This is a genomic window from Sphingomonas degradans (assembly GCF_053502645.1).
Genome location: NZ_CP177172.1, coordinates 672,437 through 730,107, shown reverse-complemented (window position 1 = coordinate 730,107; position 57,671 = coordinate 672,437). Strand labels below are relative to the sequence as shown.

At 65.9% G+C, this 57,671-nt stretch carries 47 protein-coding genes (2 of these 47 running past the window's edge); 26 read left to right on the top strand and 21 right to left on the bottom strand.

Features of this window, described 5'->3' with window-relative positions:
* The 3 genes from dnaA to mutM all read right to left on the bottom strand — a co-directional run.
* Positions 1-711, bottom strand: partial view of a chromosomal replication initiator protein DnaA gene (gene dnaA, locus ACG3SL_RS03415; protein WP_448663739.1) — the 5' portion only. Its footprint begins 642 nt before the window's first position; 711 of the gene's 1,353 nt are visible here — the first part of the coding sequence; its start codon is at positions 709-711; its stop codon lies beyond the left edge, outside the window.
* 446 nt (positions 712-1,157) lie between these two features.
* Positions 1,158-1,421, bottom strand: coding sequence for a 30S ribosomal protein S20 (gene rpsT / locus ACG3SL_RS03410; protein ID WP_448663738.1), 264 nt, complete (start codon positions 1,419-1,421; stop codon positions 1,158-1,160).
* Positions 1,422-1,613: 192 nt separating this feature from the next.
* Complete coding sequence (gene mutM / locus ACG3SL_RS03405) at positions 1,614-2,423, bottom strand: bifunctional DNA-formamidopyrimidine glycosylase/DNA-(apurinic or apyrimidinic site) lyase (protein ID WP_448663737.1); 810 nt, start codon at positions 2,421-2,423, stop codon at positions 1,614-1,616.
* A 45-nt stretch (positions 2,424-2,468) separates the two neighbouring features.
* Between mutM and ACG3SL_RS03400 the strand changes: the two genes are divergently transcribed.
* From ACG3SL_RS03400 to ACG3SL_RS03355, 10 genes are all read left to right on the top strand, one after another.
* Positions 2,469-3,200, top strand: coding sequence for a class I SAM-dependent methyltransferase (locus ACG3SL_RS03400; RefSeq protein ID WP_448663736.1), 732 nt, complete (start codon positions 2,469-2,471; stop codon positions 3,198-3,200).
* A gap of 160 nt (positions 3,201-3,360) precedes the next feature.
* Positions 3,361-4,896: a 2-polyprenylphenol 6-hydroxylase gene (ubiB, locus tag ACG3SL_RS03395; protein ID WP_448663735.1), complete on the top strand. Its 1,536-nt coding sequence runs from the start codon at positions 3,361-3,363 to the stop codon at positions 4,894-4,896.
* A complete protein-coding gene (locus ACG3SL_RS03390; RefSeq protein ID WP_448663734.1) occupies positions 4,893-6,008 on the top strand; it encodes a hypothetical protein in 1,116 nt (371 codons plus the stop codon). The genes ubiB and ACG3SL_RS03390 overlap by 4 nt, the downstream gene beginning before the upstream one ends.
* Complete coding sequence (coaBC, locus tag ACG3SL_RS03385; RefSeq protein WP_448663733.1) at positions 6,005-7,177, top strand: bifunctional phosphopantothenoylcysteine decarboxylase/phosphopantothenate--cysteine ligase CoaBC; 1,173 nt, start codon at positions 6,005-6,007, stop codon at positions 7,175-7,177. Before ACG3SL_RS03390 ends, coaBC begins: the two co-directional genes overlap by 4 nt.
* Positions 7,167-7,958: an alpha/beta fold hydrolase gene (locus tag ACG3SL_RS03380; RefSeq protein ID WP_448663732.1), complete on the top strand. Its 792-nt coding sequence runs from the start codon at positions 7,167-7,169 to the stop codon at positions 7,956-7,958. The genes coaBC and ACG3SL_RS03380 overlap by 11 nt, the downstream gene beginning before the upstream one ends.
* 1 nt (position 7,959) lies before the next feature.
* On the top strand, positions 7,960-8,406 hold the full coding sequence (gene dut, locus ACG3SL_RS03375; RefSeq protein ID WP_448663731.1) for a dUTP diphosphatase: 447 nt from the start codon (positions 7,960-7,962) through the stop codon (positions 8,404-8,406).
* Positions 8,403-8,804 carry a hypothetical protein gene (locus ACG3SL_RS03370; RefSeq protein WP_448663729.1) on the top strand — a complete coding sequence of 134 codons (402 nt, stop codon included), beginning with the start codon at positions 8,403-8,405 and terminating at the stop codon, positions 8,802-8,804. The genes dut and ACG3SL_RS03370 overlap by 4 nt, the downstream gene beginning before the upstream one ends.
* Positions 8,801-9,610, top strand: a complete 810-nt coding sequence (locus ACG3SL_RS03365; protein WP_448663728.1) for a HesA/MoeB/ThiF family protein — start codon at positions 8,801-8,803, stop codon at positions 9,608-9,610. The genes ACG3SL_RS03370 and ACG3SL_RS03365 overlap by 4 nt, the downstream gene beginning before the upstream one ends.
* The gene (locus ACG3SL_RS03360; RefSeq protein WP_448663727.1) at positions 9,600-10,610 is read left to right on the top strand and encodes an SDR family NAD(P)-dependent oxidoreductase; all 1,011 of its coding nucleotides are present in this window, start codon (positions 9,600-9,602) and stop codon (positions 10,608-10,610) included. The genes ACG3SL_RS03365 and ACG3SL_RS03360 overlap by 11 nt, the downstream gene beginning before the upstream one ends.
* Positions 10,611-10,663: 53 nt before the next feature.
* Positions 10,664-12,010: a nucleotide sugar dehydrogenase gene (locus tag ACG3SL_RS03355; RefSeq protein WP_448663726.1), complete on the top strand. Its 1,347-nt coding sequence runs from the start codon at positions 10,664-10,666 to the stop codon at positions 12,008-12,010.
* On the opposite strand, the gene galU is transcribed toward ACG3SL_RS03355, so the two are convergent.
* Positions 12,007-12,873 carry a UTP--glucose-1-phosphate uridylyltransferase GalU gene (gene galU, locus ACG3SL_RS03350; RefSeq protein ID WP_448663725.1) on the bottom strand — a complete coding sequence of 289 codons (867 nt, stop codon included), beginning with the start codon at positions 12,871-12,873 and terminating at the stop codon, positions 12,007-12,009. The two genes, ACG3SL_RS03355 and galU, sit on opposite strands and share 4 nt — an antisense overlap.
* Positions 12,874-12,978: 105 nt before the next feature.
* Between galU and wecB the strand changes: the two genes are divergently transcribed.
* A complete protein-coding gene (gene wecB / locus ACG3SL_RS03345) occupies positions 12,979-14,115 on the top strand; it encodes a non-hydrolyzing UDP-N-acetylglucosamine 2-epimerase (protein WP_448663724.1) in 1,137 nt (378 codons plus the stop codon).
* Entirely contained in the window at positions 14,099-15,397 is a 1,299-nt protein-coding gene (gene wecC / locus ACG3SL_RS03340) for a UDP-N-acetyl-D-mannosamine dehydrogenase (protein ID WP_448663723.1), read from the top strand. Before wecB ends, wecC begins: the two co-directional genes overlap by 17 nt.
* An 8-nt stretch (positions 15,398-15,405) precedes the next feature.
* Here the strand turns inward: wecC and ACG3SL_RS03335 are convergent, their stop codons facing one another.
* Positions 15,406-16,482 carry a M48 family metalloprotease gene (locus tag ACG3SL_RS03335; protein WP_448663722.1) on the bottom strand — a complete coding sequence of 359 codons (1,077 nt, stop codon included), beginning with the start codon at positions 16,480-16,482 and terminating at the stop codon, positions 15,406-15,408.
* A gap of 359 nt (positions 16,483-16,841) precedes the next feature.
* On the opposite strand from ACG3SL_RS03335, the gene ACG3SL_RS03330 reads away from it, so the two are divergent.
* Positions 16,842-17,063, top strand: coding sequence for a hypothetical protein (locus tag ACG3SL_RS03330; RefSeq protein ID WP_448663721.1), 222 nt, complete (start codon positions 16,842-16,844; stop codon positions 17,061-17,063).
* A gap of 108 nt (positions 17,064-17,171) precedes the next feature.
* A complete protein-coding gene (locus ACG3SL_RS03325; RefSeq protein ID WP_448663720.1) occupies positions 17,172-17,945 on the top strand; it encodes a metallophosphoesterase in 774 nt (257 codons plus the stop codon).
* Between the two features lie 13 nt (positions 17,946-17,958).
* Here the strand turns inward: ACG3SL_RS03325 and cydB are convergent, their stop codons facing one another.
* The 4 genes from cydB to rpsU all read right to left on the bottom strand — a co-directional run bounded on the left by cydB (position 17,959) and on the right by rpsU (position 21,390).
* Positions 17,959-18,963 carry a cytochrome d ubiquinol oxidase subunit II gene (cydB, locus tag ACG3SL_RS03320; protein ID WP_448663719.1) on the bottom strand — a complete coding sequence of 335 codons (1,005 nt, stop codon included), beginning with the start codon at positions 18,961-18,963 and terminating at the stop codon, positions 17,959-17,961.
* Positions 18,960-20,369: a cytochrome ubiquinol oxidase subunit I gene (locus ACG3SL_RS03315; protein WP_448663718.1), complete on the bottom strand. Its 1,410-nt coding sequence runs from the start codon at positions 20,367-20,369 to the stop codon at positions 18,960-18,962. Before ACG3SL_RS03315 ends, cydB begins: the two co-directional genes overlap by 4 nt.
* A gap of 105 nt (positions 20,370-20,474) precedes the next feature.
* Positions 20,475-21,092 (bottom strand): FKBP-type peptidyl-prolyl cis-trans isomerase, encoded by a 618-nt coding sequence (locus tag ACG3SL_RS03310; RefSeq protein WP_448663717.1) that lies wholly within the window; start codon positions 21,090-21,092, stop codon positions 20,475-20,477.
* A 91-nt stretch (positions 21,093-21,183) separates the two neighbouring features.
* Positions 21,184-21,390 (bottom strand): 30S ribosomal protein S21, encoded by a 207-nt coding sequence (rpsU, locus tag ACG3SL_RS03305; protein WP_019368605.1) that lies wholly within the window; start codon positions 21,388-21,390, stop codon positions 21,184-21,186.
* Between the two features lie 230 nt (positions 21,391-21,620).
* Here rpsU and ACG3SL_RS03300 point away from each other — a divergent pair, with 230 nt between their 5' ends.
* From ACG3SL_RS03300 to ACG3SL_RS03285, 4 genes are all read left to right on the top strand, one after another.
* Complete coding sequence (locus tag ACG3SL_RS03300) at positions 21,621-22,361, top strand: response regulator (RefSeq protein ID WP_448663716.1); 741 nt, start codon at positions 21,621-21,623, stop codon at positions 22,359-22,361.
* Entirely contained in the window at positions 22,358-23,635 is a 1,278-nt protein-coding gene (locus ACG3SL_RS03295; RefSeq protein WP_448663715.1) for an ATP-binding protein, read from the top strand. Before ACG3SL_RS03300 ends, ACG3SL_RS03295 begins: the two co-directional genes overlap by 4 nt.
* A gap of 75 nt (positions 23,636-23,710) precedes the next feature.
* On the top strand, positions 23,711-24,610 hold the full coding sequence (locus ACG3SL_RS03290; protein WP_448663714.1) for a dioxygenase family protein: 900 nt from the start codon (positions 23,711-23,713) through the stop codon (positions 24,608-24,610).
* Positions 24,611-24,694: 84 nt separating this feature from the next.
* A complete protein-coding gene (locus tag ACG3SL_RS03285) occupies positions 24,695-25,984 on the top strand; it encodes an MFS transporter (RefSeq protein WP_448663713.1) in 1,290 nt (429 codons plus the stop codon).
* A gap of 15 nt (positions 25,985-25,999) precedes the next feature.
* On the opposite strand, the gene ACG3SL_RS03280 is transcribed toward ACG3SL_RS03285, so the two are convergent.
* The 3 genes from ACG3SL_RS03280 to ACG3SL_RS03270 form a co-directional block, all read right to left on the bottom strand.
* Complete coding sequence (locus ACG3SL_RS03280; protein ID WP_448663712.1) at positions 26,000-26,389, bottom strand: response regulator; 390 nt, start codon at positions 26,387-26,389, stop codon at positions 26,000-26,002.
* Positions 26,390-26,457: 68 nt separating this feature from the next.
* The gene (locus ACG3SL_RS03275) at positions 26,458-28,911 is read right to left on the bottom strand and encodes a tetratricopeptide repeat-containing sensor histidine kinase (RefSeq protein ID WP_448663711.1); all 2,454 of its coding nucleotides are present in this window, start codon (positions 28,909-28,911) and stop codon (positions 26,458-26,460) included.
* Positions 28,908-30,008: a putative bifunctional diguanylate cyclase/phosphodiesterase gene (locus ACG3SL_RS03270; protein WP_448663710.1), complete on the bottom strand. Its 1,101-nt coding sequence runs from the start codon at positions 30,006-30,008 to the stop codon at positions 28,908-28,910. Before ACG3SL_RS03270 ends, ACG3SL_RS03275 begins: the two co-directional genes overlap by 4 nt.
* Before the next feature lie 792 nt (positions 30,009-30,800).
* Between ACG3SL_RS03270 and ACG3SL_RS03265 the strand changes: the two genes are divergently transcribed.
* The 3 genes from ACG3SL_RS03265 to cysN all read left to right on the top strand — a co-directional run bounded on the left by ACG3SL_RS03265 (position 30,801) and on the right by cysN (position 35,072).
* A complete protein-coding gene (locus ACG3SL_RS03265) occupies positions 30,801-32,114 on the top strand; it encodes a UDP-glucose dehydrogenase family protein (RefSeq protein ID WP_448663709.1) in 1,314 nt (437 codons plus the stop codon).
* A gap of 148 nt (positions 32,115-32,262) precedes the next feature.
* Positions 32,263-33,156: a sulfate adenylyltransferase subunit CysD gene (gene cysD / locus ACG3SL_RS03260; RefSeq protein WP_448663708.1), complete on the top strand. Its 894-nt coding sequence runs from the start codon at positions 32,263-32,265 to the stop codon at positions 33,154-33,156.
* Positions 33,156-35,072 (top strand): sulfate adenylyltransferase subunit CysN, encoded by a 1,917-nt coding sequence (gene cysN / locus ACG3SL_RS03255; RefSeq protein WP_448663707.1) that lies wholly within the window; start codon positions 33,156-33,158, stop codon positions 35,070-35,072. The genes cysD and cysN overlap by 1 nt, the downstream gene beginning before the upstream one ends.
* Here the strand turns inward: cysN and ACG3SL_RS03250 are convergent.
* Both ACG3SL_RS03250 and ACG3SL_RS03245 read right to left on the bottom strand, forming a co-directional pair.
* Positions 35,044-35,442 carry a hypothetical protein gene (locus ACG3SL_RS03250; protein WP_448663706.1) on the bottom strand — a complete coding sequence of 133 codons (399 nt, stop codon included), beginning with the start codon at positions 35,440-35,442 and terminating at the stop codon, positions 35,044-35,046. The genes cysN and ACG3SL_RS03250 overlap by 29 nt on opposite strands.
* 53 nt (positions 35,443-35,495) lie before the next feature.
* On the bottom strand, positions 35,496-36,143 hold the full coding sequence (locus tag ACG3SL_RS03245; RefSeq protein ID WP_448663705.1) for a hypothetical protein: 648 nt from the start codon (positions 36,141-36,143) through the stop codon (positions 35,496-35,498).
* Positions 36,144-36,278: 135 nt separating this feature from the next.
* Between ACG3SL_RS03245 and ACG3SL_RS03240 the strand changes: the two genes are divergently transcribed.
* The gene (locus tag ACG3SL_RS03240; RefSeq protein WP_448663704.1) at positions 36,279-37,253 is read left to right on the top strand and encodes a hypothetical protein; all 975 of its coding nucleotides are present in this window, start codon (positions 36,279-36,281) and stop codon (positions 37,251-37,253) included.
* Position 37,254: 1 nt separating this feature from the next.
* Here the strand turns inward: ACG3SL_RS03240 and ACG3SL_RS03235 are convergent, their stop codons facing one another.
* Genes ACG3SL_RS03235 through ACG3SL_RS03225 form a run of 3 tightly spaced genes read right to left on the bottom strand, consistent with a single transcriptional unit; the run spans position 37,255 to position 43,588 of the window.
* Positions 37,255-39,162 (bottom strand): hypothetical protein, encoded by a 1,908-nt coding sequence (locus tag ACG3SL_RS03235; RefSeq protein ID WP_448663703.1) that lies wholly within the window; start codon positions 39,160-39,162, stop codon positions 37,255-37,257.
* Positions 39,163-39,185: 23 nt separating this feature from the next.
* Entirely contained in the window at positions 39,186-40,652 is a 1,467-nt protein-coding gene (locus tag ACG3SL_RS03230) for a tetratricopeptide repeat protein (protein ID WP_448663702.1), read from the bottom strand.
* A gap of 20 nt (positions 40,653-40,672) precedes the next feature.
* Positions 40,673-43,588 carry a glycosyltransferase gene (locus tag ACG3SL_RS03225; RefSeq protein ID WP_448663701.1) on the bottom strand — a complete coding sequence of 972 codons (2,916 nt, stop codon included), beginning with the start codon at positions 43,586-43,588 and terminating at the stop codon, positions 40,673-40,675.
* A 289-nt stretch (positions 43,589-43,877) separates the two neighbouring features.
* Here ACG3SL_RS03225 and ACG3SL_RS03220 point away from each other — a divergent pair, with 289 nt between their 5' ends.
* The 4 genes from ACG3SL_RS03220 (at position 43,878) to ACG3SL_RS03205 (ending at position 49,828) form a co-directional block, all read left to right on the top strand.
* Complete coding sequence (locus ACG3SL_RS03220; RefSeq protein WP_448663700.1) at positions 43,878-44,651, top strand: hypothetical protein; 774 nt, start codon at positions 43,878-43,880, stop codon at positions 44,649-44,651.
* 74 nt (positions 44,652-44,725) lie between these two features.
* Complete coding sequence (locus tag ACG3SL_RS03215; RefSeq protein ID WP_448663699.1) at positions 44,726-47,218, top strand: capsular polysaccharide export protein, LipB/KpsS family; 2,493 nt, start codon at positions 44,726-44,728, stop codon at positions 47,216-47,218.
* 7 nt (positions 47,219-47,225) lie between these two features.
* Positions 47,226-48,383 carry a polysaccharide pyruvyl transferase family protein gene (locus tag ACG3SL_RS03210; protein ID WP_448663698.1) on the top strand — a complete coding sequence of 386 codons (1,158 nt, stop codon included), beginning with the start codon at positions 47,226-47,228 and terminating at the stop codon, positions 48,381-48,383.
* Between the two features lie 481 nt (positions 48,384-48,864).
* Positions 48,865-49,828, top strand: a protein-coding gene (locus ACG3SL_RS03205; protein WP_448663449.1) for an IS630 family transposase whose coding sequence is annotated in 2 segments (ribosomal slippage) — positions 48,865-49,215 and positions 49,217-49,828 — 963 coding nt in all. Because the reading frame shifts where the segments join, the coding sequence is not laid out codon by codon here.
* Positions 49,829-49,976: 148 nt separating this feature from the next.
* On the opposite strand, the gene ACG3SL_RS03200 is transcribed toward ACG3SL_RS03205, so the two are convergent.
* The 4 genes from ACG3SL_RS03200 to ACG3SL_RS03185 form a co-directional block, all read right to left on the bottom strand.
* Positions 49,977-54,881 carry an autotransporter domain-containing protein gene (locus ACG3SL_RS03200; RefSeq protein ID WP_448663697.1) on the bottom strand — a complete coding sequence of 1,635 codons (4,905 nt, stop codon included), beginning with the start codon at positions 54,879-54,881 and terminating at the stop codon, positions 49,977-49,979.
* A gap of 157 nt (positions 54,882-55,038) precedes the next feature.
* Positions 55,039-56,208, bottom strand: coding sequence for an AMP-binding protein (locus ACG3SL_RS03195; protein WP_448663696.1), 1,170 nt, complete (start codon positions 56,206-56,208; stop codon positions 55,039-55,041).
* The gene (locus ACG3SL_RS03190) at positions 56,205-57,098 is read right to left on the bottom strand and encodes a glycosyltransferase family 2 protein (RefSeq protein WP_448663695.1); all 894 of its coding nucleotides are present in this window, start codon (positions 57,096-57,098) and stop codon (positions 56,205-56,207) included. The genes ACG3SL_RS03195 and ACG3SL_RS03190 overlap by 4 nt, the downstream gene beginning before the upstream one ends.
* On the bottom strand, positions 57,095-57,671 hold the 3' portion of the coding sequence (locus ACG3SL_RS03185; RefSeq protein WP_448663694.1) for a hypothetical protein. The gene runs 662 nt beyond the window's last position; 577 of the gene's 1,239 nt are visible here — the last part of the coding sequence; the start codon falls outside the window, past its right edge — the gene reads right to left on this strand; it ends in the stop codon at positions 57,095-57,097. Before ACG3SL_RS03185 ends, ACG3SL_RS03190 begins: the two co-directional genes overlap by 4 nt.

Genomic DNA, 57,671 nt, shown 5'->3' with positions numbered 1-57,671 from the left:
GTTGACCGTGTGGAAGAATTCTTCCTGGGTCGCGTCCTTGCCGCCGATGAACTGGAGATCGTCGATCATCAGCAGGTCGACCGAGCGCAGCCGGGTCTTGAACGCGTGCGTATCGCGGTTGCGCAGCGCCTGGACGAATTCGAACATGAAGCGCTCGGCGGTGACGTAGATCGCCGTCGCGCCCGGATTGGCAGCGAGAAACGCCTGGCCGATCGCGTGCATCAGGTGCGTCTTGCCCTGGCCGGTGCCGGCATGGAGATACAGCGGGCTGAAGCGCGGGGTGCCCGGCTCGGCCACCGCCATCGCCGCGTTGAACGCGACTCGATTGGTCGGTGCAGTCACGAATCGATCGAAGCTGAAGCGCTGGTCGAACGCCGGACGCTCGGCAGCGGGCGCGGCGACCGGTGCGGCCTCGACATCCGCCGTCAGCACGCGCGCCGGCTCTTCGGCGAGCGTCTCCAGCGTGACGCTCTCGACTGCCGGCAGCACGCTGCGGAATTCGAGCAGAAGCCGCTCCGAATAATGGTTGCGCACCCACTGGGTCATGAACGCCGACGGCAGGCCCAGGCGGACGCATTCGTCGGTCGAACCCTCGATCAGCACCACAGGCTTCAGCCACTGGTCAAACAGGCGCTGGCCTGCCGAACGCCGCAGGTTGCCCCGCACATGCGCCCAGGCCTTGGCTACCGCATCCAGATTCTTCCGGTCCAAGGTCTGCACCTGATTCACGACGACACACTTCTCCCTCGCGGGAAACCACAGTTTCCCGCCCACACGTTCGTTCAAACCAACTGACCCCACGCCACTCGGAAACGCCCCCGGGGATGGCACATGGGCTATGCTAATGCCCGGCGGCGAAAGCGGCCGGGAGGTTCGTTGTAGGAACCAGAATCCGAGTCGATCAAGTCCGCTGCACGTAAAGAATCTGAAATAGTTTGATTGACTCGCCCTAACCCGCGCAAATCCGTGGTTTCCGAGTTTCAGTCGTTATATTTCAGATACTTAGTGAGTTTCAGGCCAGAACAGGGAATCCGACTCGTGGTTTTCCGGGGCATTGGCGCGGATAGCTGCGACGTCGCGAAATTGTCATCGCGGTGAAACGCAGAAAGCCCCGCCGGATCACATCCGACGGGGCGAAGTCTTGCGCTAAAACGGGTTTAGGCGAGCGCGACCAGACGCTTGGTCAGGCGCGAGAACTTCCGCGACGCAGTGTTCTTGTGCAGGACGCCCTTGGCGACGCCGCGTGCCAGCTCCGGCTGCACAGCGGCCAGAGCGGCGCTTGCAGCGGCCTTGTCGCCGGCTTCCAGGGCCGATTCGGCCTTCTTCACGAAGGTACGGATGCGGCTGACGCGTGCACCGTTGATCTCCGCGCGGCGGTCGTTCCGCCGGATACGCTTCTTCGCTTGAGGCGTATTCGCCATGCCGTATCGTTCCTGCTCAATAATTGGGAGGGGCGAAAGCAAGCGCCGACGCCCGGAAAGAGGGGCCCCTTAGCGGCTGGTGCGATTCGGGTCAACCATTTCCGCCCTTTGAACCTGCTTGGAAATGCGCCGTTGCGCATTTCGCGGCACCAGCCCTGAAATCCTCTCTTTCGCGGATTTCCAAACGGCCCATCACTTCTGACAGCGCGGACACCAGAATGTCGAACGCCCGCCGTCCACGCGCCGCTCGACCAGCCCGCCGCATTCGCACGGCTCGCCCTCGCGGCCATAGACGCGCCAGTCCTTGGCGAAATAGCCCAGTTGCCCGTCGGGCCGGGCATAATCACGCAGCGTCGATCCGCCCGCCAGAATCGCCGCCTCCAGCACGTCGCGCACCGCCACGACCAGCCTGGCCAGCCGCGCCTTGCTGATCGTCCCCGCCGCGCGAGTCGGAGCGATTCGCGACAGGTACAGCGCCTCGCACACATAGATATTGCCCAGCCCCGCGACGATGCGCTGGTCGAGCAGCAATGCCTTGATCGGGGCGACTCGCCCCTCGAACGCCGCCGCCAGATGCGCGGCGGTGAAATCGGGCCCCAGCGGCTCGGGGCCCAGCGCGGCAAAGGCCGGCCATGCAGCCAGAGCGGCGGTGGGCACCAGATCGAGCGAGCCGAATCGCCGCGCGTCGTTCAGCGCCAGCCGGTGCTGGTCGGTCTCGATCACGACATGGTCGTGCTTGCCGAGTTCCTCGGGATCGATTCGCCACCGCCCCGACATGCCCAGATGGAACACCAGCGTGTCGCCGCGATCGGTATCGATCAGGCCATATTTGGCGCGGCGCCCCATGCCGGTGACGCGCGCGCCGGTCAGCCGCTGGCCCAGGTCCTCCGGGAACGGCCGCCGCAGGTCGCCGCGCCGCAGCGTCACGCGCCGGATCACCTGCCCCTCCAGCACAGGGGCAAGGCCGCGGACCGTGGTTTCGACTTCGGGGAGTTCGGGCATGCCAACCCCCTAGCCGTGCTCCGCGCCCCCCGCTAGAGCAGCCCGATGCCCGACACAGTATCCTTTGGCTATCAAGAGGTAGCCCCGGACGAGAAGACCCGCCGAGTCGGAGAGGTTTTCTCCAACGTCGCTTCGCGATACGACCTGATGAATGACGCCATGTCCGGCGGGCTTCATCGCGTGTGGAAGGACCTGTTCGTCCGCCGGGTAAAGCCGCGCGCGGGCGAGCATATCCTCGACATGGCCGGCGGCACCGGCGACATCGCATTCCGCATGTCCCCGTCGGGAGCGTCGATCACCGTCGCCGACATCAATCCCCAGATGCTCGAAGTGGGCATGGAACGCGCCGCCAAGCGCGGGATCGACGGGATGGTGTGGACCGAGGCCAACGCCGAGACGCTGCAATTCCCCGATCGCTTCTTCGATGCCTATACCATCGCGTTCGGCATCCGGAACGTGACCGACATTCCCAAGGCGCTGCGGGAGGCGCACCGCGTGCTGAAGCGCGGCGGGCGGCTGTATGTGCTGGAGTTTTCCACCACCACCTGGCCCGGCTTCGCTCAGGCTTATGACGCCTATTCGCACCGGCTGGTGCCTAAGCTGGGCAAGCTGCTGGCGAATGACGAGGACAGCTATCGCTATCTCATCGAATCGATCCGCCGCTTCCCCGACATGCCGAAGTTCGAGGGCATGATCCGCGATGCCGGCTTCGCCCAGACCAAGGTCGAGCCGTTGCTCGGCGGACTCGTCGCGATTCATTCGGGCTGGAAGATTTGATGCGAGACTCCGTTCGATCCTCCCCGGCACGGGGAGGGGGACCGCGCGCGCCAGCGCGTGGTGGAGGGGGATCGCCCCATCGGACTCGCGCGGGGATAGCCCCCTCCACCAAGCCGCGTTGCGGCTTGGTCCCCCTCCCCGTGCCAGGGAGGAATAGGGCATGACAGCGCCCGCCGTGCATCTGTGGCGCCTGCTCAAATGGGGTCGCATCCTGGCGCGCCATGGTGCGCTGCGCGGGATCGAACGCGATCCCAATACGCCCCGCCCCGTGCGCCGCATCGCGCGCCTCGCCCGGCTGGGCGCGCGCGTGCCGGCGGTGCCGCGCTATGCCGATGCCTTCCAGGCGATCGGCCCCGCCGCGATCAAGCTGGGCCAGACGCTGGCCACCCGCCCTGACCTGGTCGGGGAGGAGGCCGCCAACGACCTGCTGCGCCTCCAGGACGCGCTGCCGCCGCTGCCCTTCGCCGTGATCCGCCAGCGGATCGAATCGAGCTTCGGCCATCCGCTGGAGACCTATTACGCCCGGATCGACGAAGTGCCGGTCGGCGCCGCGTCGATCGCGCAGGTTCACCGCGCGCTGACCATCGATGGCCGCGACGTCGCCGTAAAGGTGCTGCGCCCCGGCATCGAGGCCGAGTTCGCCCGCGCGATCGACACCTATCAATGGGCGGCGGCGCAGATCGAGGGCATGGGCGGCGAGGCCGCGCGGCTGCGCCCCCGCCTCATCATCGAGCATTTCAAGCGCTGGACCGCGCGCGAGCTGGATTTCCGCCGCGAGGCCGCCTCCGCCTCGGAACTGGCCGAGGGCATGACCGCCGAGCCCGATTTCATGGTGCCCCAGATCGACTGGCAGCGCACCACGGGCAAGGTGCTGACGCTGGAATGGATCGACGGGATCAAGCTGTCGGACCGTGACGCGCTGCTCCGCGCCGGGCACGACACCAGCGCACTCGCGACCAACCTGATCCGCGCCTTCCTGCGCCAGGCGATCGCGGAGGGGTTCTTCCACGCCGACATGCACCAGGGTAACCTGTTCGCGCTGCCGGACGGGCGAATCGCCGCCATTGATTTCGGCATCATGGGCCGGATCGATCGCCGCGCGCGGGTGTGGCTGGCCGAGATTCTGTACGGCCTCATCACCGGCAACTACAAGCGCGTCGCCGAAATCCATTTCGAGGCGGGCTACGTCCCCGCGCACCACAATGTCGCCGAATTCGCGACGGCGCTGCGCGCGGTGGGCGAGCCGATGCGCGGGCTGCCGGTCAAGGAAATGTCGGTCGGCTCGATGCTCGACGGGCTGTTCAACATCACCCGCGATTTCGACATGCAGACCCAGCCGCATTTGCTGCTGCTGCAGAAAACGATGGTGATGGTCGAGGGAGTCGCGCGCTCGCTCGATCCCGACATCAACCTGTGGGAAACCTCCGCCCCGTTCGTGCGCGAATGGATCCGCACCGAACTGGGTCCCGAAGCGGCGATCGCCGATCGGCTCATCACCGATCTGCGCACCTTCGCGCGGCTGCCCGAGCTGATCCGCAACATCGAACTGCGCTACCCGACGCCGGGCGGCGCGCCCCCGCCGCTGCCGCTCAAGGAAATCCAGGTGGTGCGGGTCGGCGGCGGCTGGCGCTATGCGCTGGTGGCGATTCTTTCCGGAGCGGTCAGCGCCGCAGTGGCGGTGGCGCTGCTGTCGTGAAGCCGCGGCCAACGCTCTGGCTGGCGGTTCCCTCGCGCTTTGCCGGGCTGTCGCGGCGCCGGGCCCGGATCGCCATGGTGCTGCTGGCGCTGGTGCTGCTGGCCTCGCTCACGGCACTGGTCGCAGTGGTCCAGCCGCCCGCAAGCGGCGACCCGGCCCGACACGGCGGCGAGCAGAGCGACCTGATCCTGTACGAAACGATCGTCTCGGGGGTGCAGCACGGCGGCGACTATTACACGGTGGCGAGCCAGGCGCTGCGTGCCGGCGATTATCCGCTGCGTCCGTTTTTCACGATGCGGATGCCCGCACTGGCGATGGTGCAGGCACGCCTGCCCCATGCAGTCGTGCTGCTCACGCTGTATCTGCTCGCGTTCTGCGTCATGGCCGCCTGGTCGATCCGGCTGCGCGAGGCGCTGCGCCGGTGGCAGCCGGTGGCGATCGGCCTGGTGCTGCTCGCCGGCGGCATGTTGGCATTCATCCAGGCCGATCTGTGGGCGTTCCACGAAATCTGGGCGGGGCTGCTGATCGCCCTGTCGCTGGCGGTGCGGCGCCCCGGACGCTGGCTTGAGGCTGTCGCGCTCGGGCTCGCGGCCACGCTGATCCGCGAGACGGCGGCGCTGTACGTCGTCCTCATGGGCGTGATGGCGTGGCGCGAAGGCGAACGACGCGAAGCGCGCGGCTGGGCAGCGGCGTTGCTGCTGTTCGCCCTGGCCGTCGGCGCCCATGCCTATGCCGTGTCGGCGGTCACGACCGTTACCGATCCCGCCTCCCCCGGCTGGGCGGGCCTCCACGGTGCCGGCTTCTTCGTGAAGGCAGTGGTGCTGTCGACCGCGCTCCAGCTGTTTCCGCTATGGATCGCCGCCCCGCTCTTCGGCCTTTCCCTGTTCGGCTGGGCCAGCTGGCGCGATCCGCTGGCGGCGCGGCTGGTGGCGATGCTGCTCGGCTATGGCGTGCTGATGGCGGTGTTCGCGCGGGCCGATACGTTCTACTGGGCGCTGCTCGTCGCGCCGCTTTCGCTCGTCGGGCTGGTGTTTGCCCCGGACGGGCTGCACGATCTGGCGCGCCAGGCGCTCGACAAGCGGCGCATAACGGTGACAAGAGTATCGCGATGAAACGCATTCTGCTGATCGTCGGCGGCGGCATCGCTGCCTACAAGGCGTGTGAGCTGGTCCGGCTGTGCCGCAAGGCCGGGATCGCCGTGAAATGCGTGCTGACCGAAGGGGGGCAGCATTTCGTCACCCCGATGACGCTGGCCGCGCTGTCCGAAAACCAGGTGTACACCACGCTGTGGGACCTGAAGGACGAGGCCGAGATGGGCCATATCCAGCTCAGCCGCGAAGCAGATCTGGTCGTGATCGCCCCCGCCACCGCCGATCTGTTGGCCCGGATGGCGGCGGGCATCGCCGACGATCTGGCGACCACGCTGCTGCTCGCCACGGACAAGCCCGTACTCGCCGCGCCCGCGATGAACGTGCGGATGTGGGGCCACGCCGCCACCCGCCGCAACGTGGCGCAGCTGCGCGCGGACGGCGTGACGGTGCTGGAACCCGACGAGGGCGCGATGGCGTGCGGCGAATTCGGCCCTGGCCGCCTGCCCGAGCCCGAGGCGATCCTGGCGGCGATCCACCGTGCGCTGGGCGACGGCGGCGGACGGCTGGCGGGGCGGCATGTGCTGGTCACCGCCGGGCCCACGCATGAACCGATCGACCCGGTACGCTATATTGCCAACCGCTCGTCGGGAAAGCAGGGCTATGCCATTGCCGGCGCGCTGGCGGGCATGGGCGCGCGCGTGACGCTGGTGTCCGGCCCGGTCAGCCTCGCCACGCCGGCGGGAGTCACGCGTGTCGATGTCGAGACCGCGCAGGAAATGGCCAACGCCGTCGCCGCCGCACTGCCCGCCGACGCCGCCGTGATGGTCGCCGCCGTAGGCGACTGGCGCGCCGACCGGGCGGACCAGAAGATCAAGAAGGGCGACGCCCCGCCCACCCTCCAGCTTTCCGAGAACCCCGACATCCTCGCCCTGCTCGGCCACAGCCCGCATCGCCCCGCCCTGGTCGTCGGCTTCGCCGCCGAAACGCAGGACGTCGTTGCCCATGCCACCGCCAAGCGCGCGCGCAAGGGCGCCGACTGGATCGTCGCCAACGACGTGTCGGGCGACGTGATGGGCGGCAGCGACAACAGCGTGCATCTGGTTACCGCGCAGGGCGTCGAGTCCTGGCCCCGTATGCCCAAGGAGGACGTGGCAGTGCGCCTGGCCGAACGGATCGCCGATGCGCTGTAACCCCGCTCTCCTCCCCCTGCTGCTGCTGGCAGGCTGCGCCACTACCACGCAGCAGGCCGGGCCCCCATCGGCGCCGCAACTGCACGTCGAGCGCTATGGGTCGGCGCGCCCGGCATCGGTGCGCACGCTGATCGTGGTGCTGCACGGCGATGGCCGAGTCGACCATTACGGCTTTGCCGAGGCGGCAGCCCGCGCGATTCCCGGCAGCGTCGCGGTCGCGCTGCTGCGCCCCGGCTATAGCGATGCCGGCGGCCATCACTCGCCCGGCACGCATGGCACCGACACCGGCGACAATTACACCCCCGATCACATCGCGATCGTCGGCGACTCGATCGCCGCGCTGCGCCGCCGCTATCCGCAGGCGCACGTCGTGGTCGTCGGCGATGAAGGCGGCGCGGTGATCGCCGCCAATCTGGCGGGGATGCGCCCGACGCTGTTCGACGGCATGGTGCTGGTCGGCTGTCCCTGTACCCTACCCGAATGGCGGCGCTACATGGCGCGCAAGTCGCCCGGCAGCGCATGGTCCGCACAGGTGACCAGCCTCGATCCGCTCAAGACCGCCGGCGGCATCCTGCCGTCGATGCGCGTCGCGGTGCTGGTCGGCGCCGATGACAAGATCACGCCGATCCCGTTCTCGCGCGCCTATGCCGAGGCGCTCACGCTGCGCGGCATCGCCACCGATTATCGCATCGTGCCGGGCAAGGGCCACGACCTGCTGGGCGATCCCGAAGTGCTCGCCGCGACTCAGCGGCTTGCCGCCGCGTTACCGAAAAGGGGCTGACATGCCTTCGCCGATCCGCATCGCCCTCCAGCGCCTGCCCCATGGGCAAGACCTGCCCCTGCCCGCCTATGCCACCGCTGGCGCGGCGGGCATGGACGTGGTCTCGGCCGAGGATCTCGTGCTCGCCCCCGGCGGGCGCCACGCGGTCGCGACCGGCTTCGCCATGGCGATTCCGCAAGGGTACGAGGTCCAGGTCCGGCCCCGCTCGGGGCTCGCGCTGAAATACGGCATCACCTGCCTCAACACCCCCGGCACGATCGACAGCGATTATCGCGGCGAAGTAAAGGTGATCCTCGCCAATCTCGGCAGCGAACCCTTTGCCATCGCGCGCGGCGAGCGTATCGCCCAGCTGGTGCCTGCCCCCGTCCAGCGCGCGACGCTGGAGGAAGTCGACACGCTGGATGAGACCGCGCGCGGCAGCGGGGGATTCGGGTCGACCGGGCGATGATCGTCGCGCTGTCCCTTGCCCTCGCGGCCCAGACCGCGCCTCCGATCCAGACAGCACAGGCGCCCCAGGCAGCGCCGATCGACTGGAACGGCCTGGCGCCGCTGCCGCTGCGCGCGCCGCCGATCGTCACGCCCGAGATGCACCGCTTCGTCCAGCGCGAGGCAGTGGGCCGGCAATGCCCCGTCCCCGGCGGCACGAGCATGACCGTCAACGTCGCGGTGCTGATCGACGAGAATAACGGCGTGCGCGTCACTGTGCCGCAATCGGTCCAGTGCCCCACGGTCGAGCAATATGCCGCCGCGCTGGTCGCCGGCTTTGCACGGGGCAATTTGTTGCCGCGCATGGGCGGCGGCGATGTGTGGTATCGCACCAGCATCACCTTCACCTGGTCCAAATGACGCTCAGCGACGACGAGCTGGACCGCTATGCCCGCCACATCGTCCTGCGCGAAGTCGGCGGTGCCGGGCAGGCGCGGCTGAAGGCAAGCCGGGTGCTGCTGATCGGCGCGGGCGGCATCGGCTCCCCGGCCATCCAGTATCTCGCCGCCGCCGGTATCGGCTGGATCGGCGTGATCGACGACGATCATGTCGCGCTGTCCAACCTCCAGCGCCAGACGCTGTACTCGACCGACGACATCGGGCGGGACAAGGTCGCCGCCGCATCGGATCGCGTCGCCGGCCTGAACCCGCACGTCCAGTTTGCGCCCCTGCGCCACCGGATCGGTGCCGACAACGCCGCCGCGCTGCTGGCAGACCTGCGCCCCCACGTGGTGGTCGATGGCTCCGACAATTTCGCCACGCGCCTCGCGGTCGCCGACGCCGCGCTCGACCTGCGCATCCCGCTGGTCGCCTCCGCCGTCGCCGAGTTCGAGGGGCAGCTGGGCGTGTTTCGCGGCTGGGAAGCGGACAAGCCCTGTTACCGCTGCTTCGTCGGCCATGATCCCGAACGGCCCGAGGCGACCTGTGCCGAACAGGGCGTGCTGGGCGCGCTGACCGGCATCATGGGCAGCCTCGCCGCGCTTGAGGCAATCCGCGCCTGCACCCCCTTTGGCGAGGACAGCGCGGGCAAGCTGTTGCTGGTCGATGCGCTGGCGCTGCGGTTCCGCACGCTGGCGCTGCCCAAGGACCCCGGCTGTCCCGGCTGCGGACAGCGGACACTGGACGCAGACGTTACGATTCGCCACGAAGCGCCGCATGACCACTGAGCCAAAGCGCGTATTGGTGACCGGCTCGGCCGGCTTCATCGGCTTCCACACCTGCAGCCTCCTGCTCCAGCAGGGGGCAACGGTGCTCGGCGTCGACAGCTTTTCCGATTACTATGACGTCGGGCTGAAAGAGGCCCGCACCGACATTCTGCGCAACCACCCGCAATTCTCGCTGGCGCGGGTGTCGATCGAAGACGCGCAGGCGTTCGGCGATGCCTGGCGCGCGTTCCGCCCCGATGTGGTGATCCATCTCGCGGCCCAGGCAGGCGTGCGCTTCTCGATCGATCAGCCCGCCAGCTATGTCGCCACCAACCTGGTCGGCACGTTCAACGTGCTGGAACTGGCGCGGCACCATCCGGTCCGCCACCTGCTCGCCGCCTCGACCAGCTCGGTCTATGGCGCGAACACCCAGATGCCGTTCACCGAGACCCAGCGGACCCAGACCCCGCTCAGCCTCTATGCCGCGACCAAGGGCGCGACCGAGCTGATGGCGCACAGCTATGCCCATCTGTTCGGCACGCCAATGACCTTCTTCCGCTTCTTCACCGTCTATGGCCCGTGGGGCCGCCCCGACATGGCGCTGTTTAAATTCGCCCGCGCGATCCTGGCGGACGAACCGATACCGGTGTTCAACAACGGCAACATGGTGCGCGACTTCACCTATATCGACGATCTCGCCGAATCGATCGTGCGGCTGACCGATGCGATTCCGGGGACCGTGGCGGTGGAGGGCGACAGCCTGTCCCCGGTCGCGCCGTTCCGCACCGTCAATATCGGCGCAGGCACCCCGACGCCGCTGATGGACTATATCGGCGAACTCGAGCGCGCGCTGGGCCGCACTGCGAAAAAGGATTTCCTGCCGATGCAGCAGGGCGACGTCCCCGCGACCGAGGCTTCTGCCGCATTGCTCCGCACACTGACCGGCTATGCCCCCTCCACGCCGCCCAGCGTCGGCGTGCCGGCATTCGTGCGCTGGTATCTGGAGCATTATCAAAGCTGAAACCCGTTGTGGTGGATATGCCGATCAAGTCATTGATCGGATACGGGGTCTGCATGCACAACGAACGGTCGAACCTCGGCCCTGAACTTCAGGGGCGGATCGAAACGGGCGCCGCCACGATCGGCGTGATCGGCATGGGCTATGTCGGCCTGCCACTCGCGATGGCCTTTGCCACGGCGGGCTGCCCGATCCTCGCCTTCGACCTCGATCCGGACAAGATCGACGCACTGAAGGCGGGGCGGAGCTATATCAAGCACATCGACGGCAGCGCGATCGCGCCGTTGGTGGCCGCCGGCACGCTGGACGCGACTGCCGACCTGACGCGCCTTGGCGAGCCCGACGTGCTCCTGATCTGCGTGCCGACGCCCCTGTCGCGGCATCTGGAGCCCGACCTCAAATATGTCGAGGACACGACCCGCGCCATCGCGGCGACGCTGCGCGCGGGGCAACTCGTCATCCTCGAATCCACCACCTATCCCGGCACCACGCGCGACGTGATGCAGCCGATCCTGGAAGCGGGCGGCATGGCCGCGGGCCACGATTTCTTCCTCGCCTATTCGCCCGAGCGCGAGGACCCAGGCAACCCGACCTATTCGACCACCAAGATTCCGAAAGTGGTCGGCGCCGACGATCCCGTCTCCGCCGCGCTGGCGTCCGCGCTGTACCGCCACATCGTCCCACAAGTGATCGCAGTATCGTCCGCCGCCACGGCAGAGGCGGTCAAGATCACCGAGAACGTCTTCCGCGCCGTCAACATCGCGCTGGTCAACGAGCTGAAGCTGATCTTCACTGCGATGGACATCGATGTGTGGGAAGTGATCGACGCGGCCAAGTCGAAGCCGTTCGGCTTCATGCCCTTCTATCCCGGGCCGGGGCTGGGCGGGCATTGCATCCCGATCGACCCCTTCTACCTCACCTGGAAGGCACGCGAGTACAACCAGCACACCCGTTTCATCGAATTGGCCGGCCAGATCAACGCCGACATGCCGCAGCATGTGATCCGGGTGCTGGCGGACACGCTCGACGCGCGCTTCGGACGCGGGCTGCGCGGCGCGCGCATCCTTGTGCTGGGCGCCGCCTACAAGAAGAATGTCGACGACATCCGCGAAAGCCCGTCGCTGCGGCTGATGGAACTGATCGAGGCGCGCGGCGCCACCGCCGATTTCCATGACCCGCATGTCGCGCAGATCAACAACACGCGCGAGCATCCCACGCTCAATTTCCGCCACGGCATAGCCTGGGACACGGGCGCGATTGCCAGTTACGACGCCGTGCTAATCGCGACCGATCACGACGCAGTCGATTATGCCGCGCTGGTCGAGGCAGCCTCTCTTGTCGTCGATACCCGCAACGCCTGCGCGCGCGCGGGTATCGTCAGCGACAAGGTCGTCCGGGCTTAATCCAGCGTCGCCATGAACGCGCGGACGGCGGGTGCGATGTCCGGGCGGCTCAGTGCCACGGCCAGATTGGCCTGGATGAACCCGGCCTTGTCACCGCAATCATAGCGCGTGCCCTGGAACGTCACGCCGTGGAACGCCTGGCCGCCGATCATCCGGGCCATCGCGTCGGTCAGCTGGATCTCGCCCCCAGCACCGGTCTGCTGCCCCTCCAGGATGCGCATCACTTCGGGCTGGAGGATATAGCGGCCGATCACCGACAGGTTCGACGGCGCAGTGCCGGGCGCCGGCTTCTCCACCAGCCCCTTCACTTCGGTCAGCGCACCGTCCTGCGCGCCGGGCGTGATGATGCCATAGCGGTGCGTCTGGTCGTCCGGCACCACTTCGGCGCAGATCAGATTGCCGCCGACCTTGTTATAGGCGTCGACCATCTGCTTGAGACAGCCCGGCGCTCCCGCCATGAAATCGTCCGCCAGCAGCACCGCGAACGGCTCATCGCCCACGATGTCGCGCGCGCACCACACCGCATGCCCCAGCCCCATCGGCTCCTGCTGGCGCACATAGGCGACGGCGCCGGGCTTGAGCCGGGTTGCGTCGAGCACCTCCAGCGACTTGCCGCGCGTGGTCATCGTGTTCTCAAGCTCATAGGCGATGTCGAAATGATCCTCGATCGCCGATTTGCCGCGCCCGGTGACAAAGATCATCTGTTCGATGCCCGCCTCGATCGCCTCATCGACGGCGTACTGGATCAGGGGACGGTCGACGATCGGCAGCATTTCCTTGGGCATCGCCTTGGTCGCCGGAAGGAACCGCGTACCGAGCCCGCCCACCGGAAACACTGCCTTGCGAAGCGGCTTGATCGTCATGCAAAAATCCCCTGTGAAACTCGCGGCTCAATATCGAGGGGCAAGCGCTTAGGCAATTGGCGCGAACGTAACCACTCGGTGACCGGAATGCGCTATGCTCGCCCCATGATGGCAGACAGCAAACGCATTCTGATCGTTTTCGGCACCCGGCCAGAGGCGATCAAGCTCTTCCCGGTCGTCGGGGCCCTGGCGGCGGTTCCGGGCCTTCAGGTCCGCACCTGCGTCACCGCGCAGCATCGCGGCCTGCTCGATCAGGTGCTCGACATCGCTGGTATCACCGCCGACATCGACCTGGACGTAATGACGCCAGGCCAGTCGCTTGAGGAACTGACCGCACGGCTGCTCACCGGTCTGGGCCGCGTGATGGAGTCCGAACGGCCCGATCGCGTGATCGTGCAGGGGGACACCGCGACTGCGATGGTCGGTGCGCTGACGGCCTATTACCACAAGGTGCCGGTAAGCCATGTCGAGGCGGGGCTGCGCTCGGGCGACATCTACCAGCCCTGGCCCGAGGAAGTGAACCGCCGCATCGTCGCGCCGATCGCCGACCAGCATTTCGCGCCGACCGAAACGGCGGCGGCGGCGCTGCGCCGAGAGAATATCGATCCGGCGACGATCCATGTAACCGGGAACACCGTAATCGACGCGCTCCACGCCACGCGGGCGCGGATCGAGGCCGATCCCGCCCTCGCCGCCGGGCTCGACGCCATCGCCGCGCGGTTTGCCGGCAAGCGCATCGTGCTGGTAACGACGCACCGGCGCGAGAATTTCGGCGACGGGATGACCGGCATCGCCACTGCGATCGGGCGCATCGCCGATCGGCCCGACACTGCCATCCTCTTCCCGATGCACCCCAATCCCAATGTCGTGACGGTCATGGAAACGATGCTCGGCGATCGCCCCAACATCGCCCGCATCGACCCGCTCGATTATCCGCATTTCATCCGCGCGCTGGGGATGGCCGAACTGGTGCTAAGCGATTCGGGCGGCGTCCAGGAGGAAGCGCCCGCGCTCGGCAAGCCGGTGCTGGTAATGCGCGAAACCACCGAGCGCCCCGAAGGCGTCGTCGCGGGCACCGCAAAGCTGGTCGGCACCGATCCGGCCCGGATCGTTTCCGAAATCTCAACCCTATTGGACGTACCCACGGCCTATTCCGCCATGGCGCGCGCCCACAATCCGTTCGGCGACGGCCATGCTGCGGCACGGATTGCGGGGATCGTCGCACATGGTTTCGGACTCTGAGCTCAAGGTCGCGGTACTCGGCCTCGGCTATATCGGCCTGCCCACGGCGGCGGTGATCGCGCGCACCGGCGCGCGGGTGCTGGGCGTCGATGTCCACGAGCATGTCGTCGACACGATCAATTCGGGCAAGGTCCATATCGAGGAAATCGACCTGGACGGCCTGGTATCGGGCGTCGTCGCGCGCGGCAGCCTGCGCGCCTCGCTCCAGATCGAGCCGAGCGACGTGTTCGTCATCGCCGTGCCGACACCCTTTGGCGAAAACCACGCGCCCGATATCGGCTATGTCCTCCAGGCGGCGACCACGCTTGCGACCGTGCTGAAGACGGGCGACGTGGTGATCCTAGAATCCACCTCGCCGGTCGGCACCACCGAAAAGGTCGCGGCGCTGCTGGCGGAGCTGCGCCCCGACTTGCGCATTCCCGGCCATTGCAGCGGCAGCGCCGACGTGGCGATCGCCTATTGCCCCGAACGCGTGCTGCCGGGGCGCATCCTGGTCGAGCTGATCGACAATGATCGCGTGATCGGCGGCATCACGCCCCGCTGCGCGCGCAAGGCTTTGCAATTCTATCGGCGCTTCGTCCGCGGCGCCTGCGTCACCACCACGGCCAAGGCGGCCGAGATGACCAAGCTGTCGGAAAACGCCTTCCGCGACGTCAACATCGCCTTCGCCAACGAATTGTCGCTGGTCGCCGACCGGATGGGCGTCGACGTGTGGGAAGTCATCCGGCTCGCCAACCGCCATCCGCGCGTCAACATCCTGTCGCCCGGCCCGGGCGTCGGCGGGCATTGCATCGCGGTCGACCCGTGGTTCCTGGTCAGCGCCGCGCCCGAGCAGACCCCGCTGATCCGCACTGCACGCGAAGTCAACGACGGCAAGGTCGCGCATGTCGTCGCCCGCGCGATCGAGATGGTCGCGGCACACCCGCGCAGCCGCGTCGCGTGCCTGGGCCTGGCGTTCAAGGCCAATATCGACGATTTCCGCGAGAGCCCCGCGCTCAAGGTCGCGACCGCGCTGGCCGAGCGCTTCGGCGATCGGATCGCCATCGTCGAGCCCTATGCCAGCGCCCTGCCCCCCGCGCTCGCCGCCACCGGGGCAGTGCTGATCGACGTCGATACCGCGCTGGAGGAATGCGACGCGATGATCGTGCTGGTCGACCACGATATCTTCCGATCGATCCCGCTCGACGAGCGCGCGGGCAAGCAGGTCTATGACACGCGCGGCATCTGGCCGGACCAGCCCCGCCCCGCCCCGTTGACCGAGGGGCTGCGACTCGCTAGCTGAGAGAGCCGCTACTTGGTGATCAGGATCGATTGCCAGTCGCCGTCGAGCGGCTTGTCGCGGTCGGCCAGCAGCGCGGGCATCGCCGGGCGCGCCGGATTGGCCGCGATCCGGGCAATTTCGGCCTCCATCGTCCGCACCCGATCGCGCCAGTGCGGGTGCGAACGGCTGCGCAGGAATCCGCCTGCCTTGCTCGGCCCGAACTGGTTCCAGAAGGCCGTCGCCCCGCGCGGATCATAGCCCGCATTGGTCAGCAGATAGAGCGACAGCAGATCCGCCTGAATCTCGGTCTGGCGGAAATACTTCACGTTCGCGCCCAGCCCCGACAAGAGTCCCCAATTGACGCCGCGCGCCTCGAGCCGGTCGCGGTGGTGCAGGATATTGTGGGAGAATTCATGCGCTACCACAGCGGCAAGCTGATCGGCCGGATAATCCAGGAATCGCGCCCCGATCTGGACCATCGTTCCGTCCGCGGAAGCATTGTAGCCGCGCCCCAACAACAACTCGAACCGCGATTTACAGGCGGCAACAGGCGTGACCGTTACTTGGACGGGCGCCCCGCCTCTAAGTATCTCCACCGTCACTGGCGCGCCTGCCGGCAATGCTGCAAGTGCGAGTTGCGTCGCCACGAGGCGCTTTGTCGTGCCGGGTTCGCCTGGCAGCGCCGCAATATCGACGGGTCCGAACCGCACCAGCGAATCGTCCGCGCGCAGCCCGGCGCGGTCCGCCGGGCTGCCGGGGATCACGCCCTCGATCGCTGTCGGCGTGGCAAAATGGAAATGAGCGCGCGCAGCCTCGCGATCGCCGGTATCGAACTGGTCGAGCGTATGGATCTGAAGCCCGGTCCCCGCCTCCAGCCGGTCGCAAAGTCCCACGTTGGCCGATGCCAGTCGCCACCCAACCATCGCCAACTGCATGTCCGCCGCACGGATTTCCTCGAAAACACGGGCACTTGCGGAATCCTCGGCCGGCACCGCCACGGCCGGCGGCACGCCCACTAGCGCGCAGGTGAACAGGGCGATGACGACGCGGATACGCGGGGATGTTACCATGCCGCCTGCATAGATCGCCCGTGTACGATTTGCCATCGTCGATCCCGGACCCGCATCCTTGCTAAAACCGATGCCGCTCAACACGATGGATCATGGGCCGTGACAGAATGTGCCGTGCACAGAATCTTTTGACGTTGGTCGTGATTCATGCAGCTTCCGACTGCATCAATCGTTAACCCCCTTGGCGATAATGCTGCGGCGCGCTATATATTGTTTCGCTTGCAGCACGGGTCGGCGGTTGTGAGTGTGAGTTCGGATCAACCGAACCAGTGTTGCGTTCAGGCCACTACAGTAAACTTGTATTGGTCTGAAATTGAAGTGGTGTTGCGGCCAACCGGCTCCTATGCCATAGGGCGGTTGGACGAGAGCACCGGAGCTCGAAGAGGGAGTATAATATGTTTTCCAAGCTTCTGACGGCAGCTGCCGTTGTTACGATGGCGGCGACGCCGGTCATGGCGGCTCCGGCCTCCAAGCTGTCGCTGTCGCGCGCTTCGACGGCAAGCAAGAAGGGCAATGAGCTGGCTCCGGCCATCATCATCGGCCTGATTGCTACTGCCGCAATCGTCGGCGGCGCAGTCGCGATCGCAAACAACGACGACAAGCCCGACAGCAACTAAGCTGAACGGTTAGTCCAGTTACGAAGTGGCGGCCATTGGCCGCCACTTTTGTTTCCGGTCAAGTCCGCCGGAACCTATCATCGGTTCATCCGATCGGCACGTTTGTACATGCTCTCAAAATTTCTCGGTGGCCGCTCCAGGCAGAAGCTGACCGGATCGATTCCGCCAGCCCAGCGCATCTACGCCATCGGCGATATCCATGGTCGCCTGGACCTGCTCGACGCCCTGCTCGCACAGATCGCCCAGGACGAATCGTCCCGTGGCCCGGCGGAAACGAGCATCATCTTTCTCGGCGATCTGGTCGATCGCGGCCCCGCCTCCGCCCAGGTGATCGATCGTGCCATCCAGGTGACGCGCGAGCGCCCCACGACGCGCTGCCTGCTGGGCAATCACGAAGAAGTATTTCTGAAATCGATTCGCGGCGACTTGAAAGCGTTGGCGTTCTTCTGCCGAATCGGCGGACGCGAAACGATTCTCAGCTACGGCCTGTCCGAACAGACCTATCAGAATTGCGACTATCCCGAGTTGCTCGACATGCTGCAGGCAGCGATCCCGCCCGCGCACGTCGCGTTTCTGGAGCAGTGCGAGGACCTGATCGTCGTGGGCGACTATGCGTTCGTCCATGCCGGCGTGCACCCCGGCGAATCGCTGGCGCTGCAAAAGCCGCAGCAGCTGCGCTGGATTCGCGACGAGTTCCTCAACCATCGCCGCCCGCTGGAAAAGATCATCGTCCACGGCCACACGATCTCGGAAAGCGTGGAGATCGGCCCGCACCGCATCGGGCTGGACACCGGCGCCTATGTCAGCGGCAAGCTGACCGCGATGGGGTTCGAGGGGCAGGAACGCTGGGTCCTCGACACCGCGGAGTATGCAGGCGCCTGACGCGCCGCCGCACTCAGTGATACCCCGCTTCGCCCACCTTGCCGCGAAACACCCAATAGGCCCATCCGGTATAGCCCAGGATCACCGGGATCAGCACCACCGCCCCCACCAGCATGAATCCCTGGCTGATCGCCGGCGCGGCTGCATCCAGGATGGTCACGCCGGGCGGGATCATGTTCGGGAACAGGCTGATACCCAGTCCCAGAAAACTGAGCAGGAACATCCCCAGCGCGAGTAGCAGCGGCGTCACCTCGGCGTTGCGCGCCAGTGCCCGCCAGAACAGCACCGCCAGGATCGCGACCAGCAGCGGCACCTGCGCCGTCAGCAGCACCCCCGGAAACGCAAGCCACCGCGCGACATAATCGCCGCTCAGCGTCAGCGTCGCCAGGCTCACCAGCGCGATCGCCACCAGCAGCACGATGCCAAACCGACCCGCCAGCCGCCGTGCATGCGCCTGCCCCTCGCCCTCGGTACGCCAGATCAGCCAACAGGCGCCGAGCAGGCAATAGCCCGCGACCAGGCTCAGCCCCGTCAGCAGGCTGAACGGCGAAAGCCAGTCGAGCCAGCCCCCGGCATAGGCGCGGCCGGACACCTTGATCCCCTGCAGGATCGCGCCCAGCGCGATTCCCTGCGCCAGCGCGGCGGTGAGCGATCCCAGCGTAAAGCCGACGTCCCACCACCGCCGATGCGCCGGATCGCGCCACCGGAACTCGAACGCCACGCCGCGAAACACCAGCCCGAGCAGCATCGCGATGATGAGCGGGTACAGCGCCGGCATCAGGATCGCATAGGCCAGCGGGAACGCGGCGAACAATCCGCCCCCGCCCAGCACCAGCCACGTCTCGTTCCCGTCCCACAGCGGCGCGATCGAGTTCATCGCGCGGTCGCGTTCCGTGCCTTTCAGCGTGGGGAACAGGATGCCGATTCCCAGGTCGAACCCGTCCATCACGACATAGGCGAACACGGCAAACGCGATCAGAAATGCCCAGATCGTGGCCAGCATGGGGTCCGGGTTCATGGCTGCTGCTCGCTGTTCGGCTGCGCGGGACCGGGGACGATGCCTGCGGTGCGGATCGGGGCATCGCGCGGGGTATCGGGCTCGTGCACCTGCACGCCCTTCGCGATCAGCTTGAGAATGTAGAAGATGCCGAAGCCGAAGACGATGCAGTACACCAGGATGAATGCGACCAGCGATGCGCCCACCGCCGGCGCCGCCAGCGGCGACGCGCTGTCGGCAGTGCGCAGCAGGCCATAGACGGTGAAGGGCTGTCGCCCGCTCTCAGTAGTCACCCACCCCGCCAGCACCGCGACGAACCCCGATGGTCCCATCACGAGCGCGAACCGGTGCAGCCAGGGCCAGTCGTACAGCTTGCCCCGCCACCGCGCGATCAGGCTCCATAGCCCCAACAACAGCATCAGCATGCCGATGCCGACCATGATCCGGAATGCCCAGAACACGATCGCCACCGGCGGCTGCCGATCGCGCGGCACTACATCCAGCCCCGCCAGCGGGGCGTTGGGATCATGTTTGAGGATCAGCGACGACAGCTTCGGTATCGACACCGCATAGTCGACGCGCTGCGCCCGCTGGTCGGGCAGCCCGAACAGGATCAGCGGCGCACCGTCCGGGTGGCTTTGAAAATGCCCCTCCATCGCCGCGACCTTGGCGGGCTGATGCTCCAGCGTGTTGATCCCGTGCTGGTCGCCCGCGAGGATCTGTACCGGCGTGACCAGCGCCGCCATCCACATCGCCATCGAGAACATGATGCGCGCACGCGCATTCTTCGGATCGCGCAGCAGGTGCCACGCCGCCGAGGCGCCCACGGCGAAGGCAGTGGTCAGGTACGCGGCAATCACCGTATGGACCAGCCGATAGGGAAAGCTGGGGTTGAAGATCACCGTCAGCCAGTCACTGGGCACGAACTGGCCCCGCGCATTGACCACATAGCCTACGGGCGTGTGCATCCAGCTGTTCGCCGACAAGATCCAGAACGCGGAAATGAAGGTGCCCAGCGCCACCATCGCCGTCGCCGCAAGGTGGAGCCGGGGACCCACTTTCTCCATCCCGAACAGCATCACGCCTAGGAACCCGGCCTCGAGGAAGAAGGCGGTCAGCACTTCATACGCCATCAGCGGGCCGATCACCGGCCCGGTCTTGTCGGCAAAGACCGACCAGTTGGTGCCGAACTGGTAGGAAAGGACGATGCCCGACACCACGCCCATCGCGAACACGACGGCGAAGATCTTCACCCAGAAGCGGAACAGGTCGAGGAACTCCTCGCGCCCCGTGCGCAGCCACAGGGCCTCCAGGACGAGCAGATAGCTCGCCAGTCCGATCGTGAAGGCGGGAAAAAAGAAGTGGAAGCTCACCGTGAAGGCGAACTGGATGCGGGCCAGCAGGACGGGATCGAATGCGTCGAACATGGGCGGCTCCCTCTGGACCAGAGGTGCGCCCCACGCGCCTACAACGCAATAGGGGCCGGCGATGCCGACCCCTATACTTTAGTCTACATAGCTTGTCTCAGACGCTTATTGCCCGCCGGGCTGCGGAGCGCCCTGCGGCGGGGCGCCGGCGCCACCCTGTTGCTGCTGCTGCATCATCTGCTGCATCATCATCTGCTGGACGACGGCGGCCGGCAGGATGCGCTCGACGCTGACGTCGAACACCAGCACTGCATTGGCCGGGATGGGCGCGCCCGGCGGCGGATTTTCGCCATAGGCCTGGGCAGCGGGAAGCCAGAAGCGATACTTGCCCTGCGTCTGGACATGCTTCAGCGATTCCAGGAAGCCCGGAATTGCCGAACCCGGCTGCAGCGGGAACGGCATCGGGCGCTCGCTGCGATCGAAGACCGTGCCGTCGCGGAGCTTGCCGACATAGCTGGCGACGACATAATCGCCGTCCGAAGGATTGGGGCCCGTGCCGGGCTTGAGCACCAGATACTCGACGCCCGACGGCAGAGTCACGACGCCCGGCTGGCCCTTGTTCCAGGCAAGGAACTGTTCGTTCGTGCCCTTCGCGGCGACCTGCGCGCGCGTCCCGTGCCAGGCGAGCGCAAGCGCCAGCGCGGCTGCAGCGACGACACCGACGCCAAGCCACACCTTATATGCACGCTTGACGGGCTGAAGCGGAACGGCAGTCACGGACATCGATAATGCTCCAGCACGGATGGCGCGCCATCCGACAAGTCACAAAACACACGCCCCGCCGGTGCTCCGGCGGGGTCCGTGGCCTTATTTATTACCGGGCGCTGTCGCGCTCGACGCGCTTGCGCTCCAGCTTGCGCGCGCGGCGAACCGCAGCGGCACGCTCGCGGGCGCGCTTCTCGCTGGGCTTCTCGTAGTGGCGGCGCAGCTTCATCTCACGATACACGCCTTCACGCTGCAGCTTCTTCTTGAGTGCGCGCAGTGCCTGATCGACGTTGTTGTCGCGAACGATGATTTGCATAAGGCCGTACAGCTCCGATCTTGATTCAATAGAACAGGGTTCGCCGAGACACGAGGTCGCGATCGTTGAGGGGCGCCCTATCAGGCGAAACCCCGCTTTTCAAGCCAAAGAGTCACAACCGCCCCGCATCAGGACCCGACCGGATGTGGCAAACGGGCCACAGCTGCGAACATTACACAGCGTTGCAGCGCCGCAACCTGCCCGATAGGTTACGCGTCCACCCCCATCGGATGACCCAGCTTGCACACGCCGTGGACCTAGAGACTCGCCTGCTCATCGTCGATGACGATCCCGGCATACGGGAACTGACTGCCGGCTTCCTGTCGCAGCATGGCTATATCGTCGATACCGCGTCGGGCGGAGCCGAGATGCGCGCGGCGCTCGACAAACATGACTATGCCCTTGTCGTGCTCGACGTGATGATGCCGGGCGAGGACGGGCTGTCGATCCTGCGCGGGATGGATCGCGACTCCGGGCCGCCCGTCGTGATGATGTCAGCGATCGGCCAGGACATCGACCGGATCGTCGGGCTGGAAATGGGTGCCGACGATTATCTGGTAAAGCCGGTGAACCCGCGCGAGCTGCTCGCCCGCATCCGCGCAGTGATGCGGCGCAGTACGCAGCGCGGCGCCGTCACGCGCGGCGTACCCGATCGCCACTATATGCGATTCGCCGGCTGGCGGCTCGATGCCGTCGGGCGACAACTGTACGATCCGGAAGACGTCGTCATCAACCTGTCCGACGGCGAGTTCCGCCTGCTGCTCGCGCTGGTCGAGCGGCCCCGCCGGGTGCTGACGCGCGACGCGCTGCTCGATCTGTCGCGCGGGCCGATGGCGGAGCATTTCGACCGCGCGATCGACGTCCAGATGAGCCGGCTGCGCAAGAAACTGGCCCGCCCCGGCGCCGAAGACCTGATCCGCACGATCCGCAACGAAGGCTATATGTTCGTAGCCGAAGTGACGCAGAAGTGAGGCGCGCCCGGTCGATCGTCGTCCCGATCGTGTTGCTGGTGATCGCGGCAGCGCTGGCGGGAACCGCGTTCCAGTTCATGATCATGTTCAATGGCCCCCCGCCCGGCGTCGGCCCGGTGCCGCTGGAGCGCGTCGCGCAGGCGCTGCGCACAGGGCATCTGGACGAGCGCACGGCACAGCGCATGACGCTGACGACCGTCGCAGGCGATGCCTTTGGCCGCCCGGACGAACAGCCGTCCAGCGCCCGCGACGCGGCGATCGCGGACCGGATCGGCGTGCCCGCCGATCGCGTGCGCGGCTTCTATCTCTTTCCCGCGCGCGATCCGAGCGAGGATCTGCGCGGCAGCTTCACCGTGGCATTGCAGACCGGCAAGGGCTGGGTGGTCGCCGCCAGCCAGCCGCGTCCGGTCTTCACCGCCTGGCATGTGCGGCGCCTGTCGATCATGCTCGCCACGATCGCGCTGTTGTCGCTCTTCGCCTGGGCCGTCGCGCGCCGCATCTCACGGCCGATCCGCAACCTCGCCGAAGCTGCGACGCAGGCGCGGATCGGGTCACGCTCGGTCATCCCGCTGGATGGCCCGCGCGAAGTCCGCGAACTGGCCGGCGCGCTGGAGGCGATGCAGGAGCGCATCCTGCAACAGGCCGAAGGCCGTTCGGCGATGCTCGCCGCAATCACCCATGATCTGGGCACCCCGCTGTCGCGCATCGCCTTCTGGGTCGAGCAATTGCCCGATGCCGCGCGCGAACGGGCGAACGCCGATATTGCCGAGATGCGCGAGATGCTGGGCGCCGCGCTGCGGTTTACCCGCGAAGACAGCAACATCGTGCCGCACGGCCGGCTCGACCTGGGCAGCCTGATCGAAAGCCTCGCCGACGACCAGGCCGCCGCCGGCCGCCCGGTAGAGACCGCCGGCGGCCCCCGCGTGGTGATGCGCGGCGATTCGGCGGCGCTACGGCGGTTGTTCGGCAATCTGATCGAAAATGCCGTGCGCTATGGCGACCATGCCTGCCTGTCCTGGACTCTGAACGGGACCGTCGCCGAAGTGCTGGTCGATGACGAAGGGCCGGGGTTCCCGACCGAAACCGAAGCGCTGTTCGCCCCCTTTGTGCGCGGCGAGGCATCACGCAACCGCGCGACCGGCGGCACCGGGCTGGGCCTCGCCATCGTGCGCGCGATCGCCAGCGGGCATGGCGGCACGGTCCAGCTGGAAAACCGGCCGGCGGGCGGCGGACGGGTGCGCGTGGCGCTGCCGACGGAATTTGCCACGCAGTGAAACATTACGGCACACGGCGAAATCCGCCGGTGTGCAAAGGTGCCGAAACGGGACTCCGCCGCCAAGGAGACCCGGATGCCGCAACACGACGACCATGATGAGGGCTTGTCCCATGACCTGATGGCCATGACGGCGCTTTCCAATCGTCGTCATGCGCTGCGCTGGTTTGCCGGAGCCGGCACGGGCATGTTGCTGAGCGCGTGCGACAGCGGCGGCTCGGCGGGCAGCGTGGTCACCGCGACCCCCACGCCCAGCACGACGGCAACGCCTACGCCCGGCGCCACCGCCACGCCGACGCCGAGCGCGACCAGCACGGCCTGTGTCGTCGATCCGACCGAAACCAACGGCCCCTATCCGGCGGACGGCACCAACACGTCGAGCGGCCTCACCTCGAACGCGCTGACCGCATCCAACGTCGTGCGCAGCGACATCCGGTCCAGCTTCATTGGATCGTCGACCACCACCGCCGCCGGGGTCACGCTCACCCTCACGCTGACGCTCGTGGACGTAAACACGGCCTGCGCGCCGCTCGCTGGCTATGCGATCTACATCTGGCATTGCGACCGGGCGGGCAAATACTCGCTCTACGATCTGCCGGCGGAAAGCTATCTGCGCGGAGTCGGCGTGACCGACGCCAATGGCCAGGTGACGTTCACTACCATCTTCCCCGGCTGCTACGCCGGGCGCTGGCCCCACATCCATTTCGAAGTGTTCTCCAGCCTCGCCAACGCGACCAGCGGGCGCTACGCCACGCTGATCTCGCAGCTGGCAATGCCCAGCGCCGCCTGCTCGACGGTGTATAACGGCGCCAGCGGGTACACGAGCAGCATCGCCAATTTCGCCGGCGTGTCGATCAACAGCGACAATGTGTTCGGTGACAACACCAGCGCCCAGATTGCGCAGCAGACCCCGAATGTGAACGGCAGCGTGGCCAATGGCTACACCGGCACCGCCACGATCGGGATTGCGCGCTAACCCTCCACCCGCGGTGGGCGCCCCGCGTGCCGAGGTGACGGGAGGGTCACTTCCCGGCGCGCGGGGCGTTGCTATAGTCGTGCGATGCAGACGCCCGCCCCCACCGCCCCCCGCCACCGCCTGCGCTCGATCCTGGGCGGTTCGGCGGGCAATCTGGTCGAATGGTATGACTGGTACGCCTATTCGGCGTTCACGCTGTACTTCGCGCCGCATTTCTTTCCCAAGGGCGACCAGACCGCGCAGTTGCTGAACGCCGCGGCGGTGTTCGCCGTCGGCTTCCTGATGCGGCCGGTGGGCGGCTGGTTGATGGGCATCTATGCCGATCGCCAGGGGCGCAAGGCCGGGCTGACCCTCTCAGTCTCGCTGATGTGCGCGGGATCGCTCATCATTGCGCTGACGCCGGGGTATGAGACGATCGGCACCGCCGCGCCGGTGCTGCTCGTCCTCGCCCGGCTGATGCAGGGGTTGTCGGTCGGCGGCGAATATGGCGCCAGCGCGACCTATCTGTCCGAAATGGCCGGCAAGCGGCACCGGGGATTCTTCTCCAGCTTCCAATATGTCACGCTGATCTCGGGCCAGCTCGTAGCGCTGCTCGTGCTGCTGGTGCTTCAGGCGACGCTGAGCGAGGCCGCGCTCGATGCCTGGGGCTGGCGCATCCCGTTCGCGATCGGCGGCGTGCTTGCGGTTTTCGTGTTCTGGCTGCGGCGGCGGCTGGCGGAGACGCAGAGCTTCGAGAATGCGCGCGATTCCACCAAGAAATCAGGCTTCTGGGAATTGCTGCGCAGCCACCCGCGCGAGGCCGCCGTGGTGATGCTGCTCACTGCCGGCGGCACGCTCGCCTTCTATGCCTATTCGATCTACCTCCAGAAATTCCTGGTCAACACCGCCGGGTTCGACCGCGCCACGGCGTCGCAGATCAATGCCGCCGCGCTGTTCGGATTCATGCTGATCCAGCCGCTGGCGGGCGCGCTGTCCGACCGGATCGGGCGCAAGCCGCTGATGGTCGCATTCGGCGTGCTGGGCGTCGCCCTCACCTACCCCATCTTCGCCGCGCTGGAGGGCGTGCGCTCGCCGTTCGTGGCGTTCCTGCTAATGTTCGGGGCGCTGGTAATCGTCACCGGCTACACCTCGATCAACGCGGTGGTGAAGGCAGAGATGTTCCCCGCCCACATCCGCGCGCTGGGCGTCGCGCTGCCCTATGCGCTGGCCAATGCGCTGTTCGGCGGCACCGCCGAATATGTCGCCTTGTGGTTCAAGGATGCGGGGTGGGAGCGCGGCTTCTACTGGTATGTGACCGCGATGATCGGCGTGTCGCTGATCACCTATCTGCGGATGCGCGACACCCGCGACCACAGCCGGATCGAGGAGGACTGAGGCCTCGCCCGCCCGTCAGACGATGATCCCGCCCCCGCCGCGAATCGCCAGCACCCGCCCGATCGCATCGAACAGCGCGTCCATCGCCACCGGCTTGAACAGCACGTCGTCGGCGCCGGTCGCCAGGCACCGTTCGCGCAGATCAACCGCAGTATCCGCCGTGACGACGATGATCGGCAACTCGCCCTTTGCATCGTCGCGGGCGCGAATCTGGCGAATTGTTTCGAATCCGTCGGTTCCCGGCATCCGAAGATCGACGAGGATGACATCGAATGTCTCGGCGTCGATACGCGCCAGACCTTCCTCGGCCCAGCTCGCTTCCGCCATCGTCGCGCCGGCGACGTCCAGCATGTCTTTCACGACCCGACGATTCATCGGATCGTCTTCGATGAAAAGGATGTTCATCGGCTGTCGCCGATAGAGGAATAGGGCATGTGCGCGACCGTTTTTTTCATGTTGCGTGTGCTATCGCCCTAAGCCGCCTGCGAAACAAGCGGCTCTGCGCCGTCAGCTTTGGAAATTTCCGCTTCCGGCGGTGCGAGTGCCGCGACCAGCGCAGCCCCCGCCACCGGCTTGTCGATAACCTGGCGGATGCCGGTTTCCAGAAGGCGCGTGTGCTCCTCCGTATCCGGGCGCATCCACAACACCGCGCTGGTCGCCCCCTCCGCCGCCAGCGCCAGCGCGCGCAACGCTTCCAGCGGATCGCCCTCGCCCGCCTTCAGCGTCGCTTCGTCCACCAGCAATCGCGTAATCCCGCCCTCGCCCAGAACCGCCAGCCCCGCCTCCGCGCTCGGCACGAAATGGAGCGTCTCCACGCGCGGCTCGAACAGCGTCCGCAGCATCGAACGCGCGATCGGGTTGCGATCGACGATCAGCATCCCGCCCGCCGCCCGCCCGCTGGCCCGCGCATCCACCGGCGCCTCGGCCGGAACGAGCGGCAGGTTCACGGTGAAGCGCGATCCCTGGCCCTCGCCACTCTCCACGGCGATTTCCCCGCCCAATGCGCGGGCAAGGTTGCGACAGATGGCAAGGCCCAGCCCGGTGCCGCCAAAGCGGCGCGTGGTGCTGGTGTCCACCTGGCGGAACGATTCGAAGATTTCCTCGAACTTCTCCGGCGGGATGCCGATCCCCGAATCGCTTACGGTCAGGCAGATGCGGCGCATATCCCCCTCCCCTTGCGCAACCACCCGCAGGCTGACGCTGCCCTTTTCAGTAAACTTCACGGCATTGGACAGGAGGTTGAACACGATCTGGCGCAGCCGCGCCGCGTCGCTGAGGATCCATTGCGGCGCGTGGCTGAGTTGCAGGTCGAAGCCGAGCCCCTTTGCCCGCGCCTGCTCCTCCCACATCCGCGTCACATCGGTCAGCATCGCGCACAGGTCCATCGGCGCCGCTTCGACCGTCAGGTTTCCGGTCTCCATCTTGGCCACGTCGAGGATGTCGTCGACCAGGCTGCGCATCGTGACGCCGGCGTCGTGGACGATGCCGATCCGGTCGCGCATCTGCGGGGTAAGCGTCGAATCCGCCAGCATCACTTGAGTCATGCCCAATATGCCGTTCAGCGGCGTGCGGATCTCGTGGCTGGTCGTCGCCAGGAACTCGGTCTTGGCGCGCAATGCCTTTTCCAGCGCGACATTGGTTTCGTTCAGCACGACGTTGGCGGCGCGCACCTGATTGCGGCTGCGGCGCAGCGTGACGAGGCCGAAGCTGAGCAGCGCGATGATGACCAGCGTGGCACCGCCGATACTGAGGAACAGCGTGCGTTGGAACCGGGCAGTGCGAACCGCCTCTTCGCGTTGCAGGTTCGCGATCTGCGCTTCCTGGCGGGCGTAGTCGAACCGGGCGGACATCAGCCCGGCGCTGGTCGTCGTCGCAACCTTTGCCGCCTCTTCGTTCAGCCGACGCAGCGCCTCCAGATGCGCCAGCGCGAGCGGCAGATCGCCAGTCTCTCGGAAAATCCGATAGGCATAGAGATGCTCGGTCCGGAACTCGATGCTGGTCTTGGCAAGATCCACACCATCGAACGCGCGCCGGATATAGCTTGCTGCCTTTGCATAGTCCCCGCGATCGGCGGCAAGCCGCGCCGCCGTTGCGAGCAGCGAGCGCCGCATGCCGATCGCGCTGGCATCGCCGGTCAGCGCAAAGCCGCGGCGGATCGTGCGATCGGCGGCATCCAGCTCGCGCGCCTCGACCTGATTCCGCGCCAGATTGGCGAGAACCCGTGCCTCCAGCGTCGGCCGGCCCATCTGCCGCGCGATGCGCAGCGCTTCCAGATACTCCGCCTCGGAAGCGGAATAGCGCTCCAGCGCAAGCAACACGTTGCCGCGACTATTGTGGATCGAAAGCGACAGCATCTGGTCGCGGCCCGACAGCTCGGACGCCTGCTGATAATAGCGCTCGGCGCGGACATCGTCGTTCGCCGCGCTGTACAGCGCGCCCAGATTCTGGAGCGCCAGTGCCTGGCTGCGCGCATCCTTGATCTGGCCATAGATGCGATAGGCCTGCTGAAACGCATTCAGCGCCGCCGCCGCCTTGTCCTCCAGCATGTACAGGTTGCCCTGCGACATCAGCAGGTCGCCGCGCACCTTGATCGGCTCCGGGATCGAGGCGATCAACGTCAGCCCTTCGGCAAGAACCGGCACCGCGCGTTTGGACTGGTTGGTGCGAAGCATCGCTTCGGCGGTCAGTCGCTTTGCCGTGGCGAGCGCGATGTTCCGCTGCCGCGCATCCGGCAATTGCCGCGCCAGGGCCTCCGCCTCTGCGGCAGCGACCAATGCTTCGGCGGGGTCCGAGACCATCGCGTCGAGAACGCGCGCAAACGCGGCCTCAAGCGGCTTGGGGAAGGACGGATCGGCCGCAAAAGAGGGGCTGGCGCCAAATCCCAGTAACAGTGCCAGCAGCGCAAGGCATATCCGCGCGCGGATCACGCCCGTTTCCAGAAACTCTCGGGACGCGCAAAGGGGGAATGCCCGGCGGCACCGGCGACAAGATGGCCGTCCTCCGCCACGAACTTGCGAAACGCGTCGAACCCCAGCGGGCGGGAAATCAGGAATCCCTGCACCATGTCGCAGCCCATCACGCTGAGCAGCGCCAGCGCAGACGGCGTCTCGACGCCTTCCGCCGTGACTTCCATTTCCAGCGCATGGGCAAGGTCGATGGTCGAGCGCACGATCAGCGGATCGCGATTGCTGCTGGTGAGCTGGAGCACGAACATCTTGTCGATCTTCAGCTCGCGCGCCGGCAATTGCTTGAGATAGGCGAGCGAGGAAAGCCCCGCGCCATAATCATCGATCGCCAGCTCGACGCCGATGTCGGCGAATTTCTGCAAGTGGCGAATCGCGCTGTCCGGATCGCGGATAACCGCCGTCTCGGTGATCTCGAACCCCAGCTTGGCGTCGGTGGACGAAACGATGTCGCACGCCTCGGCCACGAAACCGGCATCGGCCAGGAGCACGCCGGAGATGTTGATGAACAGCCGCAGGTCGAAGCCGTCGGCGGCCAGCCGCTTCTGGTCGGTGATAACCTGCCGCAGCGTCCACAGCGTCAGCGACGCGATCTCGCCGGCCTCTTCGGCAACGGCAATGAAGTCGCCGGGCAGGATGAGCCCGCGGACCGGGTGCTGCCACCGCACCAGCGCCTCCGCGCTGGCGATCTTCTGCCGCCGCACATGCACCTTGGGCTGATACTGCAGGAACATCTCGCCTTCGGCGATCGCGCGGGGCAGTTCGCGCATCAGCGTGAGCTTGTCGAACGCCAGGTCGGCGCGCGACAGATCGAGCATCACGACGCGGCCTTCGTCCCGCGCCTGGTTGAGCGCCGACTCCGCCGCCTCGATCAGCCGCACCTCGTCGCAATCGATCGACGGGGCCGCCGCGACGCCGAACTGCATCTGCAACGGATACCGCTCGCCGTCGATATCGATCATCCGCAGGAACGCCGTGCGCAGGCTGTCGACCACGGCGGCGGCAGCCTTGGGCGTGTCCGCCTCGAACGCGATCTCGATCGTCGCGCGCGCCGCGTTCACGATTCGCACGTCAGGGCATAACGCAGTGATTCGCGACGAAACGTCCAAAACGAGCGAATCTGCACGCGGGCGACCCAGATGGCGGCGCAAGGTGGCAAAATTCGCGATCTCGCATACGCACAGGATTCGCCAATAGCCGGGCTCGTGCCGGCGCACGCTCTGCGCGCCCATTGCCGTTTCCCCCTCCCGGCCCCCGCGCACGGGATGGCCCGCTTCGCCTTCGGGCAAAACACCTTCCTCGCCAACGGCTTGCGTTACGTCGTTTGCTGCCTCCGGCATGGCCATGGCCCCGCCAGAAGCGGCTCGGGAGAAGGGCGACTTGGGCGGTTTTTGTGCCGACATGCCTCCGCAAATGCCCTGAGAGGCTTGAAGGAAGCGTTAATCACGGCGCCCGCGGCGCCAGCTCGGCAGGAATTGCCGGCAAACCACGGTTGATTCATCGTTAACGCCCCGGTAACCATTCGATTCGCGCACCGATGCGCACGAAGGGAGACCAACCATGTTCGCGTTCAACCTGTTCTTTCGCGACGGCGCCACGGGCAACGAGATTCGCCCGATCTGAACCCGTTCGTTTCTTCCGGGCCGGCAGGGGAGTGTCTTCCGGCGAAGACATGCTGACCGGCCCGGACGACCATGCAAAAGGCGGCCCGCTGCGGCCGCCTTTTGCATGGTCGGAACGCTGCAATGCCGGGTACCGGCTACAAGGCTTGCGGTATCGGCGTTCCCTGAGCCCCTTGTTCGGGGGGCAGGCTGCGCTAAGGCGCCCGTAAAGCTAACTCGAAGGGACTTTCTGTGCGTATTGCGATGATCGGCACGGGCTATGTGGGCCTGGTTTCCGGCGCCTGCTTTTCCGATTTCGGCCATGAGGTGGTCTGCGTCGACAAGGACGCGCGCAAGATTGAGCTGCTGCATCAGAACGTCATGCCGATCTATGAGCCGGGGCTCGCCGATCTGGTCGCCTCCAATGTGCGCGCGGGCCGGCTGTCGTTCACGACCGACCTGCCCTCGGCGGTGCGCGATGCCGATGCGATCTTCATCGCCGTGGGCACGCCCAGCCGCAGGGGCGATGGCCATGCCGACCTGTCCTATGTCTTCGCCGCCGCGCGCGAGATCGCCGAGAACCTGACCAAGGCGAGCGTGATCGTCACCAAATCGACCGTGCCCGTGGGCACCGGCGACGAAGTGGAGCGCATCATCGCCGAAGTCGCACCCGACAGCGGGGCGATGGTCGTCTCCAATCCCGAGTTCCTGCGCGAAGGCGCCGCGATCGAGGATTTCAAGCGCCCCGACCGCGTCGTCGTGGGCACCGATAACGAAGCTGCGCGCGACGTGATGCGCGCGATCTATCGCCCGCTGTCGCTCAACCAGTCGGCGCCGGTGCTGTTCGTCGGGCGCCGCACGTCGGAACTGATCAAATATGCCGCGAACGCATTCCTCGCGGTCAAGATCACCTTCATCAACGAAATCGCCGACCTGTGCGAGCAGGTGGGTGCCGATGTCCAGGAAGTGGCGCGCGGCATCGGGCTGGACAACCGCATCGGGGCGAAGTTCCTGCACGCAGGGCCCGGCTATGGCGGATCGTGCTTCCCCAAGGATACGCTCGCGCTGATGAAGACGGCAGCGGACAACGAAACCCCGCTGCGCATCGTCGAGGCGACCGTACAAGTCAACGACGCCCGCAAGCGCGCGATGGGACGCAAGGTCATCAAGGCGATGGGCGGCGACGTGCGCGGCAAGACCGTCGCGATCCTGGGCCTGACCTTCAAGCCCAACACCGACGACATGCGCGACGCGCCCAGCCTGTCGATCATCGCCGCGCTACAGGATGGCGGCGCCACCATCCGCGCCTATGATCCCGAGGGTGTCGAGCAGGCCCGGCCGCTGCTCAACGACGTCGTGTTCGCCTCGAGCCCCTATGACGCCGCCGAGAGCGCCGATGCGCTGGTGATCGTCACCGAATGGGATGAATTCCGCGCGCTCGACCTTGCCCGGCTGCGCGCGACGATGAAGGCGCCGCTGCTGGTCGATCTGCGCAACATCTATCCGCCCGCCGATGCGGCAAAGGCAGGCCTGACGCTGGTGGGCGTCGGCAAGCCGCGCGACTGATCGATGTATGCGCCCGTGCGGACCGGTGGACCGCACGGGCGCATCCGCGATTGGATAGCCTAAACAATATCTAGATCGTAGCGTCGGCACCGAACCTCTAGGTCGAGCCGCAATGACGTCCCATGCCCCCCTCCCGCCTGCGCAGCCCATGCTGACGCACCTCCAGCGGCTAGAAGCCGAAAGCATCCACATCCTGCGCGAAGTGGTGGCCGAGGCAGAGCGCCCGGTGATGCTCTATTCGGTGGGCAAGGACAGCGCGGTGATGCTGCACCTCGCGAAAAAGGCGTTCTATCCGGCGCCCCCGCCCTTCCCGCTGCTGCACGTCGATACGACGTGGAAGTTCCGCGCGATGTACGCACTGCGCGACAAGGCGGCGCGCGACGCCGGCATGGACCTGATCGTCCACAAGAACCCGGAGGCCGAGGCACAGGGGATCAACCCCTTCGACCATGGTGGCCGCCACACCGATATGTGGAAGACCGAAGGGCTGAAGCAGGCGCTCGACAAATACCGCTTCGACGCGGCCTTCGGTGGCGCCCGGCGCGACGAGGAAAAGAGCCGCGCCAAGGAGCGCATCTTCAGCTTCCGCACCGCGACCCATCGCTGGGACCCCAAGCAGCAGCGCCCCGAGTTGTGGCACCTTTACAATGCGCGCAAGGCGAAGGGCGAGAGCATGCGCGTGTTCCCGCTCTCCAACTGGACCGAGCTGGACATCTGGCAATATATCCTCGCCGAGGGGATCGAGATCGTGCCCCTCTATTTCGCCGCCCCCCGCCCCACCGTGGAGCGCGACGGGATGCTGCTGATGGTCGATGACGAACGCTTCCGCCTGCATCCGGGCGAAGTCCCGGTCCAACGCTCGATCCGCTTCCGCACGCTGGGATGCTATCCGCTCACCGGCGCGGTGGAGAGCGAAGCGGCGACGCTGGAAGCCGTGATCCAGGAAATGCTGCTCACCACTACCAGCGAGCGCCAGGGCCGCGCGATCGACCATGACCAGGCGGCGAGCATGGAGAAGAAGAAGCAGGAGGGCTATTTCTGATGGCATCCTCCTATCGCCCCGACGCACTGATCGCGTCCGACATCTCCGCCTATCTGGCCCAGCACCAGAACAAGTCGCTGCTGCGCTTCATCACCTGCGGGTCTGTGGATGACGGCAAATCCACGTTGATCGGGCGGCTGCTATACGATGCGAAGCAGGTCTTCGAGGACCAGCTCTCCGCGCTGGAAAGCGATTCCCGGCGGGTCGGCACCCAAGGGCAGGAAATCGACTTCGCGCTGCTGGTCGATGGCCTCGCCGCCGAGCGCGAACAGGGCATCACGATCGACGTCGCCTATCGCTTCTTCGCGACCGAGAAGCGCAAGTTCATCGTCGCCGACACGCCGGGGCACGAACAATATACCCGCAACATGGTGACCGGCGCCTCCACCGCCGACCTCGCCGTGATCCTGATCGACGCGCGCAAGGGCGTGCTGACGCAGACGCGGCGGCACAGCTTCCTCGCCCAGCTTATCGGCATCCGCCATATCGTGCTGGCGGTGAACAAGATGGACCTGGTCGACTATGACCAGGCGACCTTCGACGCGATCGTCGCCGATTATCGCGCCTTTGCCGACGAGATCGGGATCGGCGCCTTCACTGCGATTCCCCTATCGGGCTTTCGCGGCGACAACGTCACGACGCCGTCGCCCCATACGCCCTGGTATGCCGGCCCGACCCTGATCGCGCATCTGGAAAGCGTGCAGGTCGACAGCGATGCCGACCGGGCAAAGCCTTTCCGCCTGCCGGTGCAGTGGGTCAATCGCCCCAATCTCGACTTTCGCGGCTTTGCCGGGCTGATCGCCGGCGGCAGCGTGAAGCCGGGCGACGCAGTCCGCATCCTGCCCTCGGGCCGCACCACCACGGTCGAGCGCATCGTCGCGATGGGCGACGACCTGGCGGAGGCGGGCGCGGGCCAGTCGGTCACGCTGACGCTGGCGGACGAAGTCGATTGCTCGCGCGGGGACGTGATCGCCGCCGCCGATTCCCCGCCCCAGGCCGCCGACCAGTTCCAGGCGACGATCGTGTGGATGGACGCGCAGGACCTGCTGCCCGGCCGCGCCTATTGGCTCAAGCTGGGCACCCAGACGGTGAGCGCCGTGGTGCGCGAGCCCGAGCATACGATCGACGTCAACACGCTGGCCAAGACATCCGCCAAGACGCTGCGGCTCAACGACATCGGCGTCGCCGAAGTCGCCACCGATCGCGCGCTGGTGTTCGAGCCCTATGCCGACAGCCACGACCTGGGCGGGTTCATCCTGATCGACAAGGCGACCAACGCCACCGTCGCGGCGGGGATGCTCCGCTTCGCACTGCGCCGGGCGCAGAACGTCCATTGGCAGGCGATCGAGATCACGCGCGAGGCCCATGCCGCGCAAAAGGGGCAGCAGCCCCGCCTGCTCTGGTTCACTGGCCTGTCGGGGTCGGGCAAGTCGACCATCGCCAATCTGGTCGAGAAGAAGCTCCACGCGCTGGGCAAGCACAGCTTCCTGCTCGACGGCGACAATGTCCGCCACGGGCTGAACCGCGACCTGGGCTTTACCGATGCCGACCGGGTCGAGAATATCCGCCGCGTCGGCGAAGTCGCCAAGCTGATGACCGACGCCGGGCTGATCGTACTTACTGCCTTCATCTCGCCCTTCCGGGCCGAGCGCGATCTGGTGCGCGGCATGCTGCCCAAGGGCGAGTTCTTCGAGATCTTCATCGACACGCCGCTGGAAGAGGCCGAGCGCCGCGACGTGAAGGGCCTGTATAAAAAGGCGCGCGCCGGCCAGATCGCCAACTTCACCGGCATCACCAGTCCCTATGAGCCGCCGGCCAACCCGGAAATCCGCATCGACACCACCCGCACGACGCCCGAAGCGGCGGCGGAGCGGATCGTCGAGGAGATTATCGGCGTTTGGTCCCCCGTCGTTTAGCCGGGCGCGGCTTGCCCGAACGGAAGAAGGCGACGGCAAGCAGCACGACCAGTGCGGGCAACAGGAACGCGACCCCCTCGCGCATGAACACCTGCGGCGTGTTGCACCGGATCGATGCGTAATAGCCCGGGGCGCCCGGCACCGGCTCGACCTTGTCGTCCGATGCCCAGCGCAGGCAAGCATGGCCCTCGCCCGCCTCGAACCCGCTGAGCCAGCGCTGCGCCGCCTGCTGCGTCGGAAGGACCGGGCCCAGCCGCGTGATGACGTGGTGGTGCCAGATGGGATAGGCGCACAGCATCGCGAACCATGCGCCGACAAAGGCGGCGAGCTTGATCTGATGTGCGGTGAAGGGCAGGCGCAGCTTCGACATGGCGCGCGCTATGCCATCGCCGCGTGCCGCAGAAAAGACAGTGCTGCGGTGCTTCAGCTGAACAGCTTGAGCAACCGCGGATCGGTGACGCGCCCGTCAAAGCCGTGGGCGAGCCGCGCGTGGAAAAGCGCGCGGTCGTCGGCATCCACAGACGCGCTGTCCTTCTCCCAATCGACTTCCACCACCATCGCCAGCGGATCGAAGCGCAGCACGCCCTGCTGCATGGCGATCAGCGTCAGTTCGACATCGGCGAAGTGCCGCTTATACCCTGCGAAAAACAGGTCGCCGTCATAATTGCCCCGCGCCCAGTCGGCAGTGGCCATGCCGAAGCCCGCCAGCGCGCCCGCCCATTTACCGTCGTTGAACGCGAGCAGCCCGCCGCCCCGCCCACGCAGTCCGCGCAGCCCGACCGCGAGCCAGTTCCGGCTGGAAAAGGCGTCCTGCGCGACATAGGCGATTTCGGCGGCATGGCTGCGGCGAAAGACCGTGTTCGCCACCTGGATGAAGCCGATGCGCGCATCGTCATGCACGCACAGCAGCTTGCCCGCGCTGCCCGCCCGGCGCGCCAGCTGCTGCGCAGAGCGATTCGCCATCGCGCCGTCGATGAAGGGCATGACGACCAGCGGCTGCCCGGGCGTCCCGACATGGTCGGGCAAGCCGTCGACCGTGGTGATCTGCACCGAGAGCGTGGCACCTGCCATGGCTCAGACCCCGCGCGGCCGGCGAGGAAGATCGATTTTTAGCATCACGGCCCCCCGGCGATCCAGAATTCCTGTTCTGGTGCCCATGATTGCCGTGCTAGGTCAATGCCGGGCCAACGATAAAGCGTGCGATACATGACCGAAACGACGGGCAGGAACAAAGACAGCGAGACTGGGCCCGACTATTCCGGCATCGTAAATTCTGCCGGCAGCCTGTTTCTCAACGGCTGGGCCGTTACGCGTAGCGGCGACCCGTGCCAGGTCCGGGTGTTCGTGAACGGCGAAGAGGCGTTCGACATTCTCAGCGAAGAGGCGAGGCCGCATCTTAAGCGCCAGGGCGTGTCCAACGGTCTGGGCGGTTGGAGCGTCGATCTGCGAAAGGTCCTGAAACCCGGCCCCAATCGGGTCGATGTCCGGTTCCCCGATGGCACTTCGCTTCGCAAGAGCCCGTATATCCACCATGCGCCGTCCAAGATTCGCGCGCTCAAACCCGGCGAGACCCGGCTGTATCAGGGTGACGCGGCGCTGATCGACGATGTGCGGATCGACGGATGGGTGATGGGAACGGGTGGCGACACCGCTGTTGTGACCATCCATGTCAACGGACGCGAGCCCGTGAGCTTCCTGCCCGACCAGCCGCGCATCGCCGTGGTGGACGGCGTATCCCGCACGGTGTTCGGGTGGTCGATGGATCTTGGCGACGTGTTGATGCGCGGCATGAACCTGATCCATGTCCGCGACGCCGAAGGACAGCCGCTGGGCGAAAGCCCCTTCCGCGTACGCGTCGCGGCACCGGCAAAGGCGGCTCCGGCTGTCCCCGAACCAGCCCCCGCCCCTGCGCCGGTGCCTGCTGAGCCCGTTGCGCCACCGGCACCCCCGGTTGCGGAACCGCCGGTCGCGCAGGCGCATGGCATGCCCTCGGCTGCCGATCTCGATGAAATGTCGCTCGACGACATCAGCCTCGCCATGGCCGCTGGCATGGTCGAGGTGGAGCCCCCCGTCGCGCCACCGGTGCCAGAGGTCGTCGCCCGGCCAGCGCCCGAGCCGGTTGCGCCGCGCTTCAACAACGCACCGGGATTTTTCGAGCGGCTGTTGCGCCGACTGCCCTGAGTTAGCAGGCGCGATCGGCGAGCAGCTTTTCCCATTGCTCGCCGGCGCGCTCCGCGGTCCGCGCATGGTCGATGAGCAGACGGGCCAGGTCGGCCCGCCGCCACAGCCCGGCATGGACCGGCGGTGCGCCGGCAGCGGATAACGCGCGCACGCCCTCGGCATAGAAATCGGCGGGAGGCGAAACGATTCCCCGCACGATATGGACATAGTCGGCGTCGGACGCGCGCACGCGACGTTGCAGGCCCGCCACGTCCAGCGGCTCCAGGATCGCGCCAAGGCGTGACGCGTCGGGCGGCGTACCGCGCGCGACCGCGATCGTGCGCGCCGGCATGCTCTGCTGCGCAATCGGGGACACCCGGCCGTCCAGCACGAAGGCGTCGATGCTCGGCGCGCGCAGCGCCTGCGCCAGCACCGCGCGCCCATAGGCATGGCGATTGGCGAGCGGGGCCATGCTGCGCCGCCGCTCCGCTCGCGCATCGCCCATGGCAACGTCGCGCAGCGCCGATAGGATTGCCTGCCGATCCGATCGCACGGCCACGGCGCCCAGCACGGGGTTCGCCAGGATCGCATCCGCAACCTCGACATGGTCCGGCGTGGTGACAACGCCGGCGCCGTGCGCCCAGGCGGCCACCGCCCCTGCCCAGCCATCCCCATCGCCCAACAGCAGCATCGCGTCCGCATCGCTGGCCTCCACGTCAGGCCCGACCGTCAGCGCCAGCCCCTCTGTCTTCGCCAGCCGCGACAGCGCGGTGCACCAATCGGCGCCTCTAGCAGCCGCGTCGATCAGTCCCAGCCGAAGGCCATCGCCGGCGGCATGCTGATCGGGCGCAATCGCCGCCGGGCTGTGCGGCACCAGCGCGACACAGGCCGGCGGCAACCCGCCGCGCACGAGCATCGCCGCCAGGGTCCGGCTGTGCACCACCAGCCGGATCGAACCGTGCGCGGCCTGGAACCGGCGGGCGCCCAGCATCGCCATCACCGAAAAATCGACGCGATCGAGCAGCAGCGTGACGGTCATCCCCGCCTCCGCGAGCGGCACCGCCGCCCGCACGGCATCCACGCCCTGCACGATCGCCGCGCCGCGCCCGGCTTCGGGCGCAGCCTCTGCATCGGCCAGCGTCACTGGCTGTCGCTGGCCATCGGCGAACAATCGCGCCAGCGCCGCCACCTGCGGATCGCCGTCCCGGCCGACGATCCGAACCGGGCCGCGCTGAAGATAGGGCGCCGGCGGCACCGCGAGCGGGTGGGGCGCGACGCTGCGGGCGGCATGGAGCAGCGCGAACACCGCACGGGCGCTCTCCGGCGTCGGGCCCCTGCCGCTCCAGTCGAGCACAAGCCGGCGATACGCGTCCGCCCCGCCCCGTGCCATCGGGTAATGGCGCCGCATCCACGCCCAGTCGAATCCGACCAGCGGGACGCGCTCCTGCTCAGCCCCCACTCGAATGAAATGCGCATAGCCATCCATGCCTTCCGCGCACGCATCGGGATAGGCGCACAGATAATCGCCATAATCGAAGAACGGGTTGGGATTGAGAACGCGACCGTCGTCACGCGCGCGCAGAAACCCAGCGAGCGTTGGCACCTTCGAATCCGGCAACTGGCGCCCGACATGGGCGATGTCGAAACCCGCCAGCGGCTGGCGGCGGGCGGCATCGCCCTCCAGCAGATAATGGACCAGCGCGCCCATCGGCATCGGCGTGTCGCCCAGTTGCTCGGTGTACCAGGCCGGATCGAACAGCGGGTGCGGCGACAAACCCCGCGCCTCGCCTTCGCGGACATAGTGCGCAAGCGGATCGTCCAGCGCCGCATCGCCCGGATGTTGCATCCGGTAATAGCGCGCGTCGAACAGCCCGGATGCGCGGATCACGCGCCAGGCCTGGCGTTGCGGCGGAGTAAGCGGAACGGTCATGGCTGGCCTCGCATCGCGATTCGTTAGGCTTCAACAATCGCGCGCAGCTGCGCGGCGAGTGCGGGATTTCGGCCGCTGGTGCGGGCGTGGGACAGTTGGTGCCGTGCCGCGAACACCGGGCTCAGCGTGGGGCCCGCCAGCACGCGCACCCCCATCGCCATCGCCTCGACTGCGGTCAGCCCGGCGGCATAGGGCTGGGTGTTGACGATTGCCTCGCACCGGGCGAGTTCGCGCAAATAGGCGTGGTGCCCGACGGGCGCCTCCACCCGCTCGACCGCAACGCCCCGCCCCGCCAGCAACGCCTCCACCCGCTCGCGCGTGCGGGCATGGGCATAACGGCGATCGATCAACGCGACGCGGTCCACCCCCTCCGGCCATGCCAGCATCGCCGCCGCCGCGATCTTGGCCGGGTTCCCGACCAGCGCGACGCCGCGCTTGCGCGTCCCGTGCAGCGCGGTCACCGCCGCCGGCGGGTCATAGTCGCAATAGCCGCCCGCAATCGCGACCAGCGGTTCGGCATAGAGCGGCTGGAGAGTGTCGGGCGACTGCCACGCATCGCCGATCCAGCCATCGAACGCGTCGATGCCGGTCGTCGCCGACTGGCCGCCGACCCATTTGTACATCCGCGCCGCCGGCTTTGCGGACAGCGCCTTCAGCCCAGCGACATCGGCCCAGCCGCCCAGATCGAACAGAATGTCGATCTCCGCTGCGGCGATCCGCTCCGCCAGCTGGTCCGGCGGGAGATGGGCAACGTCGTGCCACGCGGTCGCGATCCCGCGAAACGCCGCCGTCCCCTCGTCCTGCTTGGTCCCCCGCGCGAAGCAGTGGAGGTCATGATACGCGGCCAGCGTGGCAAAAGCGGGGAAGGTCAGGTGATAGACCGGCGAATTGGTGAACAGCGGCGACACCAGCCCGATGCGCCGCCGCCCCGCGCGCGGGGTACGCGCTGCCCTGCGCGGCAACCGCAGATGCGCTTGCGAAAACGCCGTCAGCCGCGCGCTCAGCGCCGCGCCATCGGCATCCAGATACAGCGCCGCCATCAGGCTGGTCAGTTCCGCATCGACGCCATGCGCGGGATCGCCGAGCAAGGGCGCCACCAGCGCGCGCGCACCCTCTGCGTCGCCGAACGCATTCATCGCCAGATTGGCGAGGCCGAGCCGCGCAGTGCCGTTCGCCGGGTCGATCGCCAGCACGGCCTGCAGCGCCGCCTCGGCCCGCACCGGATCGCCCAGCGCCTGATGCACCCGCGCAAGCAGCGCCGGCGCCTGCCACAGCCGGGGGGACAGTGCCGTGGCGGCCTCCGCCAGCGGCCGCGCAGTGGCAAGGTCGCCGCGCGCAAAGGCGATCATCGCCAGGTTGTGCTTGATCTCCCCCGCCGCCGGCGCCAGCGCCTCGGCCTGGCGAAACAGGCGCGCAGCATCATCCCACTGCGCGGCATCGCGCGCGGACTGGGCCTGGCGCAGCAGCGTGTCGAGCGTTGCCTGTTTCATTGCCCCCAGCCCGCCGCCGCTCAGGCGACGCGCTTCACGCGGGCGCGGCGCGCCGGCTTGTCGGCAACCGGCAGCGACGGCACGTCGAACAGGCGCGCCTGCTCGCGCATCGATCGCCGCTGGACCAGCGCCGCTTCCGACATATTCTCAGGCGCGATCGCATGGGGCAGCCCCACCGAGGCAAGGATGGTGGCCAGTGCGCGCTGCGCGTGCGCTTCGGAGAAATGGCGCTCGACAAAGTCCAGCGATCGCTGCGCCATGTCCCGGCGCCGCGCTTCCGACGCCAGCAGCGCCGTCACCTGCTCCACCCAGTCGGCAGGGGTATCGGCAATCGTCGCCACGCCATCCTCCAGCCGCATCCCCTCTGCGGCGATCCCGCTGAGCACACAGGGCGTGCCGACGCGCAGCGCATCGATCACCTTGCCCTTCATCCCCGCCCCGATCCGCAGCGGCGCGACCATGATCGCCCGCGCCGCGAGAAACGCCGCCGCATCTTCCACCCAGCCCTCGATCACGACGCGATCGTCGGCGATCTCCTGCGCCATCGCGTCGAACCCGCTGCCGGCGATGTGGAACGTGACGCCGGGGTTGCGCGCGCGGATTTCGGGCCAGCATTCCGCGAGGAAGAATTCCACGGCGTCGCGATTGGGCTGGTGGTCATAGCTGCCCAGGAACGCGATCCCTTCGCGCGGGCGCTCCAGCACGCCGGTATCCACGGGCTCCGCGATCCAGGGAAGGATGCGGACATTGGCCTGCAGCCCCAGATAGCTTTCGATCACGCCGCGCTCGACATCGCTATAGGTCAGCACCGCATCGCATTGGCGGAACACCGCGACTTCGGCATCGCGCGTCTTGAGCGCCTTGGCAAAGGACGCGCTCGATTCCGCCAGCCGTGCCGCGCGCAGCTCGCGCAGGAAATGCACGTCCGCGCAGTTCAGCACGATCTTCGCCTTGGGCGCGCGCTGGCGGATGCGCGGGATCAGCCCGGCCGCCGTGCCGAACCGATGGATATAGACCAGGTCGAATTCCGCGCCGCGCCGGTCGATCACGTCCGCCAGACTGGTGTAGAAAGGCGCATACAGATGTTCGATGCCCGCGCGTTCATAGGCATCGGTGTACATACCCAGATGCGCGCAGTTCAACGGCGCGATCGTCACCTTGTACCCCAGCGCCTGGAACATCCGCATTTCCTGGCTGATGGCAAAGCTGCCCGCGTCGCGATCGAAACGGGGCGACTGGTAATCGAGCACCAGCACGCGACCGATAATCCCACGGTCCTTTTCCAGATCGGGCGAGACACCCTCGACGCCATGCTGGGCAAAGGCGCGGCGCCAACGCTCTTCGAACTTGGGCCGGTTGATGTCCTGGAACCGCTTCATGCCGCCCTGGCGATCGGTGCCCGACGTGACGCCCTCGTGGTGGATCACCGTCGCCTTTGCCGCGTACACACAGCGCATCCCCTTGGCGCGCACGGCAAAGGCTAGGTCGGTGTCCTCGTAATAGCCCGGCGCATAGCGTTCGGGGAAACCGCCCAGCGCTTCCCACACGTCGCGCGCGATCATGATCGCCGCGCCCGACACATAATCCGCCTGGCGCGTATAGTTGAACCGGGGCTCCGCCGGATTGCCGCCCCGGCCATAATTCCACGGCTTGCCATTGCCCCACACGATCCCGCCCGCTTCCTGCAAGCGGCCATCGGGATAGATCAGCCGCGCGCCGGTGACGGCGACCGCGTCGAATGCCGTGAACGGAAACCGCAGCTCTTCCAGCCACCGGCCAAGCGGTTCGGTGTCGTTGTTGAGCAGGACGATGTGCTTGCCGGTCGCGACTGCGGCGCCGGCATTGCAGGCGTCGACGAACCCCCGCGCCGCCTCGTGCCGGACCACGCGGATGCCAGGAAAGATCGCGGCGGCATCCAGCGTCCGGTCGCTCGACCCGTCATCGACCAGGATCAGCTCGTACGACAGCCCCGCCGCCGTGTAGAGTACTGCGTTGATCGCGAAATAGGTGAAGTAGAATTTGTCGTGTACCGGGATCACGATCGAGAAATCCGGCTGCGCGGCGGCATGCACGCGGCGCGGCTCGAACCGCCGCTGGTTGGGCTGCGGGCCGCGCAGCACATATTGGTGACACGCGCTGACCACCGCCAGCCAATCCGGCGCGGCATCCGGCAGCGCGGCCAGCCGCCCGAGTGCCGCAACCAGCCCCTGATAGCGCAGCTCGGCAAAGGGCACGAGCCCGGGCCGCTCGATCGCATTGGTATGCGTCTGCAACGCGGCGCCGGGCGTCGCGATCGCGTCGAAGACATGCTCGCCCGCGTGCAGTGTCTCGCCCAGCACGCCGTCGCGCACTTCGATCCAGTGCCGTTCGCCGTCGAGCAACTCCGCCGGCAGCGTCACCAGCACACCGCGATCGCCGTCGCGGCACGACAACATCGCACAGGCGTGGATGCGCCCGTCGATGACGATATAGATGGGCCCGCTGTCCTCGCCACGCGGTCGGCGTCGGGTCGCCGCGACCAGCAGGTACCCCCCGCTCGCACTGACCGAAACCCCCGCCGTCGCCGCCGGCGCGGGGAGTGCGGACTCACTTTGGACCAACGGAGCAAGTGCCACGCCGTCAAACACGGCGTAGGGCGGCGCGAATTGCGTCGTCAGCGCGCCCAGCGGCACAAGGCCCCACGCGTAACCGTCCGCATCGTCGGCGATCGTCGAGGCCCCGCCGCGCAGCAGCCCCAGGATCGAAAGCGCGGGCCATGTATCCTCGCCCTGCGGCGGCAGCGCGGGCAGCGCGCCCAGGTCGAGCGGCAGGATCGCCTCGCGCAGCACATGCGCTGCGCCGCTGAACAGGTCGGCATGGCGCGGCGCCCCATCGGCGCGCAGCCACCGGATGAGCGCACCGCCCACCCCGATCTGCCTGACCTCAAACCCGCTCATTCGCCGAAGCCTCCCTGGCGCGTGGAACCGTCGAGACTCCAACCTGATGTCGTCGCCCTCGCTGCCGGAACTAGCCGGATCGAAGCCCTAACCCGCCCGCCCCCCGCATTCAATCGGGATAACCCGGCGTTCGGGCGCGCAATTGTCGACAGTGTGCGTCCCGCAGCGACACATCGTGCGCCGCAACATTGACGCGGCAACCGCGCCTTATTACGGGGTTATAGCCTGTTCCAGAGAGCCTGAGCGGCGTCGCTCATTGCTGGATTGCCTCGAAAGACCGTCCCGCCGCATGCGCAAGCTGATCGTTCACTACCATCTGTTCAAGAATGCCGGGACGTCGATCGACGCGCTGCTTAAGCGCAGCTTTGGCGACAATTGGCTGACGGTCGAGTTTCCGGAGAACCTCCGACGCAACGTGAAGGACCTAGAAGCCTTTATCCGCGCGAACCCGCACGCGCAGGCGATCTCGTCGCACACGGCGCAACTGCCGCTGCCCCGGATCCCCGATGTCGAGATCCTGCCGATCCTCTTCGTGCGCCACCCCCTGCTCCGCCTGAAATCGGCCTACAGCTTCGAACGCAAACAGACCCACGAAGGTGTCGGTCCCAATCTGGCACGCGTCCTGAGCTTCGTCGGCTACACCCGCGCGCTGATCGCGATCCGCAATCGCCAGGCGTTCAATTTCCAGACCGAACGTTTCGCCGCGGCGTTTCCGCGCGACAGCGGCGACGAACTGACCCGCGCGCTGCGCACTGCCGACACGCTTCCGTTCGTGGGGGTAGTAGAAGACTTCGCACACTCCGTAGCGCGGCTCGAGCAATTCCTGGCGCCGCATTTCCCGATGTTCAAGGGCGAGCCCGTTCGGCTGAACGTGACCAATCCCACGACCGCGGAAATTGATGCCCAGCTCGCGGCTCTGAAAATAGAAATGGGACCGCGCGACTACGAGCGCCTTCTCGACAAAAATGCAAATGATATAATATTATACAATAAAGTCGCGTCGGCACGCAGCACAGGTACAGCCCCCACATTTGCCCCAATAACGCGACCCAATAATAGGTAATCGCAATATACATCACGGCATTAGCATTAAGCTATCCAAAATAAAATTAAATCGAATCAAGGATTGTAACCGCCATGCCAAACCCAACCCTCGAAGGCTTTAGAGTTTTTGCACTGGGCGTTCCGCTTGAAATCCGCCCGGCAATTGAAGCGCAGTTTTCGAAAGCTGTGATCAATTTCATTACCGTGCAAAGGCCTATTTCTGATTTTCACGCCAGAATATCCGCGAACCAAAAGCGCGCGATAATAACCTGGGACGAGCCAACCGCGCCGATATTAGAGTACGCGAAAAACACCGATACCCCAATTTATCGGGCCAATGAAAATAGGAGCAAGAGGTCTAACAACATTGTGGGCCTCGATCTTCTTGACCCAGACCTTGCGCTAATGGCGTTTGCCAAACCAGAGCCAGCTCTCCCAACTGAAGATGCCGATTTTTCGGACATCGTGGATAGAATAAAGCTCGTCAATAACGCCCATCCAACGGCAAATTTGCCTTTCCGCGGAAGCGATGCCGTAACACCTGAAGACATCACTGTTGTTTTTGGGGTGAGGCTACACGCGCTCAACCCTTGGATCGTAGACCGAATCGAGTTCTTTTCAAATTACTACAACCCCCTCCCGAAGGTCGTTGTAGTAGATTTTGGTTCTGAGCTAGAGTACAGCGAAAAAATTGAGGCTGCATGTCAAAAAGGCGGATTCGTCTATCATTACGTGGATGACCGAGGGATTTTTTCGCTATCCTCTGCGCGAAACGCTGGATTCGAGGTAAGCGACACCCCGCTCGTGTTTTTTAACGATCCAGACTTCTTTTTCCCGTCGGATTTTTTTGCTGACCTTTCGAAGAAGGCATCAGAACTATCCGCTGTAACAAATATAGACGTTGTGTTGATGTGCCCGGCCTATCACTTGACTGAAAAATCTACACAGACTTTTTCAGCTATGCCCGACAACAGGGAGAAGTCTTCGTTCCTGAGGCAGATAGCATATACTTCGATATACAGTGAGTTCGGAAACGATTTTGAGTTCATCGCACCGTATTCCAACGTATTTCTTATCAACCGTACCCTATACTCGCTTTGCGGAGGATACGATTCCCGCTTCAGGGGCCATGGATCAGAGGATTTCGAGTTCTTTTGCCGGCTATCGGCCTTTGCCGGCGGCATTCCGACTCCGCCCAAAGTCATGAGCGATATGGGCGGCCCACTCAAAGCAGAGTTCTTTAACGTAAAAAAATATGAGGGGTTCCGCGCCCTCAACACGGTAATATGTCTGCCAGCCGAAATGGAAGGGCTGAAGGCTTTCCATCTTTATCACCCGACACCCAAGAATGACAGTTGGCGCGAAAACAACGACTGGAAGAGAGATAGACTTCGCGAGACAATGGGCGCTTATGAAACTGAAAAGCACAAGGTTCTTAACGTTGACAGCCTGAGTCGGACCAAGCGCGTTCTTTGCGTTTGCCTGCACAAGGACCACTGGGGATACTTTGCGCCGCTTAGAATCCTTGGCTACGAACTTGTACCCATGTTTGACGACTCTGTTGCTGAGATCGAAGAGGCAACCCGCAAGATTCAGTTTGGTGAAGTTGATGCGTTCGCCATCTTTAACCCGTACATGACTAGCTACATGAAGGTTAGAGGCCTTTACTATCTCGCTCGGAAAACCGTTAAAATGATAATTGTCGAGAGAGGCGCATTGCCTAACACAATTTATTATGCAGGCGACGTTGCATACGCCGAAACGGAATATACTTCGCGTGAGTTCGAGGCGTTTCTACCGTCCGAGAACGATCTAGCGCGTGCTGGCCATTACATGAATGATCTCACTGCCGGGTCATCTACCCTTGAGCGCAACCACTCATATGCCTTCACCTCCAGAAAATACTCACCCCTCAGGAGCAGCGATCGTCAAATTTGCTTCGTCCCACTCCAGCTCGACGATGACATGGCGGTTACGATGTTCGTCCGGGATGCGCAGCGCTATCCGGATTTTGTCATGTCGATCGAACGGGTCGCGGCAGAAAATCCGGACATTATTTTCCTTGTAAAGCCACACCCACTGTCAAAGCTGAATACAGCTTTTAAGTCACCTAATATAATATTGGCAGAACGAGAAGACAATATTCACTGCTTGATTGATCTTTCGACCTTCGTGGTGTGCTATAATTCGGGCGTGGGCCTGCTTGCACTTGCCCATGGCAAGACAGTTATTAGCGTTGGAAACGCGTATTTCTTTCATGGTGACACGGGCAGGTTCAGCGATTCATTTGAGGCTGCCATTTCGGACTACATCTCAGGCAAAGCCAAACCGCCGGAGCCCAGCCATACGAGACGTCTATTTTCGTGGCTTCTAGATAAAAAATACTCGTTCTTCAGCGCGGAAGATGATGTCCGCGAGTTCGACACGAGGAAGGCACATTCATACAAGAACATTATTGTGAGCAAAATTCGACTTGACGACGAAAGTGCTAACTTGGGCCGCCTGAGCGCCTCAAATCGCTTTTCTCCAAAGAGCTTCGGCTTCGCGCTTTTGAATTACGGCGCCACCGCCGAACAGAAAAAGTAACCTGGACGTGATCTATTTAATAACGGGTTGCGGCGAGCCCAATTTCGGCGATGAATTGCTTACAAAATATTGGATAGATTTTTACAGGACTCAGGGGTACACAGGCGAAATATTTGTAGATTGCAAGTCCGATCGGGGCGCACGCGCGCTGCATGGCAACATTGAAGGGGTACATTTTGGCCGATACCTTAAAGCTCTCGCAGTCGGCCGAGATGGCGCAATCCATGAGTACGTTCAGGCTGCTAGAGATTTTATCGACGCTGCCCTCGATAGTGGGATCGAGAGTGCTCAGCCACGCTCCGCGGGCGCCCGAAAGATTTCAGTAGCCAGCAGGCCTGGGTCATTTTCTGACCTTAAGTTGGTTCATTTAATTGGGGGCGGCTACATAAACGGCTCTTGGGAGAACTCGTTCTCGCTACTGGGGGGAGCGAGTCAGCTTGCCCGGAGGACGGGCTGCCCAATCGTAGCAAGCGGCTTGGGAATTGCGCCGCTGTCCCTCTCACAGGTGGATGCTTCAGCGGTGGCGGATGCATTCGGTGATTTTCATTTATTTGAAGTCCGTGACGAGCGATCGAAGAAGCTGCTCAAACGGCTGAATGTCGGAACCGCGAAGTCGGGACTTGACGATGCTTTCTTGGAAGCACCACGAAGAACAGAACGGTTTCAGGGCACTACGCTGCATGTTTGCCTGTTCTCCAAACACCTGGAAGGTCCTGCCGGCGAGTCCTTGCTACGCTCGATTGTGAGCGAGGCAGTCAATTTTGATAGAGTGCTTTGCTGGCAGTGCAATGAGGCAGATAGCCAAGCGTGCAAGGTAATTGAGAATGCGTTGGAGGGCAGAGCAAAGCGCATTTATAACAAGCTTCTGCTCAACGCCGGCCTGCCGATAAATCCGTCTGATGCGATGGTGACGAGTAGGTTTCATCCTCATCTATTGGCTGCGCGCCTGGGAATTTCGGGTTACTACGTTAGCCATTCAAATTTCTACGATTCAAAACATGGTAGCGTGGTGGAATTGGGCTCCACTTTTTTGCGCTGGCAGAACGGCGCCAGCGGACCAATATCTCCCAGCCGGGGAGGGTCATCAAAGATGACAAATGAAGACGCCGGCCGCGTAAAACGGAAGGGCCTGGTTGGCCGAGCAATATATAAACTCGTAACATGATATTTTAGTCTGAGCCCGCCCGTTGCTTTTCGAGTTCGACAGCAAATTCCGCCGGTGGTGGGCAACAGAGTGGGGAGTGCGTACGATCGGTGTTATTATTATTACTGGCGGGGCCCAGCGTCAGGGATAGCGTGTCGTTCAAAATCTCGTCGCGCACGCATCCGTTGAAGCTCCCGACGTATCCACCCGTCAGTATATAGTGACCCCCGGGCACCGGTCCTCAAAGGGGGCCTGCTGTGATTTCTGCGGCGTTTGATCCGTGAAAATCACAGCAGTTCAAATCCATTGCTGCCGAGTGCTCCCATCCCACTACGGGCGAATCGATATCGATATCGATATCGATATCGATATCGATATTACGTCCACCTCGGATCCGGCTGCACCGTGACAACTAGAGCGGGTTCACGACGGGTGGAATCACGGGGGATTCCCTTTTCGCTGATCGTGTGATTCATAGGCAGCCGTCACGAAGGAGGCGGCGATGGGTTGGCGACCTGGGCAGAGTTACTCGCAGGATTTGCGTGATCGGGTGCTGGCGGCGGTGGACAGCGGGATGCCGGTCCGCGCGGCAGCAGTAATCTTCAAGGTCAGTATTGCCTATATCTACAAGGCGCGGATTCGACGGCGGCTGACCGGTGATGCCGGGATCAACCCGAACCGCGGCCGTCCTCCGCGCAAACTCTCCCCGGCACAGGAACTGGTGCTGGCGGCGCACATCCGCTCGCGGCCTGGGATCACGCTGGCGCAGGCGCAGGCGTGGCTGCTGGCCGAACATGGGATCGGGCTCAGCACCGGCGCGATGTGGAACGCGGTTCGGCGGCTCGGCCTGTCGTTTAAAAAAAGCCCTGCACGCAGCCGAGCAGGAGCGGCCGGACGTGGCGGCACGTCGCAAGCTGTGGCGGGCAGCCCAGCCGTTCATCGACCCTGAAAGCCTCGTCTTCCTCGACGAGACAGGGGTGAACACCAAGATGGCGCGGCTCTATGGCTGGGCGCCGGTCGGCGAGCGCTGCCGCGATCACGTGCCGTTCGGACACTGGAAGACGATGACGTTCATCGCCGGCCTGCGCCTGACCGGCATGACCGCGCCCTGGGTGCTCGATGGGCCGATGGATGGCGATGCCTTCCGGGTCTATGTCCGCGACGTCCTGGCCCCCACGCTCCGGCGCGGCGATGTCGTGGTGCTCGACAATCTGCCCGCCCACAAGGTGGCCGGCATCCGCGAGGCGATCACCGCCCGGCGCGCCCAGCTCTTCTACCTGCCTCCCTACAGCCCCGACATGAACCCGATCGAGATGGCCTTCGCCAAGCTCAAGGCACTCCTGCGCCAGCAGCCAGCCCGAACCGTCGATGCTCTTGTCGAGCGCATCGGCGAACTCCTTGATCGCTTCCCGCCCTGCGAATGTGCCAACTTCTTCCAGGCCGCTGGATATCAACGGTCAATGTGAAATTGCTCTAAATCTTGGCTCGCCGCTCCGTCGCCCGTGTGACCGCAATTCCCCCATCGCCACCCGTCCAGGGCATCGGTCGCCAGGGACACGCCTCTGACCAAGCCGAAAACCCCGAACGGCGCTCCTGCTGACCGGCGCTGGTCGTTCAGAACCCGATATTGGCCGCGACGCGGAAGCTGCTGTCGTCGCTTTTGCTGCCTATCCGCCCATTGTAGCCAGAGACGATCCGGACATTCGGCGACGGGCTCCACACCAGATCGATGCCCGCTGCCCCGGCATTGCGCGACAGCGGGGCGCCGCCGACCTCGAAACCTGCGCCGCCCGCGACAAAGGCTTGGCGAAGCCTCGGCTCTGCGCCGTCCACGCGCCGCAGCCATCCCGCGTTGGCACGCGCACGCAGTCCCTCGACGATCGGAGTCTCGGCCCGCACGCCGAGTTTCGCGAAGGCGGAGCTTTCGGTGCGTGCGGCACCGCGAAGCGCGGCCGAGCCGCCGGTTTCCGCAAAGGCATCGGTCTTCACTCGATACGCCTCGAAACCGAGATAGGGCTGGAGCGATCCACCGCCGACGGCAAAGCCATGGCCAGCCTCGAGGAAGCTGTACAACGTGCCGCCATCATAATCGGCGCGCAGCCGCTCGTTCACGCCAGCGAATACGACATGGCGATCGATGCGGGTGTCGGCCCAGGCATAGCCGACCCCGGCGCGCAGGCTCACCGCCCCGATCGTGCCCCCGCCATAGCCGAGCAGATGGAGCGTCTGGCTGCGGCCATCGCTGCCGCGCTGGTTCATCGTGAGGTCGGAGCGGGTGTAGCCGCCGGCAAGGCCTATCCGGGCGCCGCCGAGCGACAGATCGACGCCGCCGACACCGCCGAAACTCGCCCGGCGCAGCGCCGCAGCGCCTGCATCGCCATCATCGGTGCCACGGCTGCCGATCATCGTGCCCCACAGCCCCGCCCGCGCGCCGCCCGAAAGCGTCCGGGTAAGCACTGCGTCCTCGACGATGCGGGCATCCTGCACCATCGCAGTCCCAAGCGAAGCATGGACCTCGCCCGAAAGCGTATCGAGCGCAGCCCGCGCGGCGGCTTCATTGGCCTCGAGCGTCACGGCAGCATAGGCCGCATTGCTATCCGGCAGCCCGTTCAGCCCAAGCGCGGTCGCGCGCTGGTTGGCGCTGTTCGCCAACCCGGCGAGGCCGGCGGCGCTGCGCGCGACATCGGCGAACACGCTGGTCGGCGAATAGACGATACGAAGCCGATAGTTGCCGCCCGGCTGCTCGACGGTGCTGTAGGTCCCTGAAAGGCCACCGGCGGCCGAGAGCAGCGTATAGCGCGTGCCGATCCCGCCGACGCTGCCGACCAGCGCGAGCCGCGCGCCCTGACCGAGCGTTGCGGTTCCGCCGACCACGATCCGGTCCGACAGGCCAGCGGCAGTGATCGTGGCGAGATAGGTCGAGCCCGTGGTCTGCGCGAAATCGCCGGTAATCGTAAGCGTGCCGATCGCAGTGTCACCGGGGGAGACCGTGCCCCCACTGCCGATAGCAAGGGCACCAACCGTCCCGGCGCCCCCCAGCGTGCCGCCAACGACACTCAGCCGCGCCGCCGAGCGCCCCGACATCAGCAACCGGCCGCCGAGGACCGACGTGGTGCCGGTGAAGCCAAGCTGGTCGCCCATCGTCACGGTCCCCGCGCCAGCCTTCACCAGCGCGCCGTTCCCTTGCAGGCTGCCGCTGAAGCTGGCGTCGAAATCCTGCTCGATGCGCAGCGTGCCGCTGTCGATGATCGCGCCGGTGAGCGACGTGGTGGTGCCGATCAGCGTCGCGCCGGCGGCGATTCCGGTTTCAGGGACGCTGAGCGGGCTGCCCAGCGTCCAGGTACCGGCCGAGACGTCGAGCCGCTCGAACCCCGTGGCGCCGTCGAACCGGCCCTGGCCGGTCGTGGAGAGCTGGATCCGGTCATAGCCGGTGCCGCCGTCTATGATGCCGCTGACGCCGGTGATCGCGCCGGTCTGCACGAACACATCGTCGCCGTCGCCGAAACGAAGATCGCCCGCCAGCGTGCCGCCATCTGCGACATAGCGGCTGCCAGGCGGGGGCGCAGCAGCCGTGGCCACGGCAGCGGTGGTCAGGTCCCTGGCGGTGGCAGGCGAAGCGAGGCTACCGGCCAAGACGACGTCGCCGTAAATCTTGCCGCGATTGATCACCTCACCGCGCACGCCCCAGATCGCCGTTTCGGATGCGCGAATAACCCCGCTCGCCTCGTTGACCACGCTGCCGTCGAAACCGAACTGGATCGCGATTTCGGTGCGGCTCTCGATCGTCCCGCTGTTGGTTATGCTTGCCGGGGCGTATACGCTGGAGATCGCCGACCCATCGGTAACGATCGTCCCGGAATTCACGGTTATGTCTGCGCGGTAGACGCCCGTGCCGCCCGAACCCGCGACATCGCTCAGCGTGCCACGATTGATGAAGGTGCCGAGCCGGGACACGCCGGTTCCGCCTTCGATCCGGATCGTCCCGCTATTGGTCACCGTATCACCGCCACAAATCGCGGTTGGGGCGCTCCAGGGCTCGGCACCGGCTGCGGAAGTGGTAATCCTCCCAGCGTTCTCGAAGTCCGCACCTGCCGCCGCGACCGCGCAGCCGCCGTAATAGCCGCTCCCCAGCGCGAAGGCGATGTTGCCCCGGCTGATCACCGTGAGCCCCGCATTGTCGCCTCCCAGGCCATAGCCGGGGGGCGACGCGCCGTTGAGGAGCGCGTCGGAGGTCACGCCGCCCAGATCGATCGCGGCCGTGCCGGACGTCGTCCAGTTCGCAGTCAGGTCGATCGTCCCGGCGCCGGTGAAACCCAGGCCTGTGGAAAGCGTGTCGGGCGCCGTCAGCGCCAGCGTCGCGCCGTCGCGCACTTCATAGGCCACTGCGTCGAAGCCCGACGGCACTGCGATCGTGGCGCTCTGACTGGTGCCCGCGACATAGCGGATCGTATCGAACCCCGCGCCCATATCGACGCCGCCCGTCGCGCCTGCCAGCGGTCGGTTCACCGCGCCGCCGAGATCTACCACAAGCAGGTCATCACCGCCGCCCATCCGCAGCGCACCTTCGACCACGCCGCCCCGGTCGATGAAGACATCGCGAGCCATGTCATAGCCGTTTCGCGTGAAATCGACGGTCCCGACGATCGTGCCGGCATTGCGGACCACCGAGCCGTAGCTCGTCGCGTTGCGGCCATCGATCGCGATGCCGCCGCCGCGCACGACGCCGCCCGTGCGATTGTCGAGCCGGAGATCGTCGGCGACGATGCCCGTCGTGCCACCGCTGATCGTACCACTGTTGACCAGGCGCGCCGCATAAGTCGACACGCCGATCGTCGCGCCGGAAATCGTGCCGCTGTTGACCGACGCATCAGTGTCATGCCCGCGGAACAGCGTGGCGCCAGCGCCCCCGGTCGACGTGAGGATACCGCTGTTGTCGAGCCGCACATAATCGAGCGACGCGGCGGTGCCGGTTGCGTCGATGGTCCCGCTGTTGGTGAGCAGCGCCGCCGGGCTGCCAGCGCCGCTGACCTGCACGCCGATGCCGCCGTTCGACTTCACGCTGCCGCTGTTGGTGAACGAACCCGGATAGACCCGGACTGCGGCGAGGTAAGGGCTATCCAAAGATGCGGTGATCGAGCCGCTGTTCTCGAGGTCCAACTTGTTGTCGTAGTTCGACCAACTGGTCGTGATCGCCGCGCCGGTTGTCACCAGCGTGGCAGTGTTCACCAGGCGCCCCGAGCCCATCGCGAGGATGCCGTTGGCGGTGGCGTTCGCGCTCGCGACCGTCACGGTCGAATTGTTGGCGATCTGCAGCGACAATTGCTCGAAGCCCACCGGCAGCGCGGCCTGGCCCAGCGTGGCGTCGGCGCTGATGCCGAGTTGGAGCTGGTCCATCCCCGCCCCGCCGTCGATCGTGCCGGTGATGCCCGCAATCCGCCCCGCCGCGGAATCGAACCGCGCCTTGAGCACGTCGTTGCTGCCGCCGAACTGGATGCTGCCGTTGATCGTGCCGGCAAGATTGTCGATCATGCTCCCGGAATATTGCCCGGTGCCGGCGATGATGGAGCCCGTGATCGTGCCGGCGTTGGTGATATAGACCTGCGCGGTGGCGCGGATCGCATCGACGCCGTTGGTGGCGATCACGCCGCCGGCGCTGTTTTCGACGTAAAGGATGCCGATCGAATGGAGTGCGGCGCCGCTGCCGTCATTGCGGATCGTGCCGCTGTTGGTGACGCTGACGGGCGTGCCCTGCATCGTGGCGAGGGCGGTGTTCGACGTGATCGTGCCGCTATTGGTGACCAGCGCCTGCCCCGGCGTGGTGATCGCGCTGCCGCCGGCGCCATCGATCAGGCCGGCATTGAACACGTTCTGGAAGGCGCCGCTGATCCCATTGATTGTGCCGGTCGCCCTGTTTTCGACGCTGAGGAAGCTCGTGCCGGTCTCGGCGACCAGTGCGGGCGCCGCAGTGCCGGTGAGCGATCCGGCGTTGTCGATCGTCGCCTGGACGAAACTGCTATTGTCGCTCCGGCGCCGAAGCAGGATTGCAGATTCGCCGCTGATCGCGCCGCCCTGCGCGATGGTGATCGCTGCGGAACCCGCCGGATACTGCATTTCATATGGACTCGGGCAATAATGAACGGCCGCCCCGCCATAGGGATCGCACGGTGCCAGGAAGGGCGCGTTGTTGCTCAGGAGCATTCCCGGCCGGCTTCCGCCGGCGATCGAGCCGTTGACCAGATAGGTGTCGGTGCGGCCGGTATTGACGATCGCAGCCGCGCCAGCGCCCGGCAGCACTTGCGCGCCCGCTGCCACGACGACGCGCGTTCCGTTGCTCGCGACAGTCAGGCCGTCACTGTCGGTGCCGGCGCACGTGGTGGTGCCGCCGCCGATCGTGGGGTCGGGAGAGCATTGGGCGGCTGCGGGGGACGCAATTGCGATTGCGACCGCGAAAGCACTGGCACCGAGCGCGAACGAAACAGACCGCGCGTGCACACGCCGCGGCGCCAAAGACTTCAGCATTAAAGACATCCCCCTAACCGCAAAACCCATCCAGTTGCGGCGCTTGTGAACTACCATCGCGAAAAGCAGATCGTCCAGAACAGAAGTCACGGGTGCTTTCGAAATGTCGCGCTGACAGCATAGCCTTGTCGCCCGAAGGGTCGATAAGGCTATGCTGTCAGTGCCGGAAGTCTGCGATCATCGGCCGCTTTGCCGTCACGGGATCGTGGTGCAGCATGGCCATTGTGACGCGCCGAACGTCGAGGCCGATGCGTGGCGCCCCTTCGCCGATCAGGCGGGCAAGGCCTGCTGCCGCCGCATCGATCGCGCATTGTTCGGCGGCGTCCACGACCAGCAACTCCAGACGGTCCCAGCCCTGCTCGCCGCGCCGCAGCTGAATTTGGAAAGCCTCGGCCCCTTTTGCGAGCGGCGCGAACAGCGCGAGGTCGAAATGCTGCTCGGCCAGCAGGAACGAGCGCGCGTTGCGGCCGCGCAACTCCAGGTGGCGCGCGCCGTCGCGATCGACCAACCGGCCGACATCGCCGACGAGGTAGCGAAACACGGGAAAGCGCTGCCGATACCCGTTGGTCACCGCCAGTTCGCCGAACCCATCGGCATCGGGGTCCATCACTTCGACAACGACATGCGGCAGGATGCGGAACAGCCCGGGCGCACGGCTCGCGTCCGACCATGCCCAGATGCCGGTCTCCGCGCCGCCATATAGCGACCAGAACCGCTGCGTGCCGAAGCGCTCGGCAAAGGTCTCGGCGGCGCTCGCGGGCAGCGGCTCGCCGGCATAGAGCAACTGGGGAATCTCCAGGCGCATGCCGGCGACGCGGAGATATTCGGCGAAGAGTTGCAGCTTCGAGGGGGTGCCGAGCAGATGCGTCGGCGCGAAACGCCGCGCGGTCGCCACGACGTCCTCGTACCGGGCATGCGCGCTCATCGGCAGCGACGTCGCGCTGCATCGTTCCAGCAGGTCGTCGATGATGGCCGCGGTACGATACATGTCGGCATAGCCGAACAGGTTGAGCGCCACAGCCCTTGCATCGAACATTCCGCCGGCCAGCAACGCCTGGGCAAGGGCATGGCGCTGGGCATGGTTTTCGTCGATATCGACCGGGAAGACGAGCGGCGTAGTGGTACTGCCGCCGGAGCGAACGAGGTAGACGCCGCGCGGTTCGGCGCCGGGATCGAACGCGTCGAGGTGCGGCTTCAGCACCGCCTTGTCGACCGGGGGCGCCCGGTGATGGTCGTCGATCCCCGCGAAATGGGCGCTGTAGAAGCGATGCGCGCGCGCCCGCGTGAAACAGTCGCGCAGCAGCAGTTCGTCCTCCGCGCCGGTCATGCGTCGATCGCTTCGAACAGGTCGCGATACTGTGCCAGGAACGGTGACCGCTGTTCCTCGGGCAGCACGGCAAGCGCGTGGTCGCGCCACCGCGCGACGAGCATCGCCGCCATCCGGCGGTCGCACGGGTCGGCGCTGGTGCGATAGCGCAGCACCGTCGGCGGAACGTCCAGCGCGCGCCAATCGGGGCAGCGGCGGTGCGACAGGCTATCGGGCGAGACGCGGAAGCGGATCAGAGGCGCCGCGATCAGCCCGGCGTGCGCACCGGCAGCAACGACGTCCTTCAGCACCCGATACCACAGATCGACGCCTTCGTTGAGCCGCGCGCTGGCATAGCGGTGCTCGCCCAGCCACCGGCGCCGGACGACGACGTTGCTGGCGCGGCCCATCATGAATTCGGGATGCGCGACGGCACGCAGCGGCTCGGCGAGACGGAACAGTCCCTCCTCGATCGGCGCCAACTCGCCGGCGAGCAGCGCAAGGTCCGGAAAGACTTCGCCTATGGGCTCGCTTGCAAAGCCGATCACCGCCATCGCCAGCGCATGACGGTCCATGACATCGCGCATTCGGCGCAGCGCATCGGGGCGCAGCCTATCGTCGGCGTCCAGGCACAGCAGCAACTCGCAATCGGCGCGTTCGATGCCGCTGTTGCGCGCCGCGCCCGGTCCGCCATTCACCGTCCGCCGCACCCACTCGACTCGCGTGGCGGCGAATGCGGCGGCATGGTGGGCAAGCGCCTGCTCCGCGACTTCCGCGCTGCCATCGATGCTTGCGTCGTCGACAAGGATCAGCGCGTCGGGCGGCGCTTCCTGCCCGGCAAGCGATGCGATGGTTTCGGCCACGAACGCCCGCTTGTCGAACAGCGGAATCACGACTGCAAGGCTGGTCATTGCGCGACCAGGGGCACGTAGATCAGGCCGCGATCGCCATGAAGGTTGATGACCGACGCGCTGGAGCCGCGGAATATGCCCGGGCCATAGCTGATCGCATCGCAGCACAGCTGGAGCCCGACCAGGTGCGTCGCGCGGGCTTCGCCGGGTGCGCCGAAGTCGCGCTGCGCCAGATAGTGCTGGTACATATCTTTCGACCAGTCGCGCGACACGCGCGTGCGCCACGCCGCCTCGCCGCACTCGCGACGCACCAGCGCATCGATACCACGACCGCCGCTGCTGCGCTTTGCGATCATATCCTCGTTGCGCGCGAGCAGCGCTTCGCAGCCACCGGCGTCGGTGATCGCCCAGGAGGGGATCAGGAAGCGGCGCAACGCCTCCGCCTCGTCCGCCGGCAAGATGCTGTGGCGGATCGCATCGTCCCACAGCACCGCCAGCACGCGCTTGTCGTGGACCAGAATCAGCGTGCGGACGTCATTGAAATAAGCGCCCGTGGCGATGAGGTGGCGCAGCACCGCGCCGGGGATGAGCGGCAGCTCGCTGCGGTCCATCTCAAGGATCACATGGTCGATC

Excerpts from the sequence above, each read along its gene's own strand:
- rpsT (WP_448663738.1), bottom strand. The coding sequence starts at position 1,421 with ATGGCGAATACGCCTCAAGCGAAGAAGCGTATCCGGCGGAACGACCGC.
- mutM (WP_448663737.1), bottom strand. The coding sequence starts at position 2,423 with ATGCCCGAACTCCCCGAAGTCGAAACCACGGTCCGCGGCCTTGCCCCT.
- ACG3SL_RS03400 (WP_448663736.1), top strand. The coding sequence starts at position 2,469 with ATGCCCGACACAGTATCCTTTGGCTATCAAGAGGTAGCCCCGGACGAG.
- ubiB (WP_448663735.1), top strand. The coding sequence starts at position 3,361 with ATGACAGCGCCCGCCGTGCATCTGTGGCGCCTGCTCAAATGGGGTCGC.
- coaBC (WP_448663733.1), top strand. The coding sequence starts at position 6,005 with ATGAAACGCATTCTGCTGATCGTCGGCGGCGGCATCGCTGCCTACAAG.
- ACG3SL_RS03380 (WP_448663732.1), top strand. The coding sequence starts at position 7,167 with ATGCGCTGTAACCCCGCTCTCCTCCCCCTGCTGCTGCTGGCAGGCTGC.
- dut (WP_448663731.1), top strand. The coding sequence starts at position 7,960 with ATGCCTTCGCCGATCCGCATCGCCCTCCAGCGCCTGCCCCATGGGCAA.
- ACG3SL_RS03370 (WP_448663729.1), top strand. The coding sequence starts at position 8,403 with ATGATCGTCGCGCTGTCCCTTGCCCTCGCGGCCCAGACCGCGCCTCCG.
- ACG3SL_RS03365 (WP_448663728.1), top strand. The coding sequence starts at position 8,801 with ATGACGCTCAGCGACGACGAGCTGGACCGCTATGCCCGCCACATCGTC.
- ACG3SL_RS03360 (WP_448663727.1), top strand. The coding sequence starts at position 9,600 with ATGACCACTGAGCCAAAGCGCGTATTGGTGACCGGCTCGGCCGGCTTC.
- ACG3SL_RS03355 (WP_448663726.1), top strand. The coding sequence starts at position 10,664 with ATGCACAACGAACGGTCGAACCTCGGCCCTGAACTTCAGGGGCGGATC.
- galU (WP_448663725.1), bottom strand. The coding sequence starts at position 12,873 with ATGACGATCAAGCCGCTTCGCAAGGCAGTGTTTCCGGTGGGCGGGCTC.
- wecB (WP_448663724.1), top strand. The coding sequence starts at position 12,979 with ATGATGGCAGACAGCAAACGCATTCTGATCGTTTTCGGCACCCGGCCA.
- wecC (WP_448663723.1), top strand. The coding sequence starts at position 14,099 with ATGGTTTCGGACTCTGAGCTCAAGGTCGCGGTACTCGGCCTCGGCTAT.
- ACG3SL_RS03335 (WP_448663722.1), bottom strand. The coding sequence starts at position 16,482 with ATGGCAAATCGTACACGGGCGATCTATGCAGGCGGCATGGTAACATCC.
- ACG3SL_RS03330 (WP_448663721.1), top strand. The coding sequence starts at position 16,842 with ATGTTTTCCAAGCTTCTGACGGCAGCTGCCGTTGTTACGATGGCGGCG.
- ACG3SL_RS03325 (WP_448663720.1), top strand. The coding sequence starts at position 17,172 with ATGCTCTCAAAATTTCTCGGTGGCCGCTCCAGGCAGAAGCTGACCGGA.
- cydB (WP_448663719.1), bottom strand. The coding sequence starts at position 18,963 with ATGAACCCGGACCCCATGCTGGCCACGATCTGGGCATTTCTGATCGCG.
- ACG3SL_RS03315 (WP_448663718.1), bottom strand. The coding sequence starts at position 20,369 with ATGTTCGACGCATTCGATCCCGTCCTGCTGGCCCGCATCCAGTTCGCC.
- ACG3SL_RS03310 (WP_448663717.1), bottom strand. The coding sequence starts at position 21,092 with ATGTCCGTGACTGCCGTTCCGCTTCAGCCCGTCAAGCGTGCATATAAG.
- rpsU (WP_019368605.1), bottom strand. The coding sequence starts at position 21,390 with ATGCAAATCATCGTTCGCGACAACAACGTCGATCAGGCACTGCGCGCA.
- ACG3SL_RS03300 (WP_448663716.1), top strand. The coding sequence starts at position 21,621 with ATGACCCAGCTTGCACACGCCGTGGACCTAGAGACTCGCCTGCTCATC.
- ACG3SL_RS03290 (WP_448663714.1), top strand. The coding sequence starts at position 23,711 with ATGCCGCAACACGACGACCATGATGAGGGCTTGTCCCATGACCTGATG.
- ACG3SL_RS03285 (WP_448663713.1), top strand. The coding sequence starts at position 24,695 with ATGCAGACGCCCGCCCCCACCGCCCCCCGCCACCGCCTGCGCTCGATC.
- ACG3SL_RS03280 (WP_448663712.1), bottom strand. The coding sequence starts at position 26,389 with ATGAACATCCTTTTCATCGAAGACGATCCGATGAATCGTCGGGTCGTG.
- cysD (WP_448663708.1), top strand. The coding sequence starts at position 32,263 with ATGCTGACGCACCTCCAGCGGCTAGAAGCCGAAAGCATCCACATCCTG.
- cysN (WP_448663707.1), top strand. The coding sequence starts at position 33,156 with ATGGCATCCTCCTATCGCCCCGACGCACTGATCGCGTCCGACATCTCC.
- ACG3SL_RS03250 (WP_448663706.1), bottom strand. The coding sequence starts at position 35,442 with ATGTCGAAGCTGCGCCTGCCCTTCACCGCACATCAGATCAAGCTCGCC.
- ACG3SL_RS03245 (WP_448663705.1), bottom strand. The coding sequence starts at position 36,143 with ATGGCAGGTGCCACGCTCTCGGTGCAGATCACCACGGTCGACGGCTTG.
- ACG3SL_RS03240 (WP_448663704.1), top strand. The coding sequence starts at position 36,279 with ATGACCGAAACGACGGGCAGGAACAAAGACAGCGAGACTGGGCCCGAC.
- ACG3SL_RS03235 (WP_448663703.1), bottom strand. The coding sequence starts at position 39,162 with ATGACCGTTCCGCTTACTCCGCCGCAACGCCAGGCCTGGCGCGTGATC.
- ACG3SL_RS03230 (WP_448663702.1), bottom strand. The coding sequence starts at position 40,652 with ATGAAACAGGCAACGCTCGACACGCTGCTGCGCCAGGCCCAGTCCGCG.
- ACG3SL_RS03225 (WP_448663701.1), bottom strand. The coding sequence starts at position 43,588 with ATGAGCGGGTTTGAGGTCAGGCAGATCGGGGTGGGCGGTGCGCTCATC.
- ACG3SL_RS03220 (WP_448663700.1), top strand. The coding sequence starts at position 43,878 with ATGCGCAAGCTGATCGTTCACTACCATCTGTTCAAGAATGCCGGGACG.
- ACG3SL_RS03215 (WP_448663699.1), top strand. The coding sequence starts at position 44,726 with ATGCCAAACCCAACCCTCGAAGGCTTTAGAGTTTTTGCACTGGGCGTT.
- ACG3SL_RS03200 (WP_448663697.1), bottom strand. The coding sequence starts at position 54,881 with ATGCTGAAGTCTTTGGCGCCGCGGCGTGTGCACGCGCGGTCTGTTTCG.
- ACG3SL_RS03195 (WP_448663696.1), bottom strand. The coding sequence starts at position 56,208 with ATGACCGGCGCGGAGGACGAACTGCTGCTGCGCGACTGTTTCACGCGG.
- ACG3SL_RS03190 (WP_448663695.1), bottom strand. The coding sequence starts at position 57,098 with ATGACCAGCCTTGCAGTCGTGATTCCGCTGTTCGACAAGCGGGCGTTC.